Source organism: Frischella sp. Ac48 (genome assembly GCF_019641635.1).
In the GTDB taxonomy this organism is placed as follows: domain Bacteria; phylum Pseudomonadota; class Gammaproteobacteria; order Enterobacterales; family Orbaceae; genus Frischella; species Frischella japonica.
Genome location: NZ_JAETXP010000014.1, coordinates 1 through 57,671, shown reverse-complemented (window position 1 = coordinate 57,671; position 57,671 = coordinate 1). Strand labels below are relative to the sequence as shown.

The following is a 57,671-nucleotide window of genomic DNA, read 5'->3' as shown; positions in this document are numbered from 1 at the left end:
GGCAAATTATAACTTAATACGTCTGTTTCTTCGCCACTACGTTTACGAATAACCTTATAAAGAGGTGTTTCCATTTCACTATCAGCAGCAATAACGATTTTGATATTAGGATAATTTTTTTCAATGTTAGTAATAGCACGACGTTTTTCATTTAATAAATAACTGGCGATTGCTACAGGCACTATCACATCAATTTGCGTTGTATTTTCTTTCATCGCCTCTTCCTGAATTAAGCGCAGGATTGACAGCGATAACGAATTGTTGTCACGAATAGTTCCAGTGCCTTGGCAACGAGGGCAGATATGATGAGTTGCTTCTCTTAAAGACGGACTGAGTCGTTGTCGCGACATTTCGAGCAACCCAAAACGCGAAATACGTACCGTTTGAATTCTAGCACGATCGGATTTCATTGCTTTTTTTAACCGATTTTCAACCTCACGTTGATTACGGATGGGGGTCATATCAATAAAATCAATAACGATCAAACCACCTAGGTCACGTAGGCGTAATTGACGAGCGATTTCATCAGCAGCTTCAAGATTTGTATTAAATGCGGTCTCTTCGATATCACTACCTTTGATCGATTTAGCTGAGTTAATATCTATCGCAGTGAGGGCTTCAGTGGTGTCTATAACAATCGATCCACCAGATGGTAATCTAACTTCACGTTGAAAGGCTGACTCAATTTGTCCTTCAATCTGGAAATGGCTAAATAGTGAAATTTCACCGGTATAAAGTTTTAATTTATCTAAATATTCTACCCGACCTAAATCTACTAAACGTTTTTTGGCTGCTTCAAGTACTTTTTGGTTATCAATTAGAATTTCACCAATATCATCGCGTAAATAGTCTCTAAAAGCACGCGTAATCACGTCACTTTCTTTATGGATAAGACTTGGAGCAGGATGATTTTTAGCTTCCGTTTGAATAGCATTCCAGTAGGCAATTAACGCATCAAGATCTTGTTGTAACTCCTCTTGTGATTTACCTACGCCAGCTGTACGAGCAATAATACCCATACCTTCTGGTTTCTCTAGGGCATCAATATTGCGTATTAAATCAGCACGCTCTTCGCCTTCAATTCGTCTTGAAACACCACCCGCTTTAGAATCATTTGGCATTAAAACCAAATAACTACCAGCAAGGCTGATGTAAGTTGTTAGAGCGGCGCCTTTTTTACCTCGAATTTCTTTTTCAATTTGAATCAGAACTTCCTGACCTTCTTGAAGATGCTTTATACTGCGACGTTCTGTAATATCGTTAGGAAAATAACTTTTCGCTATTTCTTTTAAAGGTAAAAAACCATCACGTTCACCGCCATATGAAACAAATGCTGCTTCTAGGCTTGGATTGATTTTAGTAATGGTCCCTTTATAAATATTTGCTTTCTTTTGCTCATGACCCAAACTTTTGATATCAAGGTCATATAGACGTTGACCATCTACGAGAGCAATACGCAACTCTTCTTGCTGCGTTGCATTAATTAACATTCTTTTCATTATTCTACACTCTGTACTTTTCAAAAGTCACAGAACAAAGCAAACTAGAAAAGAGAACTTATTTTAATTGCATTTTTAAATACGTATTAAATACACATACCAAATATTCATTATTTTATTAATATTGTCGTTGTTATTATTTTATGTGAATATTATGCTCTAGTATCATAAATACGGGCATTTTTAGTAAACAACCCATACTTCAAAAACGTGATATTTGTATTTTAAATTGAATGTTCCATACCTTATCAAGCGAAGCCTGATTTACCCTTCAATTTAAATTTTATTGTGCCATTATTTAAAATGAGCTCTAATCAATTTGTTATTCTGTAAACTTTATGTGTTAATAAAATTTATTTAAATTCAACCAATTACTTATAATGTCTGATGCCATTGCTGCATTATAAGCAGATAATTCCGACTATATTATTATCATTTCAGACAAGGATAGCAAGTAAATTAAACTGTTTATGCTATGATCTAAATATATACTACATGAAAACGTTATTAAACCCTATCAAATTATTTTAAAATGTTTGGAATTACTCTATATTGAAAGCTATTATCTATTAATAAGCTATAAATTATTTATTAGAAATAATATATTGAACAATCTTAGCCAATTAATTATGATTTTCACGCCTATCTGAGTCTTTATAAACATAAAGAGACTGATAATGTGTTAACTTATACATTAAAATCGCTAAGTTTTAATGGTCGGATAGAATTGTTATCATCGATTTTTATTCGGTGTAATATAAATGGGGTTATGCTACCTGTTTTAAAAGGTGCTTTTGATGCAAAATTCTTTAGTTGATTCATTATTAGTTGATAATTATCAACGACGGTTTGAGTACATACGCTTATCCATAACAGAATTGTGTAATTTTCGCTGTCAATATTGTTTACCTAATGGTTATCAATCTCATCATTCTCAACAATTTTTAACCTACAATGAAATAAACCAGCTTATTAAAACCTTTGGCGAGTTAGGTGTTAAAAAAATTCGCTTAACCGGTGGTGAACCAACATTGCGTCGTGATTTAACCCAAATCATCGAATTAATTGCCAAATATCCAATGATTAAGGATATTGCATTAACGACGAATGGTTATCGTCTTAATGAACGTATTGTAGAGTGGCATAATGCAGGGTTGACGTCACTCAATGTCAGTATTGATAGTTTTGTACCACAATTATTTCAACTCATTACTGGTGAAAATAAGTTACATTCCATTTTAGATGGTGTTGAAAAATCACTGGCAAATGGTATGACGAAGGTGAAAATCAATACGGTTTTAATGAAAGGATTAAATGATAACCTTAGTACGCATTTACAATGGATTAAACATCGCCCCGTTGAATTACGCTATATCGAATTAATGGAGACTAACAGTAGTGCCTCACATTTTTCGCGCTATTATGTTTCTGGGGCAAGTATAGAACAACAACTCATACAACAAGGTTGGCAGTTGCAACTAAAACAATTTTTAGCCGGACCGGCTAAAGTGTATTGTCATGACGATTATCAAGGTAAGATTGGTTTAATTATGCCTTATAGTAAAGACTTTTGCCAAAGTTGCAATCGCTTACGCATATCGGCTACTGGAAAATTACATTACTGCTTATTTGGTGCTGCGGCGATTGATTTACGTGATTTATTACAAGATCATGCCCAATCTGCTTTGTTAAAACAACGCATTCTCACCACCTTAAAAATAAAACCGCCAACACATTACCTTCATCAACATAATGCCGGGATGATACAAACGCTTTCCATGATTGGTGGTTAGTAATTACTCACTAATTTAAGCTTCACTTGATGCTAGATTTACTAATCAGCAAGAATGGCAGAAAAATAATTAATCACAAAAAACGAAATCGTTTTTGGGAATATCGCTAATTTGCCAATGTTTAATGGCCCATTGGAGTAACTGTTCTTGGCTACTATCTTGCCAGTTATCGGGGATGGTTTGTCCTAAAAAAAGTAAGGCTTTAATGGTTAATTGTTGAATATTATTTATAGTAATAGGCTGAGCATGATTTTGCTTAGATAATTTACTTAAATCGCTATTTAAAGCCAATGGAAGATGATAATACCGGGGTTTTTCAAAGTTGAATAATTGATATAACGACAATTGTTTTGTTGTAACGGGAAGTAAATCAGCTCCTCGAACAATTTCTGTTACACCCTGTTCATAATCGTCAATGACAACGGCTAAATTATAGGCAAAAAGACCGTCCTTACGATAAATAATAAAGTCTTCCATGGCTTGATGAATATTAACCGATTGTTTACCTCTAATTTGGTCAACAAAATGATAAATAGGTTGAGTTTGTTTAAGTCTTATAGCCATTGGCTGGTCATTTGCTGCAACTAGCTTTAAATTTCGACAATGATTATCATAGCAATGATGGGGTAGGTGTTGTATCCGATAGCGAGTACAATCACAATAATATGCCAACTGACAGTCAATTAATGATTCAATAATTGCATGATAACGTTCTCGTCTTTTTGATTGATATAACACTTCGCGATCCCAATTTAAACCAAATTGTTCAAGCGTGAATAGAATATGGTTGGCTGCACCGGCAACCTCGCGTGGTGGGTCAATATCTTCAATACGCACTAACCATTCGCCGTTTTGGGATTTTGCTTGCAAATAACTACCTAAAGCAGTGATAAAAGAACCAAAATGCAATTGACCTGAAGGCGTGGGCGCAAAACGACCAACATTATACATTGACAAAACTATTCTTTTATATAGACAAGAAAAAACCGCCAATATGATATCGACGGTATAATATTACATACCCATTTGTTTTTCACGCAGTTCCGCCAGTGTTTTACAATCGATACAAAGATCAGCTGTCGGTCTTGCTTCTAAACGTTTAATGCCAATTTCAATACCGCAAGAATCACAAAAACCAAAATCATCATTATCAATTTTTAATAACGTTTTTTCGATTTTTTTAATTAATTTGCGCTCTCTGTCTCGCGCTCTTAGTTCTAAACTAAATTCTTCTTCTTGTGTAGCTCTATCGGCAGGATCTGGGAAATTTGCCGCCTCATCTTGCATATGAGTAACTGTTTTACCCATTTCGCCCCGAAGTTGTTTTATCCAAGTTTCAAGAATAAGACGAAAATGCTTCAATTGCTTAGGATTCATATACTCTTCATCTTTTGCCTCTTGATAAGGTTTAAGACCCGCCATAGCTAAAAGACTTAAGGAAGAAGTATTGATTTTGGTTTCCTTGGTCATCCCGATCTCCTACATAACAAATTAAAAAACGCTAAACTATATCAACAAATTTTGCTTTATCAAATCGTTTTTAATTATTTTTACTAAAAATAAAATATTTTGCCGTATTTGATTTAAAACAATGCAGCAATAAACGATGCAAAAATATTATTATTATTAAGATTTAATTTTGATAATCCGGTAAATATTAAATAAAATCATTTATTTCAATAAAAATCAAACAGTTAAGCTTTATGTGTGACGGCATATTAACAATTTCTTACCAATAAGTCATGTTATTTATTGGAATTTTTTTTATACGTTCTTTTAATGATGTTTGATCAGGAAATATCAGATCAGGTGCAATATCAAATAAAGGATACAAGACAAATTCTCGATTATACATGTCATAATGTGGAATAGTGAGTGTTTCAGTATTAATTGTCATGTTGTCATATAACAGAATATCCAAATCGAGCGTTCTAGGCCCCCATCGTTCAGCTTTTCTTTCACGACCGAGCTCTTTTTCAATGGTTTGTAATGCCTTAAGTAGGGTAAATGGGGATAATAATGTATCGATCTTGATTACCGCGTTAAGATAATCGGGCTGATCTTGTGGACCAAGTGGTTTACTGCGATAAAAAGGCGATACGTTAACAATTTGTGTTTGCGGGATTTGCTTAATAGCTAAAATCGCATTTTGTGCTTGTTTTTCTGGTTCGCCAAGATTGGCACCTAAAGCAATATAAACTATTGCCATATTGATATCCTTTTGGTTGATAAAAAATATAAGCTTAAAACATAATAACCAACTCACCAAATTTTATCATCTGGCACAAGTCTCGATCATATTTCCCTTCATCGTCAGTATAAGCACATAGAGATCGATTAACTGTCAGTTGTCTTTTGACTATAATTAAATTTATCTTGAGTATAGACTCAAAAAGGTAATTTAAATAATTTGGAGGATGAATGATGAAAACAGTTTTAGTAACAGGGGCATCGTCTGGCTTTGGTAAAGCGATTTGTCAAAAATTGATAGCCGATGGTTATAAAGTAATTGGTAGTGCTAGACGCATAGAAAAATTAAATGAAATGGCAGTGCAACTTGGTGACAACTTCTTACCTTTACTATTAGATGTGACCAAAAAAGATGCTGTTGAAAATTTATTAATTGGTATTCCAACAGATTTTAAACCAATCGATATATTAATTAATAATGCCGGACTTGCTTTGGGTATGGAACCAGCTTATGAAGCTCATTATGATGATTGGGAAATGATGGTGCAGACCAATATTATTGGCTTAATGCATATAACGCGTACCATTTTACCAACAATGGTCGAACGTAATTGTGGTTATATTATTAATCTTGGGTCGACGGCGGGAAGTTATGCCTATAAAGGAGGCAATGTTTATGGGGCAACAAAAGCATTTGTTAAGCAATTCAGTGCGAATTTACGTACTGATCTATTAGGTAAAAAAATTAGAGTCACTAATATTGAGCCAGGATTATGTGGCGATACTGAATTTTCAAATATTCGTTTTCATGGTGACAATAAAAAGGCAGCGAATGTCTATCAAGGGGTCGAGTACATTAAACCTGAAGATATCGCCAATACGGTTTCTTGGTTAGTAAATACACCAGAACATTTTAATGTAAATTCAATAGAAATTATGCCAACTGCTCAAGCTTCGGGGGGACTTGCAGTCGTTAAGGATATGAATTAGTAACTAATATTACGCAAAGTTATGTAAAACATCTTAAGAGTATTAGCAAAGGAATGCTTAAATTATTAATCGTTGAAATACATATAATCTAACGAAGCTTGTTTACCATCATTTATCTCCAAATAGAGAAAAAATAATTTTGTCATTCTATCATATTATTAGTATTTTATTATCGAGATAGCCTTTTTAATAATAAATATTAATAATATAAAAAAAATGACAACATAGTAATAAAATCCACTTGCACTTATGTTCAGTGATTGATATTCTCTTGCCTTGGAAAAATGAATTGAGGTCTGATAATAATGACATTTTCTGAAGTAGTAGCAACATTCGCCAAAAGTCTTCCGGGAACTGACACCTATGTGAAGTTGCGTACAGCAATGCGAAAATTAATTCAAGAAGATCCTCATAACGCTTCAGTTTATTTTTTGATTTTTGGTTTTGCGCGCACTTACGTTATGTTATACGAAGATCAAGAAGTTTCACCACAGTTTGCTGAAGACAACCAGAAATTAATGTTGTCTTATCTGACTATACTTGATGAAGCACTTAAAAAAGGTGATGCGGCGAATTTATACCAAGCACTAAATCGTGTGGTTAACGAATACGAAAATAGCAAAAAAGTTTTTTAAAATGTGCAGCCTGACTTAAAATGTCGGGCTGTTTTTTTTGGGTATATAAAGATAATTGAATTTGGTTTAGGTAAAATGAAAACAGTAACAATGATTAACATTATTATTGGCACCTCTGGCACTATTAGGAACAGAGCGGGTTAATTTTTCCTAAAGAATATCAGAAGAACCCGCAAAATAAGCGGGTTTTTTTATACCTAAGCTGAATGATTACGCTTAGACATTTATTATAAGTAGTGATTGTTAGATCAGTGATATTGTTGTAACAGGGCAATTATAATGAATTATTGAGCGACATCGTCGCCAAAAAGGGTAAGTTTGAAAATATTCAATTTTAATGGAAAATAATAAAGGTGCGATATGAAAGTATTAAAATTTGGTGGAACTTCCGTCGCTAATGCACAGCGTTTTCTTCGGGTTGCTGAAATCATTGAAAATAATTCCAAACAGGAACAAACCGCTACCGTGTTATCGGCACCTGCAAAAATAACTAATCATTTAGTTGCAATGGTGGATAAGACAGTTGCTGGTCTTGACATTAACAGCAATGTTTATGATGCTGAAAAGATTTTTGCTGATCTATTAACTGGGTTATTTGAAGCACACCCCAATTTTGCTTATGAAGAATTGCAGTCATTTGCGCTTAATGAGCTAAAACACATTAAGCAATTGCTTCATGGTATTCGTTTATTAGGTCAATGTCCTGACAGTATTAATGCATCAATTATTTGTCGAGGTGAAAAGCTATCTATTGCGATCATGAAAGCATTACTTAATGCTAAAGGTTATCATGTTACCGTCATAAATCCGGTTGAGTCTTTACTAGCTAATGGGGGTTATTTAGAATCAACGGTTGATATCAATGAATCAACTCGTCGTATCAAAGCGTTAAATATTCCTAAAGAGGATATTATTTTAATGCCAGGTTTTACTGCAGGTAATGAAAGAGGAGAGTTAGTTGTATTAGGACGTAATGGTTCTGATTACTCGGCAGCTGTATTAGCGGCATGTTTGCGAGCGGATAGTTGTGAAATATGGACTGATGTAGATGGCGTGTATACCTGTGATCCACGTTTAGTACCAGATGCCAGACTGCTTAAAACGATGTCTTATCAAGAAGCAATGGAGCTGTCCTATTTTGGGGCGAAAGTCTTGCATCCAAGAACCATTTTACCAATTGCTCAATTCCAAATTCCCTGTTTAATTAAAAATACCAATAATCCTGATGCGCCAGGTACTTTAATTGGCGCAAATATTGTTGATTCTTCGACACCCGTGAAAGGCATTACAAACCTTAATAATATGGCAATGATTAATGTTTCTGGACCAGGTCTAAAAGGCATGGTTGGTATGTCGGCTCGTGTCTTTTCCGCAATGTCATATGCTGGCATTTCTGTGGTATTAATCACCCAATCATCATCAGAATATAGTATTAGTTTCTGTGTTCCTCATGCAGAATTATATCGTGCTGAAGAAGCACTAAGTGATGAATTCTATTTGGAACTCAAAGACGGATTATTAGAACCCATTGAAGTTATCGAGAGACTTGCAATTATTTCAGTGGTCGGTGATGGAATGCGCACCTTACGAGGATTATCAGCGAATTTCTTTGCGGCACTAGCACGGGCAAATATCAATATCGTAGCCATAGCTCAAGGGTCTTCTGAACGGTCGATTTCGGTTGTTGTGGATAATGATGTTGCGGTAATGGGAGTTCGGGTTGCTCATCAAATGCTATTTGGTACTGATCAAATTCTTGATGTATTTGTTATCGGTGTTGGTGGTGTAGGCGGAGCATTACTCGATCAAATTGCACGGCAACAAGTGTGGCTTAAAAATAAACAAATCGACTTAAAAGTTTGTGGTCTAATTAATTCCAAACATTGTGTTTTAAATCGTGATGGTATTTTGTTGAATGATTGGCGCACACAAATTAAACAAAGTCAGGATAACTATACGCTAGATGATATAATCGCATTTGCAAAAGACAATCGTTTACTTAATCCAATTCTAGTCGATTGTACTTCAAGTAGTGATGTCGCCAATAAATATGCCGATTTCCTGGCAAATGGTTTCCATGTCGTTACGCCGAACAAGAAAGCCAATACCAGTTCAATGGCTTACTATTTGCGTTTGCGTCAAGAAGCGGCAAAAAGTAAACGTAAATTCCAATATGATACAAATGTTGGAGCAGGCTTACCTGTCATTGAAAATTTACAGAATTTACTTAACGCTGGAGATGAATTAATCCAGTTCTCGGGTATCTTATCAGGTTCATTATCCTTTATCTTTGGTAAACTTGATGAAGGCATGACATTATCTGAAGCAACTAAGTTAGCTAAAGAAAAAGGTTTTACTGAACCCGATCCTCGCGATGATTTATCCGGAACTGATGTCGCGCGTAAATTATTGATCTTAGCACGTGAATCAGGTCTAAAGTTGGAATTAGATGATATCCATGTAGAATCGGTATTACCTGAATCCTATTCACAGGGTGATGTAACGGCATTTATGAACAAATTACCGCAACTTGATGAGCAATTCAAAACCCGTGCTGATGATGCTGCCAAAGCAGGTAAAGTATTACGTTATGTGGGTAGCATTGAGAATGGGCAATGCAGTGTTAAAATTGCCGCTGTCGATAGTGATGATCCGCTCTATAAAATTAAAAATGGTGAAAATGCCTTGGCATTTTATACCCGTTATTACCAACCAATTCCGTTAGTTTTACGCGGATATGGTGCGGGTAATGATGTTACAGCGGCAGGGGTTTTTGCTGATATTTTGCGAACAACGTCAAGTAAAATTGGTGGTTAAATGAATAAAATAATAAAGGTGTATGCGCCTGCATCTATGGCGAATATTAGTGTCGGCTTTGATATCTTAGGTGCGGCTATCAACCCTATTGATGGTAACATGCTAGGGGATTGCATTACCGTTGAAACAGCTACGCAATTTCAGTTAAAGAACAAAGGCCGATTTGTTAAAAAATTGCCTAAGGATCCGAAACTAAACATAGTGTACCAATGTTGGCAACTTTTCTGTCAATCAATAGGGAAAGAATTACCAGTTGCGATGACATTAGAAAAAAATATGCCTATTGGTTCTGGTTTGGGATCGAGTGCTTGTTCGGTAGTGGGCGCACTGGTAGCACTAAATGAATATTTTGATAAACCATTTAATGAACAACAAATGTTAACGATGATGGGGGAATTGGAAGGGCGTATTTCTGGTAGCGTACATTATGATAATGTTGCGCCCTGCTATTTAGGGGGGATGCAACTGATATTAGATGAGATGGGTATTATCAGTCAGTCAATTCCTCATTTTGATAATTGGTATTGGGTAATGGCATATCCGGGGATTAAAGTTTCAACGGCCGAAGCGCGAGCGATCTTACCAGCACAATATCAAAAACAAGATTGTATTGCTCATGGACGTTATGTTGGTGGTTTTGTTCATGCGTGTTATAGCCAGCAACCAAAACTGGCAGCAGCAATGCTAAAGGATAATATTGCTGAACCGTATCGTAAAAAGTTATTACCTCATTTTGATGAAACCCAAAAAGCAGTAAAAAAATTAGGTGCATTAGCGTCGGGTATTTCGGGTTCTGGCCCAACGATTTATGTGGTCAGCGATGATTTAGCCTCCGCGCAACAGATTGAATTATGGTTACAAAACCATTACTTACAAAATGAAGACGGCTTCACACATATTTGTAAAATTGATCAACAAGGTGCCAGAACAATTTAGTTCTGTCGTGCGATAGCAAAATATCACGCAGCGAATGAATAACCCACATTTGCTGAATAACTAGATAAAATTGGAACAGTAATATGAAACTTTACAATTTAAAAGATCATTCGGAACAGGTAAGTTTTTCCCAAGCAGTGCAACAAGGATTAGGAAAAGATCAAGGTCTGTTCTTCCCACAAGATTTACCAAAATTTAGCGCCACTGAAATTGAATCTTTATTAAAAATTGATTTTGTGACACGTAGCGCCAAAATTTTATCAGCTTATATTGGTGACGAGATTAGCTATGATGATATATTGCGTATGGTAAACAATGCATTTCAATTTCCCGCCCCGGTCAAAGCTATTGAATCTGACATTGGCACTTTAGAACTCTTTCATGGACCAACCTTGGCATTTAAAGACTTTGGTGGGCGTTTTATGGCGCAAGCATTAGTGCAAGTGGCAGATGATAAAAAAATAACAATCTTAACAGCAACCTCTGGCGATACCGGGGCAGCAGTTGCTCACGCTTTTTATCATTTACCGAATATTCGTGTGGTTATTTTATATCCTGAAGGTAAGATTAGTCCGTTACAGGAAAAACTCTTTTGCACCTTAGGGGATAACATTCATACGATTGCGATTAAGAGTGACTTTGACGCTTGTCAGGCGCTAGTAAAAAAATCCTTCGATGATACAGAACTAAAAAATAAAATTGGTCTAAATTCAGCTAATTCAATTAATATTAGCCGATTATTAGCCCAAATTTGCTATTATTTCGAGGCATTTGCACAATTAACGCCAAAACAACGTGAACAACTGGTCATTTCTGTACCAAGTGGTAACTTTGGCGATTTGACAGCAGGTTTATTGGCAAAAACTATGGGGTTACCGATTAAACGCTTTATTGCTGCAACTAATGCCAATGATACGGTACCGCGCTATTTGGATACAGGGAAATGGGAGCCACACAAAACGGTGGCAACGATTTCTAATGCAATGGATGTCAGCCAACCAAATAACTGGCCACGAATTGAAGAGATTTATCAACGTGAAGGTTGGGTATTAAAATCTTTAGGACATGGTAGTGCTTCAGATGAAGTAGCGAGTGCAACTGTGCGGGAACTTGATCGAAAAGGTTATCTTTCTGAACCTCATGGTGCAATTGCTTATCGCGTATTACGTGATCAATTACAAGCTGGTGAGTATGGTCTATTTTTAGGTACCGCTCATCCAGCTAAATTTAAAGAGGTAGTTGAAAATATTCTTGGTAAAGCGATACCACTACCAAAAGAATTAGCAGATCGTGCCGATATGCCACTGTTATCGCATAAGATGACAGATGATTTTGCTAAATTGAAGGCTTTTTTAGTTAATTTAGCGTGGTAAATTAAGATAAAAGGGGAATATTAATTCCCCTAATAATTATTTCTCGCCGGTTTTGAAACTTAATTCACCAGGATGAGCTTATCACATTTCTTTTTTAATCATTAAACTAATATACCAGATAAAACCAATTCGCTATTAAAAGACAGCATTCTGACTATTGTCTAAAAGTATTATCTAAGCTATTGTAATAACGTTTAACATAAATAACGGAGATCAATATATGCATTGTCCATTTTGTAATGCTGATGATACTAAGGTGATTGACTCACGTTTGGTAAGTGAAGGATACGAGGTTCGCCGTAGACGACAATGTACCGATTGTAATGAACGTTTTACCACATTTGAAGTTGCTGAACTGATCATGCCTAATGTTATAAAAAGTAATAATGTCCGTGAACCGTTTAATGACGAAAAATTGCGTAACGGTATGCAAAGAGCATTAGAAAAACGCCCTGTCAGTTTTGATGCGATAGAAGATGCGATAACACGAATTAAATCAAAATTACGGGCAACCGGTGAACGTGAAGTCCCGACTAAGTTGATTGGCGATTATGTGATTGAAGAATTAAAAAATTTAGATAAAGTGGCCTATATCCGTTTTGCATCGGTTTATTTTAGTTTTGATGACATTGAACAATTTAGTAAAGAGATTGCTAAATTACAACAGAAATAATCATGAATAATCTGACTGTTTTCAACGATCATGATCTTCAATTTATGATGCAAGCCATTGCATTGGCGGAGCGTGGTCGTTTTACGACTCACCCTAATCCTAATGTGGGTTGTGTTATCGTTAAAGATAATCGAATTATTGGCACCGGTTATCATCAGCAAGCCGGTCAACCTCATGCTGAAGTTTATGCGTTACAGCAGGCTGGCGGTTTAGCAAAAAATGCTACAGCTTATGTGACGCTGGAACCCTGTAGCCATTATGGACGAACCCCGCCTTGTGCTAATGCGTTGATCGATGCGGGGATTAGCCGAGTAGTCGTTGCAATGCAAGATCCTAATCCTCAGGTTGCTGGCCAAGGTATTGCACGATTACGTGCGGCTGGTATACGGGTTGATGTAGGCTTATGTGCTGAGGCCGCCGAGCAATTAAATCGTGCATTTTTTAAACGCATGCGAACAGGATTACCTTACGTTCAATTAAAACTTGCCGCATCTTTAGATGGTAAAATTGCCATGGCTTCGGGGGAAAGTAAGTGGATTACATCATCTCAAGCCAGACAAGATGTGCAGAGTTTTCGTGCTCAAGCCTCTGCTATTCTTAGCACGCATGTTACCGTGAAAAAAGATAATGCCAGTCTCACAGTACGTTATGATGAGTTACCTTCAGAAATACAGACCATCTACCCCGAATCGACGTTACGTCAACCGATACGGATTATTATTGATCGGCAAAATCAACTGACCGGCGATGAAAACCTTTTTCATCAATCAGGTGAAATATGGATCGTGAGTCAAACACAACGCCACGTTATGCCAATAAATTGTCAACAACTATTAATCCCTGATCAACCCAACCAGATTAATCTTCAATTGTTATTAAAAGCATGTGCGAAACGCCAAATTAATTCGTTATGGGTAGAAGCCGGTGCGCATTTAGCGGGTGCGCTAATTGAACAAGATTTAGTTGATGAATTAATTGTTTATTATGCGCCAAAACTATTAGGGCACAATGCACAAGATTTGGCAGTTTTACCACATTTAACGTTACTTGCCGATGCCCCCCAATTTGCTTACCATTCTGTTACAATGGTTGGTAATGACTTGCGGTGTATTTTACGAAGACAACCTTAAACGTCTTCAAAAAATTGATAGCTATCACCTAATGCGCTACCTTGTACCCCAAATTGGCGCAGATTGTGATCAACAGCATTCATTGATTGCCAATGGTTAGCACACCAATCTGGTGCAAGCAAAGTTGGTTTTCGGGCATTGGCTGAAATGCGATGGAATAAAATCTGTTTTGGGGTATGGCGAATTAAATCGCCGGCAATATCTACATATTCGTCCAATGTTAAGACAGACTGTCGACCGGCACGCCAAGCTTTAGCCATTATACTGCCTTCGACAATATGTAACGGATGTAACTTCAAACCATCCACACCGGTATCGAGTACTTGATTAAGTGTATTAAAACAATCTAGTTTGGTCTCTTTCGGTAAACCAATGATTAAGTGTGTACAAACTTTAATCCCTAAGTTCCGCGCTTTCTGGGTTGTTATATGATAATCAGCAAAGGTATGACCACGATTAATCTCGCGTAGCGTTTTGTCATTGGAGGTTTGTAAACCCAATTCCAACCAAACTTCATACCCTTGATCTTGATAACTAGCAAGCAGATCCAATGCTGCATCTGGTACGCAGTCTGGTCGAGTACCGACACACAGTCCAACGATATCCGCATTTTCTAGCGCTTCTTGGTACATTTTTCTCAATGTTGTCACTTCAGCATAAGTACTGGTATAAGCCTGAAAATAAGCTAAATAACGTTTTGATTTTTTCATTTGCGATGCTTGTAAGGCTAATTGTTCGGAAATAGATTTAATCTGTATGGATTCATCAATAATTGAGGCAACATTACAAAATGTACATCCTCCTTTAGCCAATTCACCATCGCGATTAGGGCAGCTAAAACCGCCATGTAGGGTCAGTTTATAAATTTTCTCACCATAACGACGAGCCAGATCTGCTCCGAAAGTATTTACCACAAGATGTAATTGCATATCAAAAAATTATGAGTTTTAACAGGATTATAAATTGCATTCATGGTAACCGAATTCTGTTATTTCGGGAAGGTCAACTTGCTTATTATGCAGGATGGTTAAATTTTGGGTATTATTGAAGGAATAATGCTAGTCATAACGCGGTTTTATCCGCAAAATTCATTAGTTCTATTAATACCCAATCAACACTTATTATAATCTTGACTTATAAGTAGAATTTATTTGACCGAAACTGCTTTTATCGTTAATTTCTGTCTCAATATCGCGGTATTCAAAGATTTAATAGCAATACGCTAGGCGATGACAAAATAAAATGATTAAGAGGCAATAATATGTTATATGATCAGCATCATGACAAAGACAATTGTGGTTTTGGGTTAATCGCTCATATAGAAGGTAAACAAAGTCACAAAGTGGTGCGTACAGCAATTCACGGTTTGGCAAGAATGCAACATCGTGGAGCAATTTTATCTGATGGTAAAACCGGTGACGGATGTGGTCTATTACTACAAAAACCGGATCGATTCTTTAAGTTGGTTGCTCAAGAAACTGGTTGGCGATTAGCCACAAATTATGCGGTTGGGATGTTGTTTCTCAGTCAAGACGAAAAGGAAGCACAACTTAGTCGCGAAATTATTGAAGAAGAATTACTGCAAGAAACACTCTCTTTGGTCGGTTGGCGTGAGGTGCCAATTGATGTCAGTGTGCTAGGTGAAATCGCCCTTTCTTCCTTACCAAGAATTGAACAAGTGTTTATTAATGCGCCGGCAGGTTGGAGTACAATCGATTTAGAACGCCGTTTATTTATGGTGCGTCGTCGAATTGAAAAACGGGTTACCGATAATACCTTTTATGTCTGTAGTTTCTCAAATCAAGTCAATATTTATAAAGGCTTATGTATGCCGAAAGACTTACCGAGATTCTATTTGGATTTAGCTGATCTGCGTATGGAAACCTCAATTTGTTTATTTCATCAACGTTTTTCTACCAATACATTACCTAGATGGCCATTAGCACAGCCATTTCGTCACTTAGCGCATAATGGTGAAATCAATACAATTGAAGGAAATCGCCAATGGGCTAAAGCACGTTCTTACAAATTTAAAACGCCACTTATTCCCGATTTACAAGATGCTGCGCCATTTGTCAATGTCACCGGCTCAGACTCCAGTTCATTAGATAATATGTTAGAACTCTTCTTAGTTGGTGGTATGGATATCGTGCGTGCTATGCGATTACTGGTTCCGCCAGCCTGGCAAAATAATCCTGATATGAATGAAGATCTGCGAGCATTTTTTGACTTTAACTCAATGCATATGGAACCATGGGATGGACCAGCTGGCATAGTGCTGTCTGATGGTCGTTATGCTGCATGTTGCTTAGATCGTAATGGATTGCGTCCGGCACGTTATGTGATTACCACTGATGGTTTAATTACCTGTGCATCAGAAATTGGTATTTGGGATTATCAACCCGATGAAGTTGTCAAAAAAGGTCGTGTTGGGCCGGGTGAACTTATGGTAATTGATACCGAAAAAGGGCAAATTTTACAATCCGAAGAAACTGATAATGATTTACAAAAACGACACCCTTATAAAATCTGGATGGCAAAAAATGTCAAACGATTAACCCCTTTTGAAGATTTGGCTGATGAACATCTTGGACAACGGGAATTTGATGATGTAACTCTGGCGACCTATCAAAAACAATTTGGATATTCCTTTGAAGAACTTGACCAAATATTGCGAGTTTTGGGGGAAAACGGTTATGAAGCTACCGGATCTATGGGGGATGACACACCATTTGCTGTACTTTCTAGTCGGCCACGTATCATTTACGATTATTTTCGTCAAAAATTTGCTCAAGTAACCAATCCACCGATTGATCCGTTGCGTGAAGCGCATGTTATGTCGTTAGCAACCAGCATTGGGCGGGAAATGAACGTATTTGCTGAGGCGGAAGGGCAAGCGCACCGTGTATCGTTTAAATCGCCAGTACTGTTATATTCCGATTTCCAACAGTTAACCTCGTTAGAATCGAAATATTATCAAACCGATGTGTTAGATATCACTTATGAAATTGATGGCAGCTTAAGTGATGCTATTGAACAACTATGTGGTGATGCGGAAAATAAAGTTCGTGCTGGCGCGGTTCTGTTAGTTTTATCTGACAGAAATATAGCCGCTGACCGTTTACCGATTCCAGCGCCAATGGCTGTCGGTGCCGTACAGCAGCGCTTGGTAGAGCAAAATTTACGATGTGACGCCAACATTATTGTTGAAACGGCTAGCTGTCGTGATCCGCATCAATTTGCAGTGCTAATTGGCTTTGGTGCAACAGCCGTCTATCCTTATTTAGCTTATGAAAGTCTGGCCCAAATGGTTGATCATGGAACAATCAATAAAAGCTACCGTAATGTGATACTTAATTATCGTAATGGTATCAATAAGGGGCTTTATAAGATTATGTCTAAGATGGGGATATCTACCGTTGCCTCTTATCGTTGCGCCAAATTATTTGAAGCTGTTGGTTTACATGAAGATGTCGTAAAAACGTGTTTTTCTGGCGTAACTAGCCGAATTAGTGGCGCAAATTTTGAAGACTTCCAACAAGATTTATTCAATTTATCGAAGCGAGCATGGCTAAAACGTAAACCTTTAGATCAAGGTGGCCTTCTCAAATATATTCATGATGGTGAATATCATGCTTATAATCCAGATGTGGTGCAGACACTGCAAAAAGCGGTGAATAATGGTAATTATGAAGATTATAAAAAATATGCCCAAGTGGTGAATAGTCGTCCAGTGGCAACATTTCGCGATTTACTCAAATTAAACCTGGCTGAAGAACAAACGATTGATCTGGATCAGGTTGAACCTTGTGAAGCATTATTCAAACGCTTTGACTCAGCGGCCATGTCGATTGGGGCATTAAGCCCAGAAGCTCACGAATCATTGGCGCAAGCGATGAATACTTTAGGGGGGTATTCCAACTCTGGTGAAGGGGGAGAAGATCCTGCTCGTTATAATACTAATAAAGTTTCCCGAATCAAGCAGGTTGCTTCTGGACGTTTTGGTGTCACTCCTGGATATTTAATGAGTGCTGATGTTATTCAAATAAAAGTAGCACAAGGAGCAAAACCCGGTGAAGGGGGGCAATTGCCAGGCGACAAAGTCACACCTTATATCGCTAAATTACGCTTTTCGGTGCCGGGTGTGACATTAATATCACCGCCGCCACACCATGATATTTATTCAATCGAAGATTTAGCGCAATTGATTTTTGATTTAAAACAGATCAACCCTAAAGCAATGATCTCGGTAAAATTGGTGTCAGAGCCTGGGGTGGGTACGATTGCAACCGGTGTGGCTAAAGCTTATGCCGATATGATCACCATCTCCGGTTATGATGGGGGAACCGGTGCCAGTCCATTAACCTCGGTAAAATATGCTGGTTCACCTTGGGAATTGGGATTAGTTGAAACACAACAAGCTCTAGTTGCCAATGGGTTACGACATAAAATACGGTTACAAGTAGATGGTGGGCTTAAGACGGGATTAGATATTGTTAAAGCCGCCATTTTAGGTGCGGAAAGTTTTGGTTTTGGTACTGGACCCATGGTGGCATTAGGCTGTAAATATCTACGAATATGTCACTTAAATAACTGTGCAACAGGTGTGGCAACGCAAGATGAAACGTTACGCAATAATCATTATCATGGGCTACCGGAAAAAGCGATGAACTATTTCCGTTTTATCGCTCAAGAAACGCGGGAAATTATGGCACAACTTGGTGTCACGCGAATTACCGATTTAATTGGTCGAACGGATTTACTCACTGAGATTGAAGGTTTTACTGCTAAACAAAACAAATTAGATTTATCCGCCTTATTGATAGCCGCTACACCTTTAGAAGGATGTGCTGTGCATCATACGGAATTAAATGCACCTTTTGACCAAGGGGTTTTAAATCACCAAATCATGCTGCAAGCAAAAGATGCAGTCGATGCAAAACAGTCAAAAATATTACATTTTGATATTCAAAATACCGATCGTTCTGCAGGAGCAACATTATCTGGTTATGTTGCCCAGCGATATGGTGATCAAGGTCTTACTGATAGTCCGATTAAATTACATTTTAATGGCACTGCCGGGCAAAGTTTTGGGGTTTGGAATGCCAATGGTGTTGAATTGACTTTAACAGGTGATGCTAACGATTATGTTGGAAAAGGAATGGCCGGCGGGCGTATTGTGATTTCACCACCTGTTGGATCAGCTTTTTTAAGTCATGAAGCGACCATTATTGGTAATACCTGTTTATATGGTGCGACCGGCGGTAAATTATTTGCTGCGGGTAAAGCTGGAGAACGATTTGCAGTACGTAATTCAGGTGTAATCAGTGTGGTTGAAGGTATCGGGGATAATGGCTGTGAATATATGACGAGCGGTATTGTTTGTGTTTTAGGAAAAACAGGGGTTAATTTCGGTGCGGGTATGACCGGTGGTTTTGCTTACATTCTGGATGAAGATGGTGAATTTAATCAACGTATGAATAAGGAGCTCGTTGAAATGCTTGACGTGATTGATTTCGCTATTCATGAGGAGCATTTACGTGGTTTAATTATGGAGCATGCGCAATTGACACATTCATCACGAGCAGAGGATATTCTGGCGAATTGGGCAACCTATGCCAAACAGTTTGTATTGGTGAAACCAAAATCAAGCGATATTAAAGCATTACTGGGACATCGTAGTCGTTCGGCCGATGAATTACGAGTACAGGCGCAATAGGGAGAATATGCAATGAGTCAGAATGTTTATCAATTTATCGATTTGCAACGGATTGATCCACCAAAAAAATCGCTAAAAATTCGAAAAATTGAATTTGTTGAAATTTATGAAGGATTCTCTCAATCGCAAGCAACAGCACAAGCAGATCGTTGCCTAGCTTGTGGAAACCCATATTGTGAATGGAAATGTCCAGTACATAACTATATTCCCAACTGGTTAAAATTAGTCAATGAAGGGCAGATTTTAAAAGCTGTCGAGCTATGTCATCAAACCAATAGCTTACCTGAAATTTGTGGGCGAGTTTGCCCACAAGATCGGTTATGCGAAGGGTCTTGTACATTAAGTGCTGAATTTGGTGCGGTAACCATTGGGAATATTGAGCGGTTTATTACCGATGAAGCATTTAAATTAGGTTGGCGACCCAATGTCAATCATGTTGAGATGAGTGGTGAAAGGGTTGCCATTATTGGTGCCGGTCCTGCAGGATTAGCTTGTGCTGATGTGCTGGTTCGTAATGGTATTAAACCAGTTGTATTTGATCGTCATCCAGAAATTGGTGGTTTATTAACATTTGGTATTCCCGCCTTTAAGTTAGATAAAGCGGTGTTAATCAATCGTCGGCAGATTTTTACTGATATGGGGATTGAATTTCGCTTAAATACCGAAGTAGGTAAAGATATTTCTTTGCAGTCGATTATCGATGAATTTGATGCCGTCTTCATTGGTACCGGAACATATCAATCAATGCGTGGTGGGTTAGAAAATGAAGATGCGCACGGTGTCTATGCAGCTTTACCATTTTTAATTGCCAATACTAAACATATTATGCAACATCCACAAACAGCAGATGCACCCTATGTTGATATGAAAAATAAACGCGTTGTTGTTTTAGGTGGTGGTGATACAGCTATGGACTGTGTGCGTACTTCCATTCGGCAGGGTGCAACTGAGGTAACTTGTGCTTATCGTCGTGATGAGGCTAATATGCCTGGTTCTAAGCGTGAAGTAAAAAATGCTAAAGAAGAAGGCGCAGCTTTTTTATTTAATGTTCAGCCGATAAGTATTGAAGTTGATGACCAAGGGCAAGTAATCGGTATCAAAATGGTGAAAACAGCACTGGGTGAGGCTGATGCTAATGGACGTCGCGCTGCAATGGTAATTGAAGGATCAGAGTTTGTGTTACCTGCTGATGCTGTCATTATGGCATTTGGTTTTAAACCACATGCTATGCCGTGGCTTACGGAACATCACGTAGAGCTGGATTTACAAGGACGTATTGTTGCGCCTGCGAATCGAGGTTATCAAACCTCAAATCCAAAAATATTTGCAGGCGGTGATGCAGTGCGTGGTTCTGATTTAGTCGTTACTGCTATTGCGGAAGGTCGTAAGGCTGCTGAAGGCATTCTTGATTATTTAGAAATCTAAATGATCAATATAATAGAAAAACACGTTTAAGTTATTTAAACGTGTTGATAATTAGAACATTAATTTTTAATTTAATTGATTGTTTATTATATGTGTCTTGAAAATAAATGATATAAATAATAAACTTTCATCCAATAACAAATAATGGAAAATTTTTAATTTATTCGATAATTGTTCTTCTCACATCAAAATAAGTTTAATAGCGCTCTGTTAGCGATAAAATACTGTTCGAAGTAGGAAGAAAGATGAAAGAATAAATTGCCAACTGATCTAATTAACTACTCTTTTGCACGAATGATATAAGCACATATATCTGTTTATGAATTAAATATTAAACAATTTCTATTTATTCATAATCATATATGTATGCTGATAGCACAGGTTCAAATTAAGCTATCATAGCATTATCCATTCATTATTTGCTATTAAGAAAGAGGTTTTACTAGCATTTTGTTTGTAGCGAACAAACATAGTGAGCATAGTGTTAAGGTTATTTGATCTCCTGTCTCAGTTCAACAGACTCGATGTGATAGTTGCCTTGGTTTTATTGAGAATAATAAATCGGTAACGATATTGATATTACGGCAACAATAATTAAAAGATGAAATAGATAACAGGGGGAAACATTCAGATGTATATTGGCGAATGGTTAATGTGGTTTAGTAATTCGGTTTCATCTGCGATGCTAAGAAATTTTCAAATACCACAATTAGATAAAAATTTACGCCCAAGTGAATTACGTAAAAATTATACTAAAAAGTCAATGAGCGATACCCCTCGCCCTATCGGGCCATATTATGCTTATAATGAACATTATTTAGAGATTCGTGGTGGCATGTTTGAAAATTTTCGCGGAATTATTACCTGGATAAGTTTGCTTTTATTTCTCATACCGTTATCTAATGCTTATTTCGCAATTGATATTCTTATTAAACATTTTAATCATCACAAAGATGATTTTGTTTTAGTCATTTTGGCCGCCTCATTCAATTTTATTCTATTTATTGTGTTTGCTTATTTTTTTGTTCGTTATTTTCGCCATATCGGTCGATTTGAATTATTTACGCTACGCCATATTCGGGTCAGATTTAACCGTGTTACAAAGCAGGTCTATATCCAACGACCAAAATACTTAGGTGGAACGGTAGTGTTTCGTTGGAAAGATATCATGCCTATTTGTGTAGATGAGGAAAACGAAAATCCTCAAAATTTAGTAAATGTATTCTATTTTCACCCTTATAAAACCGGTTTACCGTTTATTGATGGCTTTGGTATTGGTAAAAACACCAATAGTCTTGCAGATCATCGTGATGAGTGGGAATTTATTCGTCGTTATATGGAAAACGGTATGGATGAATTACCTAAACCACGCATAACCACAACTTTACCGTTACCAGGTCGTGCACTTAAGCAACAAATTAAACCTTTAGTTAAAATTTGCCAAAGTTTACCGCATATAGCAACTTATATCATTATGATTCCAGTATTTATCGTGATGTTGCCGTTTTATATAATAGGTTATTTCGTCTCAGAATGTTTATGTTGGCAAGCACGTTGGCCAAGAGTCATTCGTGAGGCTGGTCAAAAAGGTAAACCAAGACCGAAAGAGACCAGATTAACCGATTACTCCCTTAAAATTAGGCAAATCATGTTGCAAGATGAATCATCAGTCGAGCAAATGGCTAATAAAGAAACTCACAATGCTAATGGCACAAATGAAGTATTAGAATGAAAGCTACTAATAATATAGATTGATAGATCGAGTAATCCGTTGTTAAGTCGTTCAATATCATTTCTAATACCCGATTAGATAATGAAGTAAGCGCATTAAAATGATATAAAGTAAATAAAATAAAAAAGTTACAGATAAATTTAAACGTCTAATCAATAGTGTGTTAGCACTTTATTTACCAAGTGAATAAATACTGACAAAATCAGTTTATCCAGCATAAATCTGTAGCCAAGTCTATAGGTAAAGTTTGAAATTCGATAAAGCGTTAACAATCATTGGGCATAATAAACTTATTTTTATAATATTTACGAAGCAAAGATGTAACGGTAGAGATGAGCATTCTATCTATTTAGTACAAACTATTGGTATTATTTTATGAAATCAGTTGCAAATGCTCTCAAGGTAAAATTTTTTACTCAAAGTTCTACTTGTAAACTGATATAAGATAAATTAATCAGATAGTTCATTTATGATAATGGTCTATCTACCTGTCTAGATGATCTCTATCAACATTAACTGAACGGAGAAATTTTATGATCTTCACTGATCCGATTCAGTGATGCTGACGATATATCCTATGATAAGTGCAGGCAGAAACTCTATATTGAGAAGAGCAAAAACAATCACGATCGGGTCAGAGTGCCATAGCCAATCTACTAGCCATTGATAATGGTACTTGACCCTCAAATGGGGAGCTTGTTATAAGATTATAATCAAAAATTAGGCGTATACCGATGAATGATTACTGACTGATAACATAAGCTTTTATCGTTTCACTACATGCGTTTAATAATAATGGAAGTATTAATGCCACCAAAGGCAAAATTATTACTTTGAATGTATTCAATATCTAATTCTCTGCCATTTCCCATAATATAATCAAGTTCACCACATTGTGGATCAGGATGAACAAGATTAACGGTAGGGTTAAACCAACCCGAATGCATCATTTCAATAGATAACCATGCTTCAAGCGCACCGCAAGCGCCTAAAGTGTGACCAAAATAACTTTTTAATGAAGAAATCGGTGTTTGATGATTGAAAATTTCAGCAGTAGCATGACTTTCAGCAATATCGCCACGATCTGTTGCTGTACCATGGGCACTGATATAACCTATTGCAGAAGATGGCAAATTGGCTTGCTTTAATGCTTGTTCAATGCAAAACTTCATGGTTTCTTTACGTGGTTGAGTGATATGGCTCGCGTCACAATTGGTCATAAAACCAACGATTTCGCCATAAATTTTTGCTCCACGAGCTTTAGCATGTTCGTATTCTTCTAAAATTAAGGCGCCGGCACCTTCACCAATCACTAAACCATCCCGATCACGATCGAATGGTCGTGGTGAATCTTTTGGATTATGATTCTTCTGACTTGTTGCAAATAAAGTATCAAATACTGCTGCTTCCGATGGGCATAGCTCTTCCGCGCCACCGGCAACCATGACGGTTTGCAGACCGTATTTTATTGCTTCATATGCATAACCGATAGCTTGACTGCCTGAAGTACAAGCGCTGGATGTGGGGATGATGCGTCCTTTCAGGCCGAAAAATAACCCGGTATTTACTGCCGTAGTATGTGGCATCATTTGTACGTAGGTGGTGGCGGTAATATTATTGGTGTGTTTTTCATTTAACATCGTCGCAAATGCTGCGACAGGCGCTGTACTTCCGGTAGATGATCCAAAAGCGATACCGGTACGACCATCCGTAAGCACTGATTCTTCTAATAAACCTGATTGTTTCAGCGCGATTTCTGTAGCCTGTGTGGACAGCAATGAAACGCGTCCCATAGAACGTATTTTCTTACGTGTATAATGTTCTGGTAGTACGAAATCATCGATAGGTGCACCAAGTTTAGTGTTCAATCCATCATAAATTTCCCATTCGGGCATATATCTCACGGCATTTTGCCCTTGTTTTAAGCGTGCCTGAACCGTTTGCCAATTGCTACCAAATGCCGTGACCCCGCCCATGCCAGTTATTACCACACGTCTAATCATATCATACCTCCATTTATTGAAATAACTTGACGCGTTATATAACCGGCAATATCTGACATAAGATAACTGGCTAATCCAGCTACTTCTTCAACATTGCCCATCCGTTTTAAAGGAACTAATTTCATTGCTTCATGAAAGACGATAGGATCGATATCTAAAATACCAGTATTGATAACACCTGGTGCTATGCAATTAACGGTAATATTGCGTTTAGCTAATTCTATTGCAAGGGCTTTACTTGCACCAATGAGACCAGCTTTAGCAGCACTATAGTTTACTTGCCCCCGATTACCAACAACACCTGAAATCGATGAAATCACGATAATACGTCCACCATTACGTAGACCGATCATTGGCATAATGCACGGATGTAAGACATTATAAAAGCTATCTAAATCAGTATGAATAACGTCACACCAATCTTTTTCAGTTAATGCCGGGAAAGCACCATCACGAATAATACCTGCGTTATTGATTACACCATAATAGGCACCATTTTGTTCAATATCAGATTCAATAATATGTTGACACTGAGCGCGATTACTGACATCAAAAGATAATAACCTTCCTTTGCCACCATTATTCTCAATAGTTTGCAGAGTTTGTTGTGCTCCTTTTTCGTCACTATGATAGTGAACAGCAATATTAAATCCATCTTGGGCAAGTTTAATGGCAATAGCTTTACCAATACCCTTACTTGCGCCGGTTACAAGGACTGTTTTTGTCATTATTATTCTCCTAAACGGGGTTTACCAAATAACACTGCCAATTCGGATTTATCCGGTTCATAAACGTTGAGTCTTCCTGTGGCAACACATGTGTCATCGATTGTTAACTGGCATTCAAAACTGGCCAATTTATTATCATGTAAGATTAATTTTGCCTGAATCATTAACAGACTATTTAATGGAAATTGCGTGACGGAAAGATCGATCGATCTACCACCTAATAGCATGCCAATTTTAGTTTGATGTTCATTTTTTTGACCGTGATAACCATTCCATACTCCAATTGTTTGCGCCATAAGTTCAATAGCATAATAATTCGGTAAAGCAAATTGATCATTGAGGAATGGTGCTAAAATACTTTGGCGGCTCACTTCAACACTACAAATGCACTGTTCATTATCGATCAAATGTACATTTTGTATCATGACCATTGGCGTATCATGCGGTAAATAGTGTTTTGCTAATTCGTATTCCATTATTTTTTACCAATAATTAAAGAAACATTATTACCACCAAATGCAAATGAGTTTGACATTATAATTGGTTTTTCAAGTTTCATAGATTGTGTCACCATGGCGATGTTATCTAATTGCGGATCAAACGGTGAAACCGAGAAATTCTGTTGGGGTAACGGGATATTTTGCTCTATTAATAAATAACTGATCGCTAATTCGGTTGCAGCTGCTGTTCCAAGGGTATGACCGGTGAGATGTTTAGTGGAACTACATGGTGTATTATATGGGGCAAATAAACGATAAACTGCTTTACTTTCAGCTTGATCATTTAACGGTGTTGCCGTGCCATGTAAATTAATATAGCCAATATCGCTTGCGGTCAGTTGGGCATCTGTTAAAGCCATTGCCATTGCTTTTTGTGCGCCAATACCTTCCGGATGAGGCGCCGAAATATGATGCGCATCGGAAGACTCGCCAATACCTAATATCGCTATTTCACTGTTTTGCTCCTTAGTCAGTACAAATAGGGCGCCTGCCTCTCCGATATTAATACCACAGCGATGTTGTGCAAAAGGCGTGCAAGGTTTATCTGATAGTGATTCTAAAGCATGAAATCCATTAATTGGCATTCTACTTAAACTATCTGCGCCACCAACAATGGCAGCATCAACAAGACCACTTTCAATCAGACGTTTGCCACTTATTATTGCTCGGGCACTGGATGTACATGCTGTTGAAATAGTGTAAGCTGGACCTTGTAGGTGTAATAAGGTACTTAAGAAACAAGATGGATCACCTAATTCTTGCTGATTATAATAGTAATTTCCCGGTAACTGGCCTGATTGCAAATAATGTTTGATAGCTAAATCACCTTCATGGATACCCGAAGTACTTGTGCCTAAAATTACCGCAATTCTTTGTTTACCGTATTTTGCAATAATCTGTTGTATCTGTGACTCAATTTGAAGGTAGCTGGCATAGATTAATTGATTATTTCGGCTATTATATGCCGCTAAATGATGGGGAATTGTTGGTAATGGTGTTTTAACTTTGCCAAACCAAGTCCTTTTATTGTGTAATAACCAACCGTTATTTTCCTCTAAATAATGAGTAGCATTGTAATATTTAGCTAAATTTTGACTAATTTGCGTCATATTACTGCCTAAAGAGTTGATCGCTCCTAACGCGGTGATATAAACCATTATAACTACTCCATACTGCTAATTGCGATTTGATACCCAAAAATATGATGTTTGATATTTGTTGGTTTACGGATTTGCGATGAAGGTGGCTGACGATATTTGATCTCAATCACTGTTTGTTGCTGCTCATCAATCAGTAAACGCTGCTCGGTGGTGTCAATTAATTGCCAACCTTTGGGTAATAAAGGTTGCCACTGCTCTATAGGTAGAATGCTGAACATAATGTCAGATAAAATTTGAGACGCGGATGGTAGCTCCTTAATAAAAATATTTTGTTCAGTCGTAATTACTTTACCATAGTAGTCAATTTTAAATAGACGAATGCCTAGTGTTGATAAACCAACTACACTTAATGCATCATTTTGTGCATCAATCATTGTGATTAATGAATGCTGTTGACCGTTATAACTAAATGTCAGTAATTGTTGATCATGATAAACTTGGTCGAAATGAGGGGCTGGTAAATTCACTTTAACCCCTTTGGTTAACCAAGTTTCGGGACTGATAGGTTTGTTGGCACATGAGCAGAGTAATAATGTTATAAAGCACATTAGCCAATATTGAATTCTTTTCATTTTGCTACCTAATTATTTGATTATTATTTATTTTGATTAATTAGTGTTGTTTATTTTGCGGTTGGCAAATTGGCGCAAATAAGTATGCTGTAAAAATGCCACCAGTGAGTACTAAACCAAAACCAACGATAGCGTTAGTATGGCTTAATACTAACAAACCAAACGATAGCAAGGTGGTTAATGCTGCCATCGATACAGCTAATAATGCGCCAGTTGTTTGGCTCTTGGTATTGCTTAAGAATAAACTATAATCAATACCAATACCAATAACTAAAATTAATGCTAACATCGAAAATAGATTAAGTGATTGCTGAGTTATGCCGAGGATAGCCAATGAGGCACCAATCGATAATAAGGTCGGTAACGTGCTTTTAATGGCCATAAACAAACCATTATTACGATTCCGATATATAAAAGTAGCACAAATTATGATAATGGCAAAAACCAATAATTCACTTAAATGAATACGATAATGCGTAAACATATCATTAAATTCTTGTCGTCGATCTAACCACTGCACTCCTGATATTCCAGAAGATAAGTCACTTAACTTGGTTATGTTTTTAATATCACTAATCGGTATTAATGTTGCACTTTGCCCGTCAGTTAAACTAAGCCAGAGTAAATTGCGTCCTTCACTGATTGAACTATTTAGCCATTGTTGTGGGGTCATAAGCGCTAATTCATTGAGATTTAGACGACTATTCTCAGGCGTTAAACCCATATCTTCTAACCCGTCTATAATAGCAGGTGCATATTGTTTGATAGTATCAATATTCTGTTGTTGTTGCTGGAGTGAGAATAAATTTATCGTTTGATATGAGCCGATTAATCCATCTTGTTTGGCCTGATTTAGTATTGGGATGAATGCTTCGAGTCGTTGTAAAGTTTGTTCCGGGGTTTGGCCGTAGACAACAAACCATTTTTGATCATGACTTTGCTTTGTTATAGCTATAATTTTTTGTTCCTGTTGATATAAATCGGTAGGTAATGTTTGTAACTGTCCGATATCATCATCAATTTTTAATTGTGTGAGCCCTATGGCAATAAAAGTAGTCATCATTAATGTCATTATTATTTGCATGCTGTTTTTTTGCCATAATGTTAACCAACCCGTTAAATAACGTTCGCCAATATTTAATCTTACCGGCAAATTATTAACGAGAAATGGGTACCAGCATATAACGGTAAAAAAAGCTCCCATTAAACCAAAAATCGCAAAGGTTGCTAATTGTTTTAATCCCGGGAAGGGCGTAAACAACAAAATAACGTAAGCAATTAAGCTAGTCGTCAGAGCAATTATTAAGGTATAAAGGAGATTGTTAAGACTTTGCCACGCGGTTTCTTGATTCCCATGTAACATACGCTCGGTTAAATAATGTAGGGCATAATCAATCGCAATCCCAATAATACTGGTACTCATAACGAGGGTAATAATATGTATTTCACCAAATAGCGCTACTACGGCAACTATTCCACAAAGAATACCAATCGAAATCGACAGAAGTGTCAATAAAATAGGACGTATAGAACGGAAAATGACTAAAATGAGGATTACAATGCCGAGAATCGACAGACTACCAATCGTTGAGATATCATTTTTGGCTTGAGAACTGGCATAATCACTATAGAACAATACGCCTCGTTTGATAATTTCTGTATCTGGCCATTGTTGTTTAAGTAACAGCGTTAATTCATCGAGTTGTTTAATAATCTGCTGTGATTGCTGCATATTAAATGAGGAACCTTGCAGTTGAGCATAGATCATATACCAAGTATTATTTTGTTCATCTTTAGCTGTCAGCCAATGATTATTAACGGTTAAATTACCGCTATGACTAAGTTGATTTAATTGTGTTGAACGTGTTATGAGCAATGGATCATGATTAAGTTCATTCATGGTTAAGCCACTAAATGGCGAATAAAGTTGACTTAATATCCAAGGTAAATGTGTGCCATTTTTTATCTTTGTTAGGGTATCAGTATCGATAAGTTGATAACGATATTGATACGCTGTTTTAGCCCATTCTTGCTGAAATTGTTGATCCATTAACCCATTGACTTTTTCAATAAATTTTTGCTGGGTTAAGTTGTCATACCACCATTTTACTGGTTCAAGGTCATCGGATAGTTTGGGTTTAATTAACCACACTAATTGCTTATCTAAGCGTTCTTGAAAACCTGTCATTAACTCTGCAGGAACAGCTGTATTTTGTGTTTGAGGTAATAATGATAGTACACTGGTATTAAGTTTACTTTTTGGCAGTAAATATATTGCCAATACTAATAGTCCAAGAACAATTAGCCCCCATAAAACAGCTGCTTTTTTCAAGGTATCACAATTAATCGAATAAATGTTTTTCATTTTCAGTTAAGGGTAATGTTTGATGATCAGTAAAAACAATCAATGTTTTATCGTTTTGCTTATCATCAATGGTAATTTGTAATAAATATTGGTCACCGATTAAGGTAATTTTATGAAAAATTTTATTTAAAGGAGCCATTTTCGGTATCAATATCAGTTGCCATTTTTGTGCATTATCAGAATCAGATAAGTTCAGTTGAAAATTTTTTTCAAGGGTAATTTTATCAGCATTAAAAATTGCGGCTAATAAGGTATTAAATTGAAATAATTGTGGCTGTTCATCCGCTCTGATAATTTGTGGTGGTTGTTGACCAATGATTTGTTGCATACGTTGATCATTCATTTTTAGCGTCAAGGCAAATGGAGTCAACTGTTGCCACCATAATCCATGGTGTTGTGATATGATCATTCGCCCCGTTGAATGTAAGGGCTTGTTCATACCTTGAATATATCTATCTTGTGTGAAATTAGCACGCGTAACCGGATATTGACTAAATTTTTGTTGTAATTCATCCAGCGTTATGGCCTGACCATTACTGACAAAAAATATCGAAGGAAGAATAAAACAGAGTATCAGGAAATTTTTCATGTGATTAATCCAAAACGTTCTAAAAAGATTGGTGGCGTAACAAAACTCATCTCTTTATTCACGGCATTAACGGCAACTTGAATGGTATATCCAGTGGTCGTTTTTTTACCTGTTATAGCGTCTCTTACTATATAATTTAATTTTATACGATTTTCATATTCGGCTAATTGCACGGTTATTTGCAGGGTCTGTTCTGCTATGGTGGCAACAACGTATTTAACGCGAGTATCGATAATGGGCCAAACATAGCCGGAATCAAGCATCTCTTTGTAACCATAATTAAATTTTTTAAACAAAGCTTCACGGGCCTTCTCAAAAAACTTTAAATAATTACCATGCCAGACAACGCCCATGGCATCAGTATCATGAAATGAAGTGATGACTTCGATTGTGGCACTGTGAATTGTATTATTTATCATAATTATTATCTTTTTTTGTCAGTTGTGTGGGCTTAGTATAGTGCCAAAAGTCATAAAAATTAAACCAATCAAGTGGCGACATTAAACAGTAATATTCTAAACGTGTAGCATAACGCTGTACGGTAGCTTGTAAGATTTGCTGTCGTTCTTTACGTGGTAAGCGTAATTGTTCACTAAAATGTTCAAAATAGAATTGATAACGTCCGTTTGGTTTTAATCCCCAAACAAGGTAAACAGGAACACCTAGCGCCGATGATAGAATAAATGGACCTTTGGGAAAAGGTGCTGGTTGGCCCAAAAAATTGGCCCATATGATGGCATCATCGTCGGTTCGTTGATGAGGATTAGTTGACGTTCTGTCGCCCATAATGGCGACCCATTCACCGCGATCTAATTTTTCTTTAAGCAGTATTGCGCTATTAGCATTAAGTGTATCGACTTGAATTAAATTAATGGTTGCTTTAGGATTTATCGTAGCAAGAATCTGATTAAATCGTGTCGCATGGCGCGTAAACACTAAGGCATTAATCGTGACGTGGTGGGATAGATTGGCAATAGCTCGACACATTTCTAAATCACCAAGATGTGATCCCAATAAAATAATGCCTTGTCGTTTTTCTATAACCTCTAAACACAGGGCTTTATGTGGATAATAGAGATCATTGATGGTGATATCACCTTGCCAACTGGCTAATTTATCAATTAACGATTCACCAAATCGATAGAAATGTTGAAAAGTAGTCAATTTATTTTTATTAACCAGAGGAACAGATGGATACTGTTGTTTAATTAATTGTAAATAAGCCTTGGAAGCTTTACGCTGTGTTGTGCCAGTTAACCAAAAATATAGAATGACTGGAAGCATAATCAATTGTGCTATTTTACGCCCCAAAATACGATACGCAGTTAAAATAAACTTTATGCCCCACAACCCCTTACGTTCATTGACTTGTGACCAATGTTGTTGTGGCATTTGTTGGGAATTATCTCTTTTTATCAAAGCATAAGCACGCGGCAACATACCGAAAAAAAGTTTGGTATGCATCCAAGAAATGAGTAAGTTATCTTTAACGGCCCTGAAGTGTGATAGCCCATCTGCGGGATAAATCACGTTTGTTGGGATAAAAATTACCTCAGCACCATCCCAATACAATCTCACCATAATTTCGGTATCAAAATTCATTCGATTACCGATATTATTTTTATTCATTATTTGCATGGTTTGTTCAAGTGGATAAATTCTAAATCCACACATACTATCTTGAATTGTAAAAGATAATGTTTCTATCCAGACCCAAAAATGCGTGATATAACGTGCGATTAAGCGATGTTTAGGTACCGAATCATCATAAACCGGTTTACCGGAAATAAGAGCCTTTGGATGACACAATGATTGGTCAATCAGCTTAGCAATATCATGACTATTATGTTGTCCATCCGCATCGATTTGAATAGCATGGCTATAACCTTGCGAATAGGCTAATTTCATTCCAGTCATTACTGCAACACCTTTACCTTGATTCGTTGGTAAACGATGTAGGGTAACCCAAGTAAATTGTTGACTGATATTTTTTAGCATTTCCGCTTTATCAATATCGCTACCATCATCAATAATAAAACAGTGTAGTTGATAATGTGCGAGTTGCTGTAGCACGTTAAAAATCTTATAGCTATGATTAAAGCATGGAATGACGAAACAGTACTGAGTTAAATGATCAGTATTTTCACTATCTATTGGCATAGTTTTATTTTCCCGCTACTAGCTGTTTTATTGGCAACTGTATATGTAAATTGTAATTTGTTGAATTCTTTGAGCCAGTTGATGTGTAAAATTAACGTGTCATTGGGTAGTATAGGCATTTGAAATTTTATGATTTCAAGCGATTGAATATTAAATTTTTGGGCAAATAGGATTTCACTATAATGTATCACCCAATTTAATTGTACTACGCCAGGTAATAACGGTTGTGTAGGAAAATGACCATTAAACCAAAAAAGATCATTTGGAACTATGAGTTCAAGCTCAGCGGTATTGTCATTCACAGAAATATTAAGTTCTTTGGGTAATTTTTTCATTATTAACTCAGGATTTTCGAATAGGGCTTTTATTTCAATATAGGTGGATTTGCCCTGCTGGTTAACTGGCAGTTGTTTAACAAAACGCCATTTTTTGGGCACAGTTACCAGAGATAATTTATCTTTTAATCGTTGGCGAAAATATTGGGTCAATTGGAAATGACCCAGTTGTTGCAGTTTTTCTTGACCTATTTGAGATAAGATTATAGCCGCAGCTAAGATAGTTCGATTTTTCTGTTCAAGAGGGATAATTGTTGCATGGGTGATCTCGTTAAGTATTTCAAGCTGTTGTTCTATATACGTTAGAGATACTCTTTTTTCTGAGATTTTTACAATTTTATCTGTCCGTCCCTGAAGATAGAAATGTTGATCGTCAATGATTGCAACTTTATCATTAAGTATTTCCGGTTGTGTAATTAGCGGTGAGTGTAACACGACTTGCTCATTTTCATGATGTGATGTTAATTTCATAGGAGCAAATAACTGCCATGGCGTTTCACTTTGATATTGGCTACGTGTGGCAATTATGCCAGTTTCAGTCGAACCATAGATTTCATTAGGTAAACGATTAAAGCATTTTAAACAAAGGTTTGCCGTCTGAAATGTCAGTAATCCACCCGCTGATATGACTTTGTTACAGCTAATTGGAGCAATATTGGCATCCAGCATTTTAAGAATAGATGGTGTTGTAATATACAGAATATTCCGGTAACGATAACTAGCCAATTGTTCTTGATAACTGATGGTTTCACAAATAAAAGGTGCTTGATTCATCAACGCCAAGACAATTTTAAACGTTAAGCCATACATATGTTCATGACTTACCGAAGCAATAAAGACTAAATCGGATAATGGGGTAAACTGGTTGGTTAAGATTTGACTTTCTGTTTCCAATTGGGCGATGGTTTTGCTAACAGGCTTGGGTAATCCAGTAGAACCTGACGTGAATATGGTTAAACTATCTGACACAAATGTTGCCGGTAGTATTGATGGCAAATTATCAATAACGGTATCGGTATTTAAATGGTGAATATTAATCAGATGATCTGGCGTTAACGGCACACATTCTGAAGTAAGGTGGTCAGTGATTAACGCTTGGTAAAAAGACGTCATCTCTTTCTGTCTTGGATTCAGTAATACAGGTTGCTTACCTGCATAAAGTATGGCAAACAAACTAACCACAAAATAAAAACTATCTTGCATAGCAATCGCCCAATGTGTTGCCGGCGATAATTTAATTTGTTGATATAATGAAGCAATATACTTCTTAAAATCAATAGCATACAAGGCTTGATGTTGGCGAATAGCAATCACATCATTATCATCACGATCTATTTGTTCTACTAGTGGTATTAATTGCGATATTTTTGGCGAAGTAACCATTCTCCCCCCATACATAATCCAATTAAACAGTAACTGATAGCACCGTTATATAATGTCCACCACTGTAAATCATCGATTAAGCAAGTAAATAAAGAAATTGAGCCATTAAATACAAAAAAATAACACCAAAAAATCGTAACGTTGCGAGTATAGTGTATTTGAGCTGTTGATAGATTATGATGCTTTATTCTGGCAAAGCGTTCGATGATAGTCGGTGTATGTTTTAAAGAATAGGCAAATATTGTCAATAAAATACTGTTTACCATAACCGGATAATAAAGTAATAATTGATATTCTGACAATAACCAGCTGACACTAGCTAAAAACAACCCGACAAACGGCATGATTTTACTAAACCAGTATAGTTGTGAATTCATTGCCGGTAATGTTAATAAACGTAATATAAATATAATGAACAGACCTAAAATGGCTAAGTTTAAGTGACCATGATGTAATGAAAAAAAGATGATAAAAGGGTAACCGATTAATAAAATATTAATCATTATTTTTATGATTGCCATTAACTTAGTCATACTTGCAAGTTTGAAAAAATGCGTCTTAACCATTTACCAATTTATCAACAGAATCAACAACGTCTTGAACAGTCCTGACCGATTTAAAAGTTTCTGGATCGACTTTTTTACCGATCTTTTTTTGTAGATGAACAACCAGATCAACCGCATCAATGCTATCTAAATCTAGTTCCTCAAACAATTTGGATTCAGGTTTAATATCATCCGGTGATAGTTCAAATAGTTTTACTAAAGCTGATTGAATTTCATTAAAAATTTGTTGTTTATCCATTGAGTAAATTCCTTTATTAATGTTGTTGGGAAGCGACAAAATCAGCTAATGTTTTTACTGAATAAAAGATGTGTTTAGTTTCCTCATTTTCGGCTGAGAGTACAATACCATAACGATTCTTGATAGCTAATCCTAATTCTAAAGCATCAATAGAATCTAAACCTAAACCATCGCCAAACAAGGCCATATCGGTATCAATATCATCAGGGGTGATTTCTTCTAGATTTAGAACGTCAATGATAAGTTGCTTTATTTCTTCTTGTAATTGAGTCATGTATTTTCCTTGTATTTATTGTTTTATCTTTGCTATGTCATTTTATTTAGGACTTAGTTTTAATGTTAAGTCATAAGTTAATTCTCTTGCTGAAAGAGCAAGATTTTCACTTAGATAATTACTAATAGGGATTTTTTCCCCTACTGTAATATTAAACACAGGCTTTTTTAATGGCACATCATACCATTTCTGTTGTTTAATGAGGAATGGCGGCCAACATTCTATGTTAATAATCCTAATGTCAGCCTGACAGCGTAATGCAATATTCGCCGCACCTCTTTGAAGTTTAATTTTCTCATTAGGTATACTACGTGTCCCTTCAGGAAATATTAAAATCCGGCCATCTGTTGTTAATGTTTGTTGGCAATGAGGTAGCATCCTGCTTGCCTCAGTATTGGGAATATAATCCGCTGTTTTAATAATGCCACCGATAAAAAAATTTTTTAATAGTGATTCCTTGACCATGCAGTCACAACGCGGCATAACTGATGCCAATAACACAAAATCTAATAACGAGGGATGATTTGCTACCACTAAACAGTGTTTGTCCTGTTTGAGTTTGTCTAACCCATTGAATTGGTAGCTAATAATTCCCAGTAATTTAACTATCCATAAAAAAAGCTTAAAACTTAAACTAATACTATATTGGGCAATAATTGCACGTTGGGTTTTATTCCAAACGAATATTCTGAGTAAGTTAAACCATATCAGCCACAAAAAAAATAATCCACCTAACCCAAATAAGCTAAAACCAATTGCCGTAGCAATGATTCGCCAAAATTGATTAATTTTGATTAGTAATCTTTTTATCGTTAGTTTATCGTCCATAACCAGTGTTGTTTATTTCCTTCTAGATAAAAAGAGGATTGCTTATTTAAATAACCATGCAAAAAAGCGAGTGATTGCGGATAACCGGATTGATAGGGGACAACTTCATTGGCAAGATTAACCAAAGATTCCGCTTCGCACGTATTACCTTGTGATATGATGAAACCTGTAGCATAAGCGGGCACGGTAACCGTAATTTGGGAATGATAGCAATCAGGAATCGCACCATCAAAATCAATTAATAAAATACGTTTGAAACCTTGTGTTATTAGCGATATCGCCTCAATTAATCCTTGATGAAATCCATCTTGTCCAGCAGAAATTGAACTAATCGGGATCGCTTGTTTTGCAATAATTGATAATAATCCAGCAGCGGTGTTATGTACCGATAAAGCGAAGTCAGTTGGGGAAATATCTTGATTATGATTTAATGTATCAAGAATTTTGTAGGTTCTTTCCAATTCGCCATGACGACTGATAAAAATAGCAAAATCAACTTGGGTTTCTTTAATTAATTCTAATCCAACTTCAACAGCAAGCCGAGAAGGAATACTCATCCTGCGTGCTTGTAAGAGTGGTAATTTAGTCAATTTAGGTAAGGGTAAATGCCAATCATGGTTTTGCTTATTTGACCATGCAAGCCATTGAGCCTGATTTAATAAACCAGAAGATATCGCAAACCAATTTTCAATTGAAAAAGAAAGTTTCATGCCATTATTTTTATTATTTTACAACAATCATAAAAGATTAAATATTATATCGTTGATTAAATGATTTCCAAAATAAAAAATTTGAAAGTGCTATTTTAAATTAATCAATCTCTAACCAATTACCCTTTTTAATTTTTTTAACTTAATAAACTTACGATAATTAATAACTTTACAATTATAGCACAATTAATTATTTGGGTTTTGAAATTAAACCCATTATAATGCGCTAATTCAAACCCTAAATAGACTATAAATAGCAATCTCTTATTCTTGTTATCAAGGATCCTAATAATAATTAAAATTAAAAAGGAAGATTAGTGGATACAAAACAACCAAAAAAATATAGATATGACAAAGAGATTTATACAGCATTAGATGCCATTACCGAAGCCCAGAAAATTGCGTTTTCTCCTATTTTATTTCAAGCTGTATTATGTTTGCGAAATAAAGGTATATTAGCTTATTTGGATCAATTTCATCAGCAAGGGGTTAAAATAGAGCAAATATGTGAAAATATTGCATTATCACCCTACGCAATTCAATTATTGCTCGATGTTGCATTAAGTATGCATATTGTTTATTTACACAATGATCATTATATTTTGGCAAAAATCGGCCATTATTTGTTACATGATAAAATGACCAATGTTAATATAGATTTCACTCAAGATGTGTGCTACGAAGGAATGCAATATCTTGAGCAAGCGCTAGTAGAAGGCAAGCCTTCAGGTTTACAAGTATTTGGCGATTGGCAAAGTATTTATCCATACTTAAGTCAATTGCCAACTAAAGCGAAAAAAAGTTGGTTTGAATTCGATCATTTCTATTCTGATAGTTCATTTCCTGATGCATTTAAACAAATTAAATCACTTAATCCGCAACATATTTATGATGTTGGTGGTAATACCGGTAAATGGGCTTTATTTTGTGCTAATCAAGATCCTAATATCCAAATTACACTACTAGATTTACCGCAACAAATTAAGCTAGCACAAGAAAACATTCAGGCAGCGGGATTTGCGTCTCGTATTACAGGTTATCCGGTTAATTTATTGTCGGCGGAGTCATTACCTAATCAAGCTGATTTATGGTGGATGAGTCAATTTCTCGATTGTTTTAGCGAAGCACAAATTATCGCAATTTTGTCACTGATTCACGCTAGCATGAAAAATGACGCAGTTGTCTGTATTATGGAAATGTTTTGGGATCGACAACCTTTCGAAGCAGGAGCATTAAGTTTGAATGCTTCATCACTTTATTTTACTTGCTTTGCTAATGGAAATAGCCGTTTTTATCATTCTAAAACATTTTACCAATGCTTGAATAAAGCGGGTTTTCATGTTGAACAAGATATTGATGGTCTAGGTTTAGGTCATACCTTACTTATTTGTAAAAAACGTTAAACTAATAATATATCAAGGAGTAACAGATGAAGTTTTGGAAAATCATATTATCAGCTGTTTTAGCTATATCTTTATTTGGTTGTGCGGGAAAATACCAAGAACCACAAGACTACAATACTGCATTAACTGGCTTAACCAAAGAGCAAGTAAAACAATCCATTTTAGCAGCTGCAACAAAAGGTCAACGTGCTTTTGGTTCATGGAATATGCATGCTATTAATAAAAATACTATTGAAGCATCACTCTATAATCGAGGCTATAATGTTACCGTTAATATAATCTATTCTGAAAAAGGTTATACGATTAAATATGCTTCTACCAGCGAAAATTTAAAAGGACCAAATGGTAAAGTGCATCGCAATTATCAACGTTGGGTCGCAAATTTGGATCAGAAAATTCAACAGAACGCTTTTATGCAGAAACAATAACAACTTGATTATGTTTAATGATCAATTAAATACTTGCAATACCCTCATAAGAGGGTATTTTTGCATAGATGATACGCATAATATCCCCTCTTAATAGACCTTACTATTGCATTAATCTAATCGTCTTTTCCCGTTATGATAATGGCAATTTTGACGAATCTGGTATCAATTTTTTACAACAGTTTTTACATAAACTCACCTAATCGATGCTAAAATAGTGTGACATACCATAATTGAAAAATTTCTATTGTGGGTTAATGATTTCAGTCTAATAAAATAACCTCATTAAAATGAAGTTAATAACAATAATTCAGCAAGGTTTTATGGTGAATTTAAACATAATAGCGTTGCGCAAGCTTGTGATAGAGCACATTGTGCTTGAAGCCAGCAAAACAGTGTATGCGAATGTAACAACGCTGCCGATTAACTCACTCTGTTGAATTTAACTTATGAAGAAAAATCATTGATAATAAAAGCTTTAATCATAGTGTACAGCTAATTTAAGCGTAAGCAATAGTTTCATCAAATTGATCATAAATACAAAGCATTGGTATGTTATTCCGACGGTCTGTACACCACATTCAGACATTGTCATAGATAGTATGGAATAGGATAATACATTCGCTAATCAGGTAAAGTGGGGATAATACACTGACAGAGTGTTATTTGATCGTCTGCAAACTAGATGGAAAAGCAAGGTTTGTTAAGCCAGTTTGGCAAAAAGTCTGTTATAAACGCTTATTAATTCGATGCTGATGTGCAAATAATTTTAATGCTGTTTAACCAATGGTTATTATCGAATAATCTAAATTCGTATCTTAAAAATCTGATCAATTGCATATTTATTTTAAATGGGTGACTATTTTTTGCACAATAAAATGCATTATAAATAATCTTTTTAGATAATCTTCACCATTAATCTTAACCGTTAACCTTATAAATAATAAAAATTTAATCAAAAATCGCATAAAAAATAATTCATTTTAGTATAAATTTTGATACGTCAATACGGTTGTTGATATGGCTACTCTTATATATACTCGTCATCGTAAAGTTAACAATTGAATTTACTAAGAGGAATAATTATGTCAAATAGCTATCAAAATGAAGTTCCCGCTTCACGTGTTAATATTCAACTAGACCTTCATACCGGTGGGGCTCAAAAGAAGGTTGAATTACCCTTAAAAATTCTTGCTATGGGAAATTACAGTCATGGTAAGGATACTCGTCCACTTATTGAGAGACAGAAAGTATCAATCAATAAAAATAATTTTGATGCCGTTTTAAAAGAATTAAATCCTCAAGCAACGATTTCAGTTCAGGATACGCTTGCCGGTGACAATTCTGAAGTTAACGTTAATCTCGATTTTCAATCGATGAATGATTTTAAGCCAGAACAAGTCGCTAAAAAAATTCCCCAACTACGTTCACTGCTGGCTATGCGCAACCTGTTGAGAGATCTCAAATCTAACTTGATGGATAATGCAACATTTCGTCATGAGTTGGAAAAAATCGTTAAAGATGAACAACTTTCAGATGAACTTCGCGCAGAATTAAATGCCATTGTTGCCCAAAATACTCAAGAATAAATTTAGCAGTCGTAATTGTGCTGTAATTAACTAATTTGCAAGAAAAGCTGATGATCAAAATTGGATCATGATAAAAGGAATAGAACTATGTCAGAACAAAAAGTAGAACAATCAGTTCAAACGGTGACACAAGACGCCAGTGGCGTATATCAATCCTTGTTTAATAAAATTAATTTAAATCCGATCGATAAAGCACAGGATATGGATAAGTATGAAGACAATGATACTTTATCGGAATCTTCACCCAATGAACGCGTGACAATGGCGGTCAATATTTTACTAAAAATGATTCAAGATTCTTCACAAAAAATTGAAAAATTAGACAAGCATCTTCTAGATTATCATATTAGTCAAATTGACCAAAAATTAAGTCGGCAACTCGATGCCATTATGCATCATCCTGTTTTTCAAGAAATCGAAGCAACATGGCGTGGCTTAAAATTTTTAGTTGACCGTACTGACTTCCGTCGTAATGTAAAAATTGAATTATTAGACGTATCAAAAGATGACTTGCGTCAAGATTTTGAAGATGCGCCAGAAATTAACCAAACCGGTTTTTATCGTCATACTTACATTCAAGAATATGATACGCCGGGTGGTGAACCACTTGGTGTGACAATTTCTAATTATGAATTTGATCGTGGTCCACAAGATATTGCTCTATTACGAAACGTATCAAAAGTCGCTGCGGCAGCGCATATGCCATTTATTGCATCGGTTGGTCCAAAATTCTTCGGTAAGAAAAATATGGATGAAGTGGCTGCAATTAAAGACATCGCTAACTACTTTGATCGTGCAGAATACACCAAATGGAATAGTTTTAGAGAAACCGATGATTCACGTTATATTGGTTTAACCTTGCCAAGAGTATTGGCGCGTTTACCATATGGGCCAGAAACTGTGCCGGTGCGTAGCTTTAACTATGTTGAAGATGTTAAAGGTCCTGATCATGACCGTTATTTATGGGCAAATGCATCATTTGCTTTTGCTGCCAATATGGTACAAAGCTTTGTTAGCAATGGTTGGTGTGTACAAATTCGTGGTCCTCAAGCTGGTGGTTTAGTTGAAGATCTGCCAATTCATTTATATGATCTCGGTACGGGTAATCAAGTTAAAATTCCAACCGAAGTGTTAATTCCTGAAACCCGAGAGTTTGAGTTTGCTAATCTTGGCTTTATTCCACTATCTTTTTATAAAAACCGTGATTATGCTTGCTTCTTCTCTGCTAACTCGGCACAAAAACCAGCGATATATGATACCAAAGAAGCGACAGCGAATAGCCGTATTAATTCACGTTTACCTTACATTTTCTTACTTTCACGTATTGCTCATTATCTTAAAGTGATACAACGTGAAAATATTGGTGCAACTAAAGATCGCCGAGTTCTTGAACTGGAACTTAATAAATGGATTAATAACTTGGTGACAGAAATGACAGATCCAAGCGATGAAGTGCAAGCTTCTCATCCATTACGTCAAGCACAAGTTATTGTTGAAGATATAGAGGATAACCCAGGCTTCTTCAGAGTCAAAACATTCTTGGTGCCACATTTCCAAATCGAGGGAATGGATATTAATTTATCAATGGTATCACAAATGCCTAAAGCAAAAGCTTAAGCATTGAGAACAATGCTATGTTAAATGCAGAAATAAACTTTTGAGTTCGCCACCTCACCGGTCTAATAAGGTCAGTGAGGTGAGTTAAAAAGCCTATTTTTAAATTTTATATTTAAATTTGTTTATGACTGTCAAACAGGTATGAGATTTATAAGTTAATAATATCGTTCGCATCATTATAAATGCGTGCTACTAAATGATTCTTAATAAAGTGAGAACGGCTTTTAGTATTGCATAAAACGATCACATAAGTGGAGCTTAACAAAATAATGAAAATATATCGCCCGCTATGGAATGAAGGTGTATTTTTAACACCTGAACAATTTCAACAACAAACATTGTGGGAATCTTATAATAAACAACAATTAGCTAAACTGTACCTTGCAAATCCTTGGGGGATTGACCGTCTGCAAATTGATCAACAAATGTTGTTAGTTGATCGCCTTAGTGTAGAAACATTGAGCATGCGTTTTACAGATGGAGTACTTATTGATACTGATGTTTCAGATAACATTCCTATGGTTAGAAATTTAGCCTCAGAGGTTCCGGTAGCTGTTGATGAAGTTAAAGTTTATATTGGATTACCATTACTTAATGCGAATGGTGAAAATTGTGCTTATGATGAAAAGCTCATTGAAAAACCAACCCGATTCCGTCAAGAATGGGTGGAAGTTTCAGATTTACTCGGCAGCGGTCAAGAAACCATAGCGGTTGAACGATGTGCCTTAAGCTTTTTATTTGATTTTGAAGATCATAGTGAATACCTCACTTGTCCGATAGCGGTGTTAAAACGCGATTTAAATGGTCGATTTGTGTTAGATAATCAATATCTGCCACCAGTATTAAATTTACATCAACAAAACAGTACGTTACTTAAAGAATTAGAATTATTATGTATTCAAGTTCAAGCTAAACGCCAACGTTTAATGGGAATGCGCCATGAACGTAATCAACAAATGGCCGAATTTGCAGTTGCTGATGTGTCTTTATTCTGGTTACTTAATGCGTTAAATACTTTTGAACCCCAACTGAAATTTTTGCGCGATAACCCATCGTTACATCCAGAAAATTTATATCAAAAATTGGTCGCTTTTACTGGTGCGTTATTAACCTTCTCTCTGGAACATGATGTGGATGGTATTCCTGCTTATCAACACGATAATTTAAATGCCGTATTTCCTCCACTTTTTGAATTAGTGCGAAATTTGCTCGAAAAAAGTTTACCTTCACGTGTTATTAAAATTGATTTGGTACATGATAAAGATACTTTCTGGACAGGTCGCTTACATGATGCACGTTTAGTTGAAGAAGCTGATTTTTATTTATCTGTTCGATCCAGTATGCCTGGTCACCAACTTCAATCACAGTTTCCGATTTTATGTAAGGCTGGTGCACCGGATGATGTAAGACAAATTATTCACTCTGCACTATCAGGAATACCGATTAAAGCATTAAGTCACGTTCCGGCAGCGATACCGATGCGTTTAGAAAATCAGTATTTTGCATTAGATCTTTCACATGATTCAGCAAAAGCCATGTTATTGGCAAGATGTTGTGAGTTTTATATACCAAGATCGATACCCGATATTTCGTTAGAGCTTTTTGCGGTACTACGTACATAGGATTAGCATTATGAGTACTGAACAACAAAATATAGAAATTGATGAATTATTAAGAGAAACCGTTTTAACGGTAGTGCAACTAAAAGAAGGAACAGTAATTTCATCGGTTAGTAATCTTTATAAACAATGTAAACAACAAGTGATGATTCTACGTGAACAATTACATGCCGCGCATTTCAGTCAGGAGGTGATTGATGATATTAGTTATGCGCAATGTGCACTGTTGGATGAAACAGTACTGTTATGTAGTCAAAATAATAAACAAGCACAAAATTATGATGAATGGTTAGGTGCGCCATTACAAGTCGTATTTTTTAATACCAATAATGCTGGTCATGATCTCTTTGAAAAAATTCGCAATCGACTACGTGCCGACAAAAAAGAGTATTTAATCTTAAGCTGCTTTGATCGGGTATTAGGATTAGGGTTTCAAGGTTGTTATTTAAATCAGCCGCAAATGGAGCGCGAACATTTAATTATTGCCCTTAGAGAAGCTTTGCATTATCACGAGCCAGAACTTGAACATGCAATTATTGAACAAAACCGAAGTTTTCGCTATTTTGGGCGCAAAACCCTGCTGATGTTTTTTACCTTGCTGTCAATTGGATTGGTTATTGGTCTGTATTTTTTCTTAGATGATAGGCTCAATGCTCTTATTAAGCCATTAACTCAATAAAGGATAAGAGGTTAATAATGAACGATTATCCATGGCGTTTACAGATTATTTATAGTGTTATTCTAAGTTTAGTTTTACTATTGGTCTTCTTACCAATTGCAATTGGTTGGCAGATTATCGGTGTAATATTGATTTTAGGTGTAGCAAGTTTATTATTTTATCGCCAGCTCTCTTACCGAAAAAAATTAAATGCTTGCACTAAAAATATTGATTTCTTAACTCAAAAACTATCGTTATTACCGGCTAGGCAACGCTATCGGTTACCTATTTTGTTAGTGACCGGTAATTGCGCAAAACAATATTTTCCCGAGGATCTTACTTTAGCTGAGTCCAATATTATTATTTCATCAGAAGCGGTTTGGGTATATGTCGAAGAATATTCAGAGTTACCAATCGTTTTTGATTCACTAATAGCGCGTTGGCCAGATATGTTAGGCCGTATCGGTTTATTGTTGGCTATCACGCCTGAGTTAGAAAATAAACAGGGATTATTTACAGCTAAATTACAGTCATTCAGACAATCTTGGGTGGATACTTGTCGGATCGCTAAATATCAACTGCCAGTATATGTCTCAGCGCATATTGGTTTAAATAATATCCATTATCATGATGATGTGACATTACCTGTATATTGGTATCAAATTGTAGCGCGCCAAATTTACTTAATGGATGAGTATTTATCACCGATTGATAACTGGATAAATGATAAAAAACTTAACTCACAGGAACGTCAACAACGTTTATCGCTTCGTGCCATGTTGCAAGAATATGAGCAGTGGTTGAATGCGCATGTCTTAAGTGTATTGACAGATAATAAACAAACTATTGCTAAATGTGAACCAGAAGGGATAGCTATTTATCCATTAAATTCACATTTTATTCATGACAATTTATTCAGCCACACTATCAATCGACGGACAACACTTGATATTCCCAATCATTATTCGATTGCGGAAATTGTTACCCCACCAGATAGGTTGGTTAAATATATGCCGATTGCTTATCCATATTCGCCGAAGAGAAAAGCTATCTGCAATATGATAATGATCACTTCCTTATTTTTTATGGCGGGTCTCGGTGCTTCTTATTGGAATAATATCAAGTTAGCACAGCAGATTAACAATGATATTCAACATTATGATCTCATTGCCATGGATAGTTATGACGAAAAGTATAGAGCTTTAGCAATTTTGAAAGCAGATCGTCATTTACTGAATGACTACAATCAACAAGGCGTGCCGGTAAAATTAGGACTAGGGCTTTATCATGGTCAAGATTTACTGGTACCACTTAATCGTGCGATTGGTCGTTATGTTCCACCACCGCCACCCCCAGCACCGCCACCTGAACCAGAAAAAATTATCATTAAAGAAAAAGAGGTCGTTATTAAAGAATATCCTGTGATTCGGCTTGATAGTTTATCGTTATTTGAAAGTGGTAAAGCTTTGTTAAAACCTGAATCGACCAAAGTTTTAATCAATGCGCTTATGGAAATTAAAACCCAAATTAGACAAAACGATAATGCAGGTTGGTTAGTCTTAATTTCAGGGCATACCGATTCAACGGGTGATGCAAATAAAAACCAGCAGCTTTCATTAGAACGGGCTGCGGCAGTAAGGGATTGGATGATTAAAACCAGTGACATTCCGGAAACCTGTTTTGCTATACAAGGGTATGGCGCAAAAAAACCGTTGGTGAGTAATGATACTCCTGAACAACGTTCACAAAATCGACGGGTGGAAATAAATTTGGTTCCTCAAATAACAACATGTCAATTGCTAGATGAGAACTAAATATTAAGTAATTAACAATAACAATAAGGAGATAATACTATGGCAGTACCTGCATATATGTTTTTAAAAGATGATGGTGGTTCTGAAATTAAAGGTTCAGTGACAGTAGAAGGCCGTGAGGGGAGTGTTGAAGTTGTTGAATTTGATCATCAAGTTTACATTCCTACTGACGGTAATACTGGTAAATTAACTGGTACACGTGTACACAAAGCCCTTGAGTTTGTTAAAGAGGTTGATTCTTCATCACCTTATCTTTACAAAGCAGTAACCACCGGTCAAAACTTAAAATCTGTTGAAATTAAATGGTATCAAATTGATAACGCGGGTCAGGAAGTTGAATATTTCAATACTTTCATGGAAGGGGTAAAAGTTGTTTCTGTTAAACCAGAAATGCACAACATCAAAGATCCAACAAAAGAACAATACAATCACTTAGAGCGTGTTGAACTGCGTTATGAAAAAATTACTTGGACTTTCAAAGATGGCAACATCATTCACTCAGACAGCTGGGTAGAAAGCCGAAGTTAATTTACTAAAAATCAGATGTCATCATGGCAATGATGGCATCTTTAACTATTTAGTTTTATCAATGACAGCACTATTAAAATACAGACTAATTAATCAAATGTATTTAAACACCAAGACCTACTGACCGCAATAGCATCATGTTTACAGGGAAATTAAATACATTTGCTTAAGTAGTATCAAAGCAAAAACTGATTAGCGGATTTGTCGATGTGATAGTGTTTATAAAATTTTACCGCTATGACGCTAATCGTTAACACAATTTAAATAACAAAACATAATTATAATAAATTAAAAAGGAATCGCGATGATAACTGATCCATCTACACTATTACGACGACTCAATCCTTACTGTGCTAGAGCGTTAGAGTCTGCCGCTGGGCTATGCCAAACGCGCGCACATAGTGAGATCACATTAGCGCACTGGTTATTAAAATTACTTGAACAGGGTAATAGTGATATTACTATTATTGCACGTCACTATCAGCTAAACATGGATGGCATCTGGCAAGGATTGCTAAATTATCTTGATTCACTGCCACATAGCATTAATCAAAAGCCGAGTCTTTCAAGCTCATTAATGGAACTATTACAAGCTGCGTGGTTAAAAGCCTCTCTCGAAGATCATGAAGAACAGATCCGTTCTATCCATCTATTGCAAGCTTTACAAGAATCACCACAAAGTTTAAAAGCGCAGGATGCTTGGCAATTATTAAGCTTATCAGTGGTTGCTTTAAAACGTTTACGGCCAATGTTAGATGACAGTTCTGATGAAAACGTTCTGGCTCCCTTGGATAATCATCAACAAGTATCAGAAAATATTGAAAATGCGATTGCAACACAACCTGAAAATCATAAAGACACTCAAACCGCTTCAAAGGTTCAACCTTTGGTAGTTGAACAACAAAAACATCACCAAGCAGCGCTTAATCGTTTTTGTGAAAATATTACTGAAAAAGCTCATAGCGGAAAAATCGATCCTGTATTTGGTCGTGATAGTGAAATTCGCCAAATGATTGATATTTTATCCCGCCGTCGTAAAAACAATCCAATTTTAGTCGGTGAACCTGGCGTTGGTAAAACGGCATTAGTTGAAGGACTCGCCTTAAGAATTGTCGAAGGTAACGTGCCAACGAGTTTAAAAGATGTCACGATAATGACACTTGATTTAGGCTTATTACAAGCGGGTGCTGGCGTAAAGGGAGAATTTGAACAACGATTAAAAAACGTGATAGACGCTGTACAGCAATCACCAACACCGATTTTGTTGTTTATTGATGAAGCTCATACTATTATCGGTGCCGGTAATTCAGCTGGTGGCGCTGATGCGGCTAATTTATTAAAACCAGCTCTAGCGCGTGGTGAATTGCGTACGATTGCCGCAACGACATGGTCTGAATATAAACAATATTTTGAAAAAGATGCAGCACTAGAACGTCGTTTTCAGATGGTCAAAGTTGATGAACCGAATGATGATAATGCTTGCTTAATGTTACGTGGCCTAAAATCACGATATGCCAAGCATCATGGCGTACATATTTTAGATGAGGCCGTAAAAACCGCCGTCACACTTTCTCGCCGTTATATCAGTGGTCGACAACTGCCGGATAAAGCAGTGGATTTATTAGATACCGCATCAGCTCGAGTAAGAATGAGCTTAGATACCATCCCTGAGTCGATTACTAAACTTGAAGCAACTATCACCTCATTACAATTGGAACAGGCAGCATTGATTGCCGATCAGGCATTGGGTGAACAAGATCTACAACCCCGAGTGATAGAAATTGATGCACAAATTGCGTCGGTGACGAAAGTGCTTGCGAAAACTAAAGCGCAATTTGAACAAGAAAAAGCATGGGTAGAAAAACTGATAGAACTACGTGCTCAAGATAACGCACAAAATAAAAAAGTGATGAAACAAATCAGTGACGCTCAGCAACAACTGCATGAATTGCAAGCTAGTGCACCGCTGTTATCGCTTGATGTAGATAGTCGCACGGTTTCGACCGTCATAGCTGATTGGACAGGCGTGCCACTCGAAAGTTTGTTAAAAGATGAGCAAAGTCATCTATTACACATTGAGGACGATTTGCGTACACGCGTAGTCGGACAAGATGTCGCACTATCGGAACTGGCAAAACGTATTCGCGCAGCCAAAACCGGCTTAACAGCTGAAGATGCGCCACTGGGCGTATTTTTATTGGTTGGTCCATCAGGTGTTGGTAAAACCGAATGTGCGCTGGCACTTGCGGATACGTTATTTGGTGGTGAACAATCTTTAGTCACAATTAACATGTCGGAATATCAAGAAGCGCATACGGTATCACAACTGAAGGGCTCGCCACCCGGTTATGTTGGTTACGGACAAGGTGGCGTATTAACCGAAGCGGTGCGAAAACGACCATATAGTGTTGTGCTGCTGGATGAAGTTGAAAAAGCCCATCGTGATGTTCTTAATCTATTTTATCAAGTGTTTGATCGTGGGTTTATGCGTGATGGTGAAGGGCGTGAAATTGATTTTCGCAACACCCTTATTTTAATGACCTCCAATTTAGGCAGTGATCAATTGATGGCACTATTTGAGGAAATGCCAGATGCACCAATTGCCACACAGCAAGAGTTATTGCGCCCTATCATTCGTGAACATTTTCAACCCGCATTATTAGCTCGTTTCCAAACCGTTATCTTTACTCCATTAAGTGGAGATGCTATGCGACAAATTGTTGAAATGAAGTTAGCTAAAGTCGCAAAACGCCTCAATCAACATTATCACATTCAATTTAAGGTGGGTGATGCGCTTTATAAACAGTTAGTCGATGCCTGTTTATTACCGGATACCGGTGCGCGTAATATTGACAGTATTTTAAATCAGCAAATTTTACCAGCAGTGTCTAATCTATTGTTACTAAAACGTGATATCAATAGTCAAGTATTGTGTCTTGATTTTATTGATGGTGAGGGAATTGTATTAGAGTGGAAAATGGATACACAGCAATTAACGAGTAAACCTAAAGCAAAAAAAATATCATCGCCAACAAATAAAAAATCAACAAAAGGATCGTGATTTTACTCATTAGCCTAATATCAATTATTAGAGCATGGTACCAGAATATGGCGACAAAATATCAAGTTTTGTTGTGAAACCAAAATATGATGTAAAACCATAGATTTAACAGGAATACAGGAGTAACGCCGTGACTAAAGATATCAGTCAGGAACTGGAAAATTTTACTACAAAAATAACTCAACCAAATCATAACCGTTATAGTTTAAACATTACTGGACTGACGGCCCCTTTATCTGTTTTATCAGTGAAAGGTCACGAACAGATAGATGCACCATGGTATTATGAGGTGACGTTCACCAGTAATGATAAACATATTCAGATCGATTCCGTTTTAACGCAATCTGCCTCTTTTTCATTTCAACCGCAAAGCGTTAGTGATATGTTACAACATATCAGCTCTCTCGATACCCCGGCCATGCCACGCACGTTATATGGGGTGGTAACGGCATTTAGTCAGTTATCCATCAATGAAGACGAAGCACATTATCGGGTAGTGCTAGCCCCACGCTTGGCGTTGCTTGCCAATGAGCATTCATCTGCCATATATCAAAATCAAAGTGTGGTAAATGTGGTCGAAAGCGTGCTACGTCGCCATGGTTTTACTGGCGTGGATTATCGCTTAGCGCTAAAGGAGACTTATCCAGCACGGGAATTTATCACACAGTGGCAGGAAACCGATTTAGCTTTTGTGCAACGTTTGCTTGCCGATGTGGGAATATGGTTACGTTTTGAAAGCCACGCAGAGCATCACTGTGATGTATTGGTGATCAGTGATTTTGAACAAGGTCTAGCTGATGCTGGGCATATTGTGTATAAAGTTCCTAGCGGTATGGGGGATAACAGCCGCCACAGTGTATGGAATTTACAGTTAACCAGCAAAACCGTGACCCGTCAAGTGGTGGTGAATGACTATAACTATCGTGATGCTGAGGCAGATCGTTATGAGTTAGTCAATACCGAGCCGAAAGATAGCACAACGGTAGGTACGAACTACCGCTATGGTGAGCACTATAAAGCAAAAGGAGATCATCAACAGGTAGAAAGTGGTCATTGGTATGCCAAAATTCGCCATGAGCAGCACATCAGTGAAAAAGTTATTATTCACGGTAAAAGTAATGACTATAACCTAGCACCTGGTCAACGGATCGTAATCGACGACAGTCCGCTGGCGGAGATTAGCGAAGGAATCATTATTTTAAGTACCCAAAGTGATGGTGATCGAAGTAATGCTTATGAACTGAGCTTTACTGCCATCCCTTACGCGGTATTAAAACCGTACCGTCCGCAACCGAAAATCTGGCCACAAATTGGCGGTACATTACCAGCCCGTGTCAGCAGTCCGGCTAATGATACTTATGGCTATATTGATACAAAAGGGCGTTACCGGGTTAAGTTTGATTTTGATTTAACAACTTGGCGCAGTGGCGAAGAGAGCTTGTGGGTACGTTTGGCTAAACCATATGCTGGCGATACCTATGGTTTTCATTTTCCGCTAATTGATGGCACCGAAGTTGCGATAGCCTTTACCGATGGCAATCCTGATCGCCCCTATATTGCCCATGCAATGCATGATAGTACGCATCCTGACCATGTCAGCACAGCTAATAAGCACCGAAATGTTATTCGAACGCCGGCGAATAACAAACTACGGATGGATGACCAGCGCGGGCAAGAACATATTAAATTAGCGACAGAGTATGGCAAAACACAGCTTAACATTGGTCATTTAGTTGATGAAACAAAGAAGAATCGCGGCCATGGTTTTGAATTGCGTACCGATGAGTGGGGGGCAATTCGCGCCGGCAAAGGATTGTATGTTACCACCGAAGAACAGTACAAAGCCGGTGATCTACAATGCAATATGGACAGTGCCATAAAAGAGCTTGAGCAAGCGTCGCAGATGGTGAAACGGCTTAATGAATTGGCACAAGCAGCGAAAGCAGAATTGGCTGATTTACAGACGCAGAAACAGCTGCTGGAACAAAATCTCGATCAACTCAACCAACCGGCCATTTTAAACTATGCGCCAGCGGGTATTGCCGATGTCACGCCAAGCTCGATCCAGCAGACCGCAGGTGAAAACATCATACAAACCGCGCAAAGCACAGTTGACATCAGTGCGTTTAAACGCTTTATGGTGACAGCCGGCAATATGATAAGTCTATTTGCTAACATGATGGGGATAAAAATCTTTGCTTCCAAAGGCAATGTCGATATTCAGGCCCAAAATAACGAAATGCACCTATCATCAAAACAAGCAATGAAAATCACTAGTACGGATAGCGAAGTAATTATCTCAGCCAGTAAAAAACTAACCTTAGTCTGTGACGGTGTGGCAATTGTTCTAGAAGGCGGCGGGATTAAATTTTATGCACCGGGCGATGTCACCGCGCTGGCGGCGAGCTTTGGTGTGGTTAGTCCTGAAAGTTACAATTCTTCAACCGTACAAATGCCGGCAGGAGTGAAATGTACGGAGGAAGGTTAATGGAACAACAATTATTAAATATATTGGCTAATGACAATAGTAGCCGGCAGTATCGTTATTTATTGATCGATGGGTTAACCACAGTGAGCGAAATAGATTTTATCGCTTTAGATAATATACAGGCTTTACTTGGTGAGCAGGCAATCGCTACTGTTATAAGGCCCGATATATCTCATGATTTAAATTCGTGCCCTAAGTTAATAACCATCGCTAAACCTAATCAAGAACTGGATAAAAGGTTGTTACATTTTAGTGTAGTGCAGGCTCAAAATGAACGATTAAGTACTAAAAGTTATGTCTGTGGTTGGATGGTAAGTCAATACCCGCCTGAAATTATCACCGAACAGATGGTCAATATTGGTAAGCAACTAAGTAAATATTGCGCAATGGGTTTTGTACCATTTTATGAGCCATTTAGGATGCAATTATTACAAGAGGGTAATGCCATTTGCCCTGAATTTATCGCTGATATGTTAAACATGTTTCTCAATTATTGTTATCCAACCATACAAAATACCTTAAGAAATATTAAACAGTTAAATTATAAACCAAAAAATATTGACTTATTTATGGTTGAAGAAGCTAAGTTTTATCAACAAGAAGCGAAACAATTGTTTTTTCTTTATCTCGCTCAATATGAGATTTATCAAGAGATAAAAAAAGACACCAATCAAATTAGTTTACTCGAACTTGCCGAATACTATCGAGATGCATGGCAATATGGTTTGCAGGCAGTTAATGATAGGTTTATTTTTGCATTAATGTCTTATCGTTATGGTAATCATTTGCTAAGTAATATTGAACTAAAATCGGCTGTCGAAGCGGCGGTGCTTGAACCGGGCAGTTTATCTGATCGTTTCAAAGCAATTGATAAAGGTGTGTTTTTATCACTGGTCAAAAAAGAAATTGAATAAAGAGTGGATGGCAATCAATGAAGAATATAGATTTAAATGCAGAAAGACAACAAGAACTTAATGATATACTTATTTACGAAAAATCAGACTCAATTTCAATCTCAGCATTAGCTAATGGTCAGTGTGCTGCGTGTAAACGTCAAGGTTTTCCGATTTTTTTAGTGCGTAAAGCTATCATTCCTAAAGCATATAATAACAAAGATAATTACTGGTCTAATAAGATAATATCCTTGGGTCGTAGAGAGCCTGACGCTAATGAAGTTTCGTTACAAACTCATGAATATGTTTATCGAACTTTACGCAAAGGGTATGTTTATATTCTGGCAAAAAGGTTTGATGGTAATTATGAACCTATTGGTTATGAGGTTACGCCATCAGGCATCTTTAGGCATAAAACACGCTATGATATGAAAGAACGCAATATTAAAGAAATTCCTGAATCATGTACCAAAGAAGCACACAGAATTCCAGGTTATTTTATTAATATTGATACGACGGTTTATAGTGATACGGCATATGTCGCTTATACCCGTAGAGCGTGGTCTGACAAAACGATACAAACCTATTTAGATATGGCAAAAGATGATCCAAAAAATATTCATTTGGCGCGATTTTCAAAAATAATGTTAACTGCTGAGGGGATTTCTAACTCAACAAAATTAAGTCTCGAACAACGAAGTTTTGCATTTAGTGAATTTTTTACGCCGGAAGGGCCTAAACTGCTGGAATTTGAATTACCCCAAGAGAAAGTTTATTGTCCAAATGAATCATTATCTCATTCATCTGGTGATAATCAGTCAGAAACAGATAACACCAAAAACGATAAACAGTTTAATCAGGCTTTATCTAAGAACTTATTTATAACTTATCATCCTTTTCGCTCATTTATGACAAAGAAAAATACCGAGAAGAAGGTAGAGCGTGAACAGATATATGATCATTTCATTGATTTACAAGGTCGCTTAATTAGCCGATTAATTCGAAAAGAAAATAGTCGAGATATTTCAGAGTCTGTGAAGGTTGCGGTGAGCGCTTTAGTTGTTGAAGATACCTTCGGACTTGCCGAGGAACTAAGCTACCAAAGGCAAATGAAAATTGGCCCAATTCTCGAATTTATCTATAACGCAGAACAGCAATATACCACCAAGATGCAACAAGAGTATGAAAAATTATATCTATCCACTGCCAGTATGTCAGAACAATTTGAAAAGCTTAAACAAGACTATGCAAAATCGCATAACGAAGAAGCAAAAATTTTGTTTGATGAACAGTATGGAAAAACATTTCAGACCTCTCAAGTCAAAGGTTATCATGGGCAGGTTTATACACGTAATAAAATAGCCGAAGGACCCATTAATGACGATTTTTTGCATGAAAAATACTATGCAAGTTATGATAATTTAGTCGCTTCCGGGGTACCCTATCGATATTTTAATGAAAAATTAATGCATATGCGTAAGCATAAATCGTATATTGATTGTTTTTATAATGAAATTGCTGAGCGATTTAGCGATACCGGTGATAAAGTTGTCTATGACTATTGTAAGACGAACTATAACCCAGAAATGCCGGTTTTGCCAACGATTTATCCGCATGCAGCAACCTATTTACGTGAGGGGTATATTGAACTTCCCATTGATGAAAAAGAAAAAAGAGATCTTTTAGCAAGAATTAATGATAGCAATTTAACCACTGAATATTATGATGTTAGAAAATTTGTACTGCCTAATTCAGCTAAAGCCGAGCGAGAAAAAAAAATAGCCAAAGAGATAGAAAAGTATAAGATTAACTTAGCCGATTATCGTATAACACAATTTATGAGCGAAGAAGAAAAGGCTTACAATAAACTAATTGACGCAATTAAATCTCACTCCATCGACTACTACATCTATACTACATGGTTATTTGGTTATAGTGAAAAAGGAACTACCTCAGTTCACACACCTCAAGCAGTTAAAACATACAATCAAGTCCCATTTTGGAAAATAGAATGTGATAGTAATAGTTCTAACAACCATATAGGTTATTTAACTGATTTTAATAACATCATTGGTACACTTAGTTTAGGCAATATAAAATTAGACTATCAATATGGCTTATGGGATATTTTACTGCGCGATGAAGATACCATCTATTTTCATTTAATTAATGGTAATCCTAAAGATAACACCCCAACTTTTTGGTCGGCATTGCTTAACATCCGGCAGCAGTTGGATGAAAAATATTCGGAATTAAAATATCAGGCTAGTATAACCGGAGTTCAACCCAAAGAGGATATAATTGATTACGCAGCGCGCGCTACTGAAGCGATAAATCTGTTAATAGAACAGCATCAACATGATCTCGATAGTTTGTTTTTTCTGGAAAAGGGCGCCCACATATTAAATTTATATCAAATAATGATTTCTCGAGCCGTCAGCGCCGTAGCACAACGTGAACCGACCACCAGCCTAATTAATGATAAATTAATTCAAGCGCATTTTCTTGAAGCGGCGATGGTCATTGCCGGTGTAGTTGGCAAGGTTTTTTCATTTCAAGTCAACGCATCGCAATTAAAGTCTGTTTTGCGTGGGTTAGGAGCCTGCGCTAAGCTCTTTACGGCCAATGTTCTTAAAGATACTGATAACAAATTATCCCTACCACCGATTACCGAGGACTTGCCACTCAGTGAAGATAAACCGGTAGTTATTGATTATTTTCAAATCGCTGATGATACATTTGGTTTATTTAACGATTTGCATATGATTAATACCGTGCCATGGGCTGAATTTAAACAAGCCAAACTGGCGGGAATGGTACATGATATCAAAGAAATATGGCATCCAACTTCAAGCAGTTCATTTAAATTAATATCCTCTGATAGCGTAGCGACCATGTTAAATGGGATTAGTGCCTATTCTCATTACATGTTAATAGCGCATAACTATAAAATTCTTGATGGGCTGGGTATTGGGCAAACTCGCCAAGATGAGTTAAAAAGGGAAATTGTTAAAAACTTCACTCAATTAATCGTCAAATCGATTACCATTATGAGTGATTTATGTAGTAAACTTAAAATAAGTGCTTTTATAAATTCATTTTTTTCTCTTGGCTCAGTAAAGGCGTTGCTCGTGGAGAATGTGTTTAAATCCTTCAGTTCCATGGCTACCGTTTTGGGGGTCATTGGACCAATGATGTCATTATATGACGGTGTAATGTTGATCGTTAAGGCTAACACGACCAAAGATCTACCTTCCCATATTCGTAGTCAGTATAGGCTTTGCGGTACATTAATGGTTATTTCGGCTTTAATTTGTTTAGCTAAAATTGGCGGGATATTGGCGATGTTAGGGCCAGCAGGGGCGGTTATTTATTTTATTGGCATTGTAATGGGGATTGCCGTTGCTATATATAGCCTGCTATTTGAAGATGAATCCGATAAGTGGAATCGAATGCAAACATGGTTTAATCGCTGTTTATTTGGGTTGTGGGGGCATCGTGATAAAGGTCAGCCTTACCCACCCACCTTTGAAGGTATTGCATTTTCAGCTAATGACTATTTTGTTGCGCGGTTAGGGATTGATGGTAATGTGCAAGTTTACGATGATTGCTATTATGTTGATGAGCTAATGCCGCTGGAACACGACCCATTTATTGAATATAACGAATCTCATTATCAAACACGTGCTAATTTCGTCAAAGGGCTGTATCTGTATTTGCATCTTCCTGGTTTTGTAGATAAAAAAAGTGTTTATGAGTGTTCGGTTCGCTTGCAAAAAAGATGTGGCAGCCGTGCCACGGTCAATATATCGGTAACCACCGGAAAATATTACCCAATAATCCAGCTTGGTGAGCAATACCAGCTTGATCACCCGGGAGCGAGCAAACAAACTATATTTGTACAACGCGATGCGCGTTATTTAAAGCCAATTTCAGACGACGATGAGTTAAATAACACTACCAAAGTGAAGTATCGCGAACAAGTTGGGATCGATCCTGAAGCCGTAAATAAAGGTGAAAGCCCCCATTACCAAATCCGCTATAAATTGGGCGAATTTTTGTCAGGTCAGATGGTAATCCGATGTAAATTATTTTACTACCCTAATGGCAAACAGGCTAACAATGGTCAAACGGTATTACCGCTGATCCTAGATTATGAATACTAAGTTAACTAAAGGAGAATAACCGATGAAATATGGTCAATTAATCAGCGCCGTAGTCTTGGCATGCGGCTTATTGGGTTGTACCGA

General features: G+C 36.7%; 43 protein-coding genes (1 of these 43 running past the window's edge). 23 read left to right on the top strand and 20 right to left on the bottom strand.

From position 1 onward, the window contains the following. Window positions 1–1,499, bottom strand: partial view of a ribonuclease E gene (gene rne, locus JMI89_RS10255; protein ID WP_187756008.1) — the 5' portion only. 1,225 nt of this gene lie to the left of the window's left edge; only the first 1,499 of its 2,724 coding nucleotides appear in the window; the start codon lies at window positions 1,497–1,499; its stop codon lies off the left edge, out of view. Window positions 1,500–2,296: 797 nt separating this feature from the next. Here rne and moaA point away from each other — a divergent pair. Beyond that, on the top strand, window positions 2,297–3,292 hold the full coding sequence (gene moaA, locus JMI89_RS10250; protein WP_220680017.1) for a GTP 3',8-cyclase MoaA: 996 nt from the start codon (window positions 2,297–2,299) through the stop codon (window positions 3,290–3,292). Between the two features lie 69 nt (window positions 3,293–3,361). Here moaA and gluQRS read toward each other — a convergent pair whose 3' ends face one another. The 3 genes from gluQRS to folK form a co-directional block, all read right to left on the bottom strand. Then, the gene (gluQRS, locus tag JMI89_RS10245) at window positions 3,362–4,243 is read right to left on the bottom strand and encodes a tRNA glutamyl-Q(34) synthetase GluQRS (protein ID WP_255562892.1); all 882 of its coding nucleotides are present in this window, start codon (window positions 4,241–4,243) and stop codon (window positions 3,362–3,364) included. 63 nt (window positions 4,244–4,306) lie between these two features. Beyond that, entirely contained in the window at window positions 4,307–4,762 is a 456-nt protein-coding gene (gene dksA / locus JMI89_RS10240) for an RNA polymerase-binding protein DksA (protein ID WP_187756006.1), read from the bottom strand. 259 nt (window positions 4,763–5,021) lie between these two features. Continuing rightward, window positions 5,022–5,501: a 2-amino-4-hydroxy-6-hydroxymethyldihydropteridine diphosphokinase gene (gene folK / locus JMI89_RS10235; protein ID WP_220680015.1), complete on the bottom strand. Its 480-nt coding sequence runs from the start codon at window positions 5,499–5,501 to the stop codon at window positions 5,022–5,024. A gap of 212 nt (window positions 5,502–5,713) precedes the next feature. Between folK and JMI89_RS10230 the strand changes: the two genes are divergently transcribed. From JMI89_RS10230 to ribD, 7 genes are all read left to right on the top strand, one after another. Next, the gene (locus JMI89_RS10230) at window positions 5,714–6,472 is read left to right on the top strand and encodes an SDR family NAD(P)-dependent oxidoreductase (protein WP_187756004.1); all 759 of its coding nucleotides are present in this window, start codon (window positions 5,714–5,716) and stop codon (window positions 6,470–6,472) included. A gap of 365 nt (window positions 6,473–6,837) precedes the next feature. Continuing rightward, window positions 6,838–7,107 (top strand): hypothetical protein, encoded by a 270-nt coding sequence (locus JMI89_RS10225; protein WP_187756003.1) that lies wholly within the window; start codon window positions 6,838–6,840, stop codon window positions 7,105–7,107. Window positions 7,108–7,467: 360 nt separating this feature from the next. After that, window positions 7,468–9,924: a bifunctional aspartate kinase/homoserine dehydrogenase I gene (gene thrA / locus JMI89_RS10220; protein WP_187756002.1), complete on the top strand. Its 2,457-nt coding sequence runs from the start codon at window positions 7,468–7,470 to the stop codon at window positions 9,922–9,924. Between the two features lie 9 nt (window positions 9,925–9,933). Further along, the gene (thrB, locus tag JMI89_RS10215) at window positions 9,934–10,860 is read left to right on the top strand and encodes a homoserine kinase (RefSeq protein ID WP_370633741.1); all 927 of its coding nucleotides are present in this window, start codon (window positions 9,934–9,936) and stop codon (window positions 10,858–10,860) included. Window positions 10,861–10,943: 83 nt separating this feature from the next. Continuing rightward, window positions 10,944–12,233 (top strand): threonine synthase, encoded by a 1,290-nt coding sequence (gene thrC / locus JMI89_RS10210; RefSeq protein ID WP_220680013.1) that lies wholly within the window; start codon window positions 10,944–10,946, stop codon window positions 12,231–12,233. 220 nt (window positions 12,234–12,453) lie between these two features. Continuing rightward, the gene (gene nrdR, locus JMI89_RS10205; RefSeq protein WP_220680012.1) at window positions 12,454–12,906 is read left to right on the top strand and encodes a transcriptional regulator NrdR; all 453 of its coding nucleotides are present in this window, start codon (window positions 12,454–12,456) and stop codon (window positions 12,904–12,906) included. Window positions 12,907–12,908: 2 nt separating this feature from the next. Continuing rightward, on the top strand, window positions 12,909–14,036 hold the full coding sequence (gene ribD / locus JMI89_RS10200; RefSeq protein ID WP_220680011.1) for a bifunctional diaminohydroxyphosphoribosylaminopyrimidine deaminase/5-amino-6-(5-phosphoribosylamino)uracil reductase RibD: 1,128 nt from the start codon (window positions 12,909–12,911) through the stop codon (window positions 14,034–14,036). On the opposite strand, the gene JMI89_RS10195 is transcribed toward ribD, so the two are convergent. Next, the gene (locus tag JMI89_RS10195) at window positions 14,033–14,965 is read right to left on the bottom strand and encodes a TIGR01212 family radical SAM protein (protein ID WP_220680010.1); all 933 of its coding nucleotides are present in this window, start codon (window positions 14,963–14,965) and stop codon (window positions 14,033–14,035) included. The genes ribD and JMI89_RS10195 overlap by 4 nt on opposite strands. Before the next feature lie 332 nt (window positions 14,966–15,297). Between JMI89_RS10195 and gltB the strand changes: the two genes are divergently transcribed. From gltB to JMI89_RS10180, 3 genes are all read left to right on the top strand, one after another. Further along, on the top strand, window positions 15,298–19,755 hold the full coding sequence (gltB, locus tag JMI89_RS10190; RefSeq protein WP_220680009.1) for a glutamate synthase large subunit: 4,458 nt from the start codon (window positions 15,298–15,300) through the stop codon (window positions 19,753–19,755). A 12-nt stretch (window positions 19,756–19,767) separates the two neighbouring features. Further along, entirely contained in the window at window positions 19,768–21,180 is a 1,413-nt protein-coding gene (locus JMI89_RS10185) for an FAD-dependent oxidoreductase (protein ID WP_187755996.1), read from the top strand. 631 nt (window positions 21,181–21,811) lie between these two features. Further along, window positions 21,812–22,912, top strand: coding sequence for a DUF6708 domain-containing protein (locus JMI89_RS10180; protein WP_187755995.1), 1,101 nt, complete (start codon window positions 21,812–21,814; stop codon window positions 22,910–22,912). A 776-nt stretch (window positions 22,913–23,688) separates the two neighbouring features. Here JMI89_RS10180 and JMI89_RS10175 read toward each other — a convergent pair. From JMI89_RS10175 to JMI89_RS10105, 15 genes are read right to left on the bottom strand one after another with little or no spacing between them, the layout of a single operon-like run. Then, window positions 23,689–24,915 carry a beta-ketoacyl-ACP synthase gene (locus tag JMI89_RS10175; RefSeq protein ID WP_187755994.1) on the bottom strand — a complete coding sequence of 409 codons (1,227 nt, stop codon included), beginning with the start codon at window positions 24,913–24,915 and terminating at the stop codon, window positions 23,689–23,691. Continuing rightward, window positions 24,912–25,643 carry a 3-ketoacyl-ACP reductase FabG2 gene (locus JMI89_RS10170; protein ID WP_187755993.1) on the bottom strand — a complete coding sequence of 244 codons (732 nt, stop codon included), beginning with the start codon at window positions 25,641–25,643 and terminating at the stop codon, window positions 24,912–24,914. The genes JMI89_RS10175 and JMI89_RS10170 overlap by 4 nt, the downstream gene beginning before the upstream one ends. Before the next feature lie 2 nt (window positions 25,644–25,645). Next, window positions 25,646–26,119: a 3-hydroxy-fatty acyl-ACP dehydratase gene (locus tag JMI89_RS10165; RefSeq protein WP_187755992.1), complete on the bottom strand. Its 474-nt coding sequence runs from the start codon at window positions 26,117–26,119 to the stop codon at window positions 25,646–25,648. Further along, window positions 26,119–27,300: a beta-ketoacyl-[acyl-carrier-protein] synthase family protein gene (locus JMI89_RS10160; RefSeq protein WP_187755991.1), complete on the bottom strand. Its 1,182-nt coding sequence runs from the start codon at window positions 27,298–27,300 to the stop codon at window positions 26,119–26,121. Before JMI89_RS10160 ends, JMI89_RS10165 begins: the two co-directional genes overlap by 1 nt. Window positions 27,301–27,305: 5 nt before the next feature. Beyond that, window positions 27,306–27,875 carry a DUF3261 domain-containing protein gene (locus tag JMI89_RS10155; protein WP_220680008.1) on the bottom strand — a complete coding sequence of 190 codons (570 nt, stop codon included), beginning with the start codon at window positions 27,873–27,875 and terminating at the stop codon, window positions 27,306–27,308. A 40-nt stretch (window positions 27,876–27,915) separates the two neighbouring features. Then, on the bottom strand, window positions 27,916–30,240 hold the full coding sequence (locus JMI89_RS10150) for an MMPL family transporter (protein ID WP_220680007.1): 2,325 nt from the start codon (window positions 30,238–30,240) through the stop codon (window positions 27,916–27,918). After that, window positions 30,218–30,829: an outer membrane lipoprotein carrier protein LolA gene (locus tag JMI89_RS10145; protein ID WP_187755988.1), complete on the bottom strand. Its 612-nt coding sequence runs from the start codon at window positions 30,827–30,829 to the stop codon at window positions 30,218–30,220. The genes JMI89_RS10150 and JMI89_RS10145 overlap by 23 nt, the downstream gene beginning before the upstream one ends. Further along, window positions 30,826–31,248: a thioesterase family protein gene (locus JMI89_RS10140; protein WP_187755987.1), complete on the bottom strand. Its 423-nt coding sequence runs from the start codon at window positions 31,246–31,248 to the stop codon at window positions 30,826–30,828. Before JMI89_RS10140 ends, JMI89_RS10145 begins: the two co-directional genes overlap by 4 nt. Continuing rightward, complete coding sequence (locus JMI89_RS10135) at window positions 31,238–32,989, bottom strand: glycosyltransferase (RefSeq protein WP_220680006.1); 1,752 nt, start codon at window positions 32,987–32,989, stop codon at window positions 31,238–31,240. Before JMI89_RS10135 ends, JMI89_RS10140 begins: the two co-directional genes overlap by 11 nt. Continuing rightward, entirely contained in the window at window positions 32,980–34,707 is a 1,728-nt protein-coding gene (locus JMI89_RS10130; RefSeq protein ID WP_220680005.1) for an AMP-binding protein, read from the bottom strand. Before JMI89_RS10130 ends, JMI89_RS10135 begins: the two co-directional genes overlap by 10 nt. Next, window positions 34,677–35,228: a hypothetical protein gene (locus tag JMI89_RS10125; RefSeq protein WP_187755984.1), complete on the bottom strand. Its 552-nt coding sequence runs from the start codon at window positions 35,226–35,228 to the stop codon at window positions 34,677–34,679. The genes JMI89_RS10130 and JMI89_RS10125 overlap by 31 nt, the downstream gene beginning before the upstream one ends. 37 nt (window positions 35,229–35,265) lie before the next feature. Further along, window positions 35,266–35,511 (bottom strand): acyl carrier protein, encoded by a 246-nt coding sequence (locus tag JMI89_RS10120; RefSeq protein WP_187755983.1) that lies wholly within the window; start codon window positions 35,509–35,511, stop codon window positions 35,266–35,268. 16 nt (window positions 35,512–35,527) lie between these two features. After that, window positions 35,528–35,785 (bottom strand): phosphopantetheine-binding protein, encoded by a 258-nt coding sequence (locus JMI89_RS10115; RefSeq protein ID WP_187755982.1) that lies wholly within the window; start codon window positions 35,783–35,785, stop codon window positions 35,528–35,530. Between the two features lie 42 nt (window positions 35,786–35,827). Beyond that, complete coding sequence (locus JMI89_RS10110; RefSeq protein WP_187755981.1) at window positions 35,828–36,613, bottom strand: 1-acyl-sn-glycerol-3-phosphate acyltransferase; 786 nt, start codon at window positions 36,611–36,613, stop codon at window positions 35,828–35,830. Beyond that, the gene (locus JMI89_RS10105; protein WP_220680004.1) at window positions 36,598–37,323 is read right to left on the bottom strand and encodes a beta-ketoacyl synthase chain length factor; all 726 of its coding nucleotides are present in this window, start codon (window positions 37,321–37,323) and stop codon (window positions 36,598–36,600) included. The genes JMI89_RS10110 and JMI89_RS10105 overlap by 16 nt, the downstream gene beginning before the upstream one ends. Window positions 37,324–37,640: 317 nt before the next feature. Between JMI89_RS10105 and JMI89_RS10100 the strand changes: the two genes are divergently transcribed. The 12 genes from JMI89_RS10100 (at window position 37,641) to JMI89_RS10045 (ending at window position 57,587) form a co-directional block, all read left to right on the top strand. Beyond that, window positions 37,641–38,726, top strand: coding sequence for a class I SAM-dependent methyltransferase (locus JMI89_RS10100; protein ID WP_220680003.1), 1,086 nt, complete (start codon window positions 37,641–37,643; stop codon window positions 38,724–38,726). 26 nt (window positions 38,727–38,752) lie between these two features. Further along, window positions 38,753–39,154, top strand: a complete 402-nt coding sequence (locus tag JMI89_RS10095; protein ID WP_187755978.1) for a hypothetical protein — start codon at window positions 38,753–38,755, stop codon at window positions 39,152–39,154. Between the two features lie 1,085 nt (window positions 39,155–40,239). Then, window positions 40,240–40,743, top strand: a complete 504-nt coding sequence (tssB, locus tag JMI89_RS10090) for a type VI secretion system contractile sheath small subunit (protein WP_187755977.1) — start codon at window positions 40,240–40,242, stop codon at window positions 40,741–40,743. An 87-nt stretch (window positions 40,744–40,830) separates the two neighbouring features. Beyond that, the gene (tssC, locus tag JMI89_RS10085; protein WP_187755976.1) at window positions 40,831–42,360 is read left to right on the top strand and encodes a type VI secretion system contractile sheath large subunit; all 1,530 of its coding nucleotides are present in this window, start codon (window positions 40,831–40,833) and stop codon (window positions 42,358–42,360) included. A 269-nt stretch (window positions 42,361–42,629) separates the two neighbouring features. Continuing rightward, window positions 42,630–43,982: a type VI secretion system baseplate subunit TssK gene (gene tssK / locus JMI89_RS10080; protein ID WP_220680002.1), complete on the top strand. Its 1,353-nt coding sequence runs from the start codon at window positions 42,630–42,632 to the stop codon at window positions 43,980–43,982. Between the two features lie 10 nt (window positions 43,983–43,992). Next, on the top strand, window positions 43,993–44,658 hold the full coding sequence (gene tssL / locus JMI89_RS10075) for a type VI secretion system protein TssL, short form (protein ID WP_187755974.1): 666 nt from the start codon (window positions 43,993–43,995) through the stop codon (window positions 44,656–44,658). Window positions 44,659–44,675: 17 nt separating this feature from the next. Next, window positions 44,676–46,451 carry an OmpA family protein gene (locus JMI89_RS10070; protein WP_220680001.1) on the top strand — a complete coding sequence of 592 codons (1,776 nt, stop codon included), beginning with the start codon at window positions 44,676–44,678 and terminating at the stop codon, window positions 46,449–46,451. 39 nt (window positions 46,452–46,490) lie between these two features. Beyond that, window positions 46,491–46,979 carry an Hcp family type VI secretion system effector gene (locus JMI89_RS10065; RefSeq protein WP_187755972.1) on the top strand — a complete coding sequence of 163 codons (489 nt, stop codon included), beginning with the start codon at window positions 46,491–46,493 and terminating at the stop codon, window positions 46,977–46,979. Window positions 46,980–47,283: 304 nt separating this feature from the next. After that, the gene (gene tssH / locus JMI89_RS10060) at window positions 47,284–50,040 is read left to right on the top strand and encodes a type VI secretion system ATPase TssH (RefSeq protein ID WP_220680000.1); all 2,757 of its coding nucleotides are present in this window, start codon (window positions 47,284–47,286) and stop codon (window positions 50,038–50,040) included. Between the two features lie 130 nt (window positions 50,041–50,170). Further along, entirely contained in the window at window positions 50,171–52,528 is a 2,358-nt protein-coding gene (locus JMI89_RS10055) for a type VI secretion system Vgr family protein (RefSeq protein WP_220679999.1), read from the top strand. After that, window positions 52,528–53,442 (top strand): hypothetical protein, encoded by a 915-nt coding sequence (locus JMI89_RS10050; protein WP_187755969.1) that lies wholly within the window; start codon window positions 52,528–52,530, stop codon window positions 53,440–53,442. Before JMI89_RS10055 ends, JMI89_RS10050 begins: the two co-directional genes overlap by 1 nt. Before the next feature lie 17 nt (window positions 53,443–53,459). Beyond that, entirely contained in the window at window positions 53,460–57,587 is a 4,128-nt protein-coding gene (locus JMI89_RS10045) for a toxin VasX (protein WP_220679998.1), read from the top strand. Window positions 57,588–57,671 lie beyond the last annotated feature (84 nt).

Bases quoted from the DNA above. Each gene is read 5' to 3' on its own strand.
- moaA (WP_220680017.1), top strand. From the start codon at position 2,297: ATGCAAAATTCTTTAGTTGATTCATTATTAGTTGATAATTATCAACGA.
- gluQRS (WP_255562892.1), bottom strand. From the start codon at position 4,243: ATGTATAATGTTGGTCGTTTTGCGCCCACGCCTTCAGGTCAATTGCAT.
- dksA (WP_187756006.1), bottom strand. From the start codon at position 4,762: ATGACCAAGGAAACCAAAATCAATACTTCTTCCTTAAGTCTTTTAGCT.
- folK (WP_220680015.1), bottom strand. From the start codon at position 5,501: ATGGCAATAGTTTATATTGCTTTAGGTGCCAATCTTGGCGAACCAGAA.
- JMI89_RS10230 (WP_187756004.1), top strand. From the start codon at position 5,714: ATGATGAAAACAGTTTTAGTAACAGGGGCATCGTCTGGCTTTGGTAAA.
- thrA (WP_187756002.1), top strand. From the start codon at position 7,468: ATGAAAGTATTAAAATTTGGTGGAACTTCCGTCGCTAATGCACAGCGT.
- thrC (WP_220680013.1), top strand. From the start codon at position 10,944: ATGAAACTTTACAATTTAAAAGATCATTCGGAACAGGTAAGTTTTTCC.
- nrdR (WP_220680012.1), top strand. From the start codon at position 12,454: ATGCATTGTCCATTTTGTAATGCTGATGATACTAAGGTGATTGACTCA.
- ribD (WP_220680011.1), top strand. From the start codon at position 12,909: ATGAATAATCTGACTGTTTTCAACGATCATGATCTTCAATTTATGATG.
- JMI89_RS10195 (WP_220680010.1), bottom strand. From the start codon at position 14,965: ATGCAATTACATCTTGTGGTAAATACTTTCGGAGCAGATCTGGCTCGT.
- gltB (WP_220680009.1), top strand. From the start codon at position 15,298: ATGTTATATGATCAGCATCATGACAAAGACAATTGTGGTTTTGGGTTA.
- JMI89_RS10185 (WP_187755996.1), top strand. From the start codon at position 19,768: ATGAGTCAGAATGTTTATCAATTTATCGATTTGCAACGGATTGATCCA.
- JMI89_RS10180 (WP_187755995.1), top strand. From the start codon at position 21,812: ATGTATATTGGCGAATGGTTAATGTGGTTTAGTAATTCGGTTTCATCT.
- JMI89_RS10175 (WP_187755994.1), bottom strand. From the start codon at position 24,915: ATGATTAGACGTGTGGTAATAACTGGCATGGGCGGGGTCACGGCATTT.
- JMI89_RS10170 (WP_187755993.1), bottom strand. From the start codon at position 25,643: ATGACAAAAACAGTCCTTGTAACCGGCGCAAGTAAGGGTATTGGTAAA.
- JMI89_RS10165 (WP_187755992.1), bottom strand. From the start codon at position 26,119: ATGGAATACGAATTAGCAAAACACTATTTACCGCATGATACGCCAATG.
- JMI89_RS10160 (WP_187755991.1), bottom strand. From the start codon at position 27,300: ATGGTTTATATCACCGCGTTAGGAGCGATCAACTCTTTAGGCAGTAAT.
- JMI89_RS10155 (WP_220680008.1), bottom strand. From the start codon at position 27,875: ATGAAAAGAATTCAATATTGGCTAATGTGCTTTATAACATTATTACTC.
- JMI89_RS10150 (WP_220680007.1), bottom strand. From the start codon at position 30,240: ATGAAAAACATTTATTCGATTAATTGTGATACCTTGAAAAAAGCAGCT.
- JMI89_RS10145 (WP_187755988.1), bottom strand. From the start codon at position 30,829: ATGAAAAATTTCCTGATACTCTGTTTTATTCTTCCTTCGATATTTTTT.
- JMI89_RS10140 (WP_187755987.1), bottom strand. From the start codon at position 31,248: ATGATAAATAATACAATTCACAGTGCCACAATCGAAGTCATCACTTCA.
- JMI89_RS10135 (WP_220680006.1), bottom strand. From the start codon at position 32,989: ATGCCAATAGATAGTGAAAATACTGATCATTTAACTCAGTACTGTTTC.
- JMI89_RS10130 (WP_220680005.1), bottom strand. From the start codon at position 34,707: ATGGTTACTTCGCCAAAAATATCGCAATTAATACCACTAGTAGAACAA.
- JMI89_RS10125 (WP_187755984.1), bottom strand. From the start codon at position 35,228: ATGGCAATCATAAAAATAATGATTAATATTTTATTAATCGGTTACCCT.
- JMI89_RS10120 (WP_187755983.1), bottom strand. From the start codon at position 35,511: ATGGATAAACAACAAATTTTTAATGAAATTCAATCAGCTTTAGTAAAA.
- JMI89_RS10115 (WP_187755982.1), bottom strand. From the start codon at position 35,785: ATGACTCAATTACAAGAAGAAATAAAGCAACTTATCATTGACGTTCTA.
- JMI89_RS10110 (WP_187755981.1), bottom strand. From the start codon at position 36,613: ATGGACGATAAACTAACGATAAAAAGATTACTAATCAAAATTAATCAA.
- JMI89_RS10105 (WP_220680004.1), bottom strand. From the start codon at position 37,323: ATGAAACTTTCTTTTTCAATTGAAAATTGGTTTGCGATATCTTCTGGT.
- JMI89_RS10095 (WP_187755978.1), top strand. From the start codon at position 38,753: ATGAAGTTTTGGAAAATCATATTATCAGCTGTTTTAGCTATATCTTTA.
- tssB (WP_187755977.1), top strand. From the start codon at position 40,240: ATGTCAAATAGCTATCAAAATGAAGTTCCCGCTTCACGTGTTAATATT.
- tssC (WP_187755976.1), top strand. From the start codon at position 40,831: ATGTCAGAACAAAAAGTAGAACAATCAGTTCAAACGGTGACACAAGAC.
- tssK (WP_220680002.1), top strand. From the start codon at position 42,630: ATGAAAATATATCGCCCGCTATGGAATGAAGGTGTATTTTTAACACCT.
- tssL (WP_187755974.1), top strand. From the start codon at position 43,993: ATGAGTACTGAACAACAAAATATAGAAATTGATGAATTATTAAGAGAA.
- JMI89_RS10070 (WP_220680001.1), top strand. From the start codon at position 44,676: ATGAACGATTATCCATGGCGTTTACAGATTATTTATAGTGTTATTCTA.
- JMI89_RS10065 (WP_187755972.1), top strand. From the start codon at position 46,491: ATGGCAGTACCTGCATATATGTTTTTAAAAGATGATGGTGGTTCTGAA.
- tssH (WP_220680000.1), top strand. From the start codon at position 47,284: ATGATAACTGATCCATCTACACTATTACGACGACTCAATCCTTACTGT.
- JMI89_RS10050 (WP_187755969.1), top strand. From the start codon at position 52,528: ATGGAACAACAATTATTAAATATATTGGCTAATGACAATAGTAGCCGG.
- JMI89_RS10045 (WP_220679998.1), top strand. From the start codon at position 53,460: ATGAAGAATATAGATTTAAATGCAGAAAGACAACAAGAACTTAATGAT.